At 38.8% G+C, this 57,671-nt stretch carries 57 protein-coding genes and 2 tRNA genes (1 of these 59 only partly in view); 52 read left to right on the top strand and 7 right to left on the bottom strand.

Features of this window, described 5'->3' with window-relative positions; translation table 11 throughout:
• The 4 genes in view from AC1Z3K_RS11260 to AC1Z3K_RS11245 are tightly spaced (at most 21 nt apart) and all read left to right on the top strand, a layout consistent with a single transcriptional unit that may run on beyond the window.
• On the top strand, window positions 1-142 hold the final stretch of the coding sequence (locus AC1Z3K_RS11260; RefSeq protein ID WP_461732771.1) for an oxamate carbamoyltransferase subunit AllH family protein. 698 nt of this gene lie to the left of the window's left edge; the window shows 142 of its 840 coding nt (coding positions 699-840); its start codon lies beyond the left edge, outside the window; its stop codon occupies window positions 140-142.
• Between the two features lie 16 nt (window positions 143-158).
• Window positions 159-1,400, top strand: coding sequence for an MFS transporter (locus AC1Z3K_RS11255; RefSeq protein ID WP_426082334.1), 1,242 nt, complete (start codon window positions 159-161; stop codon window positions 1,398-1,400).
• A 21-nt stretch (window positions 1,401-1,421) separates the two neighbouring features.
• A complete protein-coding gene (arcC, locus tag AC1Z3K_RS11250; protein WP_461732770.1) occupies window positions 1,422-2,357 on the top strand; it encodes a carbamate kinase in 936 nt (311 codons plus the stop codon).
• A gap of 11 nt (window positions 2,358-2,368) precedes the next feature.
• Window positions 2,369-3,607: a dicarboxylate/amino acid:cation symporter gene (locus AC1Z3K_RS11245; protein ID WP_461732769.1), complete on the top strand. Its 1,239-nt coding sequence runs from the start codon at window positions 2,369-2,371 to the stop codon at window positions 3,605-3,607.
• A 402-nt stretch (window positions 3,608-4,009) separates the two neighbouring features.
• On the opposite strand, the gene AC1Z3K_RS11240 is transcribed toward AC1Z3K_RS11245, so the two are convergent.
• The gene (locus AC1Z3K_RS11240; protein ID WP_426082337.1) at window positions 4,010-5,017 is read right to left on the bottom strand and encodes an ROK family protein; all 1,008 of its coding nucleotides are present in this window, start codon (window positions 5,015-5,017) and stop codon (window positions 4,010-4,012) included.
• Window positions 5,018-5,339: 322 nt separating this feature from the next.
• Between AC1Z3K_RS11240 and AC1Z3K_RS11235 the strand changes: the two genes are divergently transcribed.
• From AC1Z3K_RS11235 to AC1Z3K_RS11220, 4 genes are all read left to right on the top strand, one after another.
• The gene (locus AC1Z3K_RS11235) at window positions 5,340-6,173 is read left to right on the top strand and encodes a Cof-type HAD-IIB family hydrolase (protein ID WP_426082338.1); all 834 of its coding nucleotides are present in this window, start codon (window positions 5,340-5,342) and stop codon (window positions 6,171-6,173) included.
• Window positions 6,174-6,550: 377 nt separating this feature from the next.
• Entirely contained in the window at window positions 6,551-7,636 is a 1,086-nt protein-coding gene (locus AC1Z3K_RS11230) for a threonine aldolase family protein (RefSeq protein WP_461732768.1), read from the top strand.
• 72 nt (window positions 7,637-7,708) lie between these two features.
• On the top strand, window positions 7,709-8,536 hold the full coding sequence (locus AC1Z3K_RS11225; protein WP_461732767.1) for a prenyltransferase/squalene oxidase repeat-containing protein: 828 nt from the start codon (window positions 7,709-7,711) through the stop codon (window positions 8,534-8,536).
• 72 nt (window positions 8,537-8,608) lie between these two features.
• Window positions 8,609-8,776 (top strand): hypothetical protein, encoded by a 168-nt coding sequence (locus AC1Z3K_RS11220; protein WP_426082341.1) that lies wholly within the window; start codon window positions 8,609-8,611, stop codon window positions 8,774-8,776.
• A 657-nt stretch (window positions 8,777-9,433) separates the two neighbouring features.
• Here the strand turns inward: AC1Z3K_RS11220 and AC1Z3K_RS11215 are convergent.
• On the bottom strand, window positions 9,434-10,462 hold the full coding sequence (locus tag AC1Z3K_RS11215) for a lactonase family protein (RefSeq protein WP_426082343.1): 1,029 nt from the start codon (window positions 10,460-10,462) through the stop codon (window positions 9,434-9,436).
• A gap of 188 nt (window positions 10,463-10,650) precedes the next feature.
• On the opposite strand from AC1Z3K_RS11215, the gene clpX reads away from it, so the two are divergent.
• Together clpX and yihA are read left to right on the top strand one after the other, a co-directional pair.
• Window positions 10,651-11,901, top strand: a complete 1,251-nt coding sequence (clpX, locus tag AC1Z3K_RS11210) for an ATP-dependent Clp protease ATP-binding subunit ClpX (RefSeq protein ID WP_426082344.1) — start codon at window positions 10,651-10,653, stop codon at window positions 11,899-11,901.
• A 128-nt stretch (window positions 11,902-12,029) separates the two neighbouring features.
• A complete protein-coding gene (gene yihA, locus AC1Z3K_RS11205) occupies window positions 12,030-12,611 on the top strand; it encodes a ribosome biogenesis GTP-binding protein YihA/YsxC (RefSeq protein ID WP_426082346.1) in 582 nt (193 codons plus the stop codon).
• 26 nt (window positions 12,612-12,637) lie between these two features.
• On the opposite strand, the gene AC1Z3K_RS11200 is transcribed toward yihA, so the two are convergent.
• Entirely contained in the window at window positions 12,638-12,769 is a 132-nt protein-coding gene (locus tag AC1Z3K_RS11200; RefSeq protein ID WP_426082347.1) for an SPJ_0845 family protein, read from the bottom strand.
• 361 nt (window positions 12,770-13,130) lie between these two features.
• On the opposite strand from AC1Z3K_RS11200, the gene yidD reads away from it, so the two are divergent.
• The 15 genes from yidD to AC1Z3K_RS11125 all read left to right on the top strand — a co-directional run bounded on the left by yidD (window position 13,131) and on the right by AC1Z3K_RS11125 (window position 23,303).
• On the top strand, window positions 13,131-13,412 hold the full coding sequence (yidD, locus tag AC1Z3K_RS11195; RefSeq protein ID WP_426082349.1) for a membrane protein insertion efficiency factor YidD: 282 nt from the start codon (window positions 13,131-13,133) through the stop codon (window positions 13,410-13,412).
• 25 nt (window positions 13,413-13,437) lie between these two features.
• The gene (locus AC1Z3K_RS11190; protein WP_426082350.1) at window positions 13,438-14,316 is read left to right on the top strand and encodes an ROK family protein; all 879 of its coding nucleotides are present in this window, start codon (window positions 13,438-13,440) and stop codon (window positions 14,314-14,316) included.
• A gap of 392 nt (window positions 14,317-14,708) precedes the next feature.
• Window positions 14,709-15,878, top strand: coding sequence for an ABC transporter substrate-binding protein (locus AC1Z3K_RS11185; RefSeq protein WP_426082351.1), 1,170 nt, complete (start codon window positions 14,709-14,711; stop codon window positions 15,876-15,878).
• Window positions 15,879-16,188: 310 nt separating this feature from the next.
• The gene (locus tag AC1Z3K_RS11180) at window positions 16,189-17,067 is read left to right on the top strand and encodes a branched-chain amino acid ABC transporter permease (protein WP_426082493.1); all 879 of its coding nucleotides are present in this window, start codon (window positions 16,189-16,191) and stop codon (window positions 17,065-17,067) included.
• A 9-nt stretch (window positions 17,068-17,076) separates the two neighbouring features.
• The gene (locus AC1Z3K_RS11175) at window positions 17,077-18,045 is read left to right on the top strand and encodes a branched-chain amino acid ABC transporter permease (RefSeq protein WP_426082352.1); all 969 of its coding nucleotides are present in this window, start codon (window positions 17,077-17,079) and stop codon (window positions 18,043-18,045) included.
• Entirely contained in the window at window positions 18,026-18,802 is a 777-nt protein-coding gene (locus AC1Z3K_RS11170; protein WP_461732766.1) for an ABC transporter ATP-binding protein, read from the top strand. The genes AC1Z3K_RS11175 and AC1Z3K_RS11170 overlap by 20 nt, the downstream gene beginning before the upstream one ends.
• Window positions 18,802-19,503: an ABC transporter ATP-binding protein gene (locus AC1Z3K_RS11165; protein WP_426082354.1), complete on the top strand. Its 702-nt coding sequence runs from the start codon at window positions 18,802-18,804 to the stop codon at window positions 19,501-19,503. The genes AC1Z3K_RS11170 and AC1Z3K_RS11165 overlap by 1 nt, the downstream gene beginning before the upstream one ends.
• A gap of 3 nt (window positions 19,504-19,506) precedes the next feature.
• The gene (locus AC1Z3K_RS11160; protein ID WP_461732765.1) at window positions 19,507-20,163 is read left to right on the top strand and encodes a CBS and ACT domain-containing protein; all 657 of its coding nucleotides are present in this window, start codon (window positions 19,507-19,509) and stop codon (window positions 20,161-20,163) included.
• 188 nt (window positions 20,164-20,351) lie between these two features.
• Complete coding sequence (locus AC1Z3K_RS11155; RefSeq protein WP_426082357.1) at window positions 20,352-20,942, top strand: hypothetical protein; 591 nt, start codon at window positions 20,352-20,354, stop codon at window positions 20,940-20,942.
• 37 nt (window positions 20,943-20,979) lie between these two features.
• Window positions 20,980-21,627: a class D sortase gene (locus AC1Z3K_RS11150; protein WP_426082359.1), complete on the top strand. Its 648-nt coding sequence runs from the start codon at window positions 20,980-20,982 to the stop codon at window positions 21,625-21,627.
• 19 nt (window positions 21,628-21,646) lie between these two features.
• Complete coding sequence (locus AC1Z3K_RS11145) at window positions 21,647-22,501, top strand: hypothetical protein (RefSeq protein ID WP_426082360.1); 855 nt, start codon at window positions 21,647-21,649, stop codon at window positions 22,499-22,501.
• Window positions 22,502-22,580: 79 nt separating this feature from the next.
• The gene (locus tag AC1Z3K_RS11140) at window positions 22,581-22,814 is read left to right on the top strand and encodes a DUF2969 domain-containing protein (protein WP_426082361.1); all 234 of its coding nucleotides are present in this window, start codon (window positions 22,581-22,583) and stop codon (window positions 22,812-22,814) included.
• Between the two features lie 83 nt (window positions 22,815-22,897).
• Window positions 22,898-22,978, top strand: a tRNA-Tyr gene (locus AC1Z3K_RS11135).
• A 9-nt stretch (window positions 22,979-22,987) separates the two neighbouring features.
• Window positions 22,988-23,059 (top strand) — tRNA-Gln (locus tag AC1Z3K_RS11130).
• Between the two features lie 91 nt (window positions 23,060-23,150).
• On the top strand, window positions 23,151-23,303 hold the full coding sequence (locus AC1Z3K_RS11125; protein WP_426082362.1) for a hypothetical protein: 153 nt from the start codon (window positions 23,151-23,153) through the stop codon (window positions 23,301-23,303).
• A 597-nt stretch (window positions 23,304-23,900) separates the two neighbouring features.
• Here the strand turns inward: AC1Z3K_RS11125 and AC1Z3K_RS11120 are convergent.
• A complete protein-coding gene (locus AC1Z3K_RS11120; protein ID WP_426082364.1) occupies window positions 23,901-24,506 on the bottom strand; it encodes a TetR/AcrR family transcriptional regulator in 606 nt (201 codons plus the stop codon).
• 193 nt (window positions 24,507-24,699) lie between these two features.
• Here AC1Z3K_RS11120 and AC1Z3K_RS11115 point away from each other — a divergent pair, with 193 nt between their 5' ends.
• The 3 genes from AC1Z3K_RS11115 (at window position 24,700) to AC1Z3K_RS11105 (ending at window position 30,681) form a co-directional block, all read left to right on the top strand.
• Window positions 24,700-28,950 carry an acyl-CoA dehydratase activase-related protein gene (locus AC1Z3K_RS11115; RefSeq protein WP_461732764.1) on the top strand — a complete coding sequence of 1,417 codons (4,251 nt, stop codon included), beginning with the start codon at window positions 24,700-24,702 and terminating at the stop codon, window positions 28,948-28,950.
• A 425-nt stretch (window positions 28,951-29,375) separates the two neighbouring features.
• Window positions 29,376-30,083, top strand: a complete 708-nt coding sequence (locus AC1Z3K_RS11110) for a GntR family transcriptional regulator (protein ID WP_426082367.1) — start codon at window positions 29,376-29,378, stop codon at window positions 30,081-30,083.
• A 124-nt stretch (window positions 30,084-30,207) separates the two neighbouring features.
• Window positions 30,208-30,681: a GNAT family N-acetyltransferase gene (locus AC1Z3K_RS11105; RefSeq protein WP_461732763.1), complete on the top strand. Its 474-nt coding sequence runs from the start codon at window positions 30,208-30,210 to the stop codon at window positions 30,679-30,681.
• Window positions 30,682-30,785: 104 nt separating this feature from the next.
• Here AC1Z3K_RS11105 and AC1Z3K_RS11100 read toward each other — a convergent pair whose 3' ends face one another.
• Complete coding sequence (locus AC1Z3K_RS11100; protein ID WP_461732762.1) at window positions 30,786-31,427, bottom strand: YigZ family protein; 642 nt, start codon at window positions 31,425-31,427, stop codon at window positions 30,786-30,788.
• A gap of 140 nt (window positions 31,428-31,567) precedes the next feature.
• On the opposite strand from AC1Z3K_RS11100, the gene AC1Z3K_RS11095 reads away from it, so the two are divergent.
• The 18 genes from AC1Z3K_RS11095 to AC1Z3K_RS11010 all read left to right on the top strand — a co-directional run bounded on the left by AC1Z3K_RS11095 (window position 31,568) and on the right by AC1Z3K_RS11010 (window position 50,168).
• Entirely contained in the window at window positions 31,568-31,855 is a 288-nt protein-coding gene (locus AC1Z3K_RS11095) for a DUF7662 domain-containing protein (RefSeq protein WP_426082370.1), read from the top strand.
• A 119-nt stretch (window positions 31,856-31,974) separates the two neighbouring features.
• Complete coding sequence (locus AC1Z3K_RS11090) at window positions 31,975-33,306, top strand: ATP-dependent helicase ComFA (RefSeq protein WP_426082372.1); 1,332 nt, start codon at window positions 31,975-31,977, stop codon at window positions 33,304-33,306.
• On the top strand, window positions 33,287-33,976 hold the full coding sequence (locus AC1Z3K_RS11085; protein WP_426082373.1) for a ComF family protein: 690 nt from the start codon (window positions 33,287-33,289) through the stop codon (window positions 33,974-33,976). The genes AC1Z3K_RS11090 and AC1Z3K_RS11085 overlap by 20 nt, the downstream gene beginning before the upstream one ends.
• A gap of 140 nt (window positions 33,977-34,116) precedes the next feature.
• Entirely contained in the window at window positions 34,117-34,668 is a 552-nt protein-coding gene (gene hpf / locus AC1Z3K_RS11080; RefSeq protein ID WP_426082374.1) for a ribosome hibernation-promoting factor, HPF/YfiA family, read from the top strand.
• Window positions 34,669-34,900: 232 nt separating this feature from the next.
• Window positions 34,901-37,429, top strand: a complete 2,529-nt coding sequence (secA, locus tag AC1Z3K_RS11075) for a preprotein translocase subunit SecA (protein ID WP_426082375.1) — start codon at window positions 34,901-34,903, stop codon at window positions 37,427-37,429.
• A gap of 230 nt (window positions 37,430-37,659) precedes the next feature.
• Window positions 37,660-38,761, top strand: a protein-coding gene (gene prfB / locus AC1Z3K_RS11070) for a peptide chain release factor 2 (RefSeq protein WP_426082376.1) whose coding sequence is annotated in 2 segments (ribosomal slippage) — window positions 37,660-37,731 and window positions 37,733-38,761 — 1,101 coding nt in all. Because the reading frame shifts where the segments join, the coding sequence is not laid out codon by codon here.
• A 106-nt stretch (window positions 38,762-38,867) separates the two neighbouring features.
• Complete coding sequence (gene ftsE / locus AC1Z3K_RS11065; protein WP_426082377.1) at window positions 38,868-39,554, top strand: cell division ATP-binding protein FtsE; 687 nt, start codon at window positions 38,868-38,870, stop codon at window positions 39,552-39,554.
• Window positions 39,547-40,431, top strand: a complete 885-nt coding sequence (gene ftsX / locus AC1Z3K_RS11060) for a permease-like cell division protein FtsX (protein ID WP_426082378.1) — start codon at window positions 39,547-39,549, stop codon at window positions 40,429-40,431. The genes ftsE and ftsX overlap by 8 nt, the downstream gene beginning before the upstream one ends.
• A gap of 118 nt (window positions 40,432-40,549) precedes the next feature.
• Window positions 40,550-41,998: a cardiolipin synthase gene (cls, locus tag AC1Z3K_RS11055; protein WP_426082379.1), complete on the top strand. Its 1,449-nt coding sequence runs from the start codon at window positions 40,550-40,552 to the stop codon at window positions 41,996-41,998.
• A 178-nt stretch (window positions 41,999-42,176) separates the two neighbouring features.
• Entirely contained in the window at window positions 42,177-43,031 is an 855-nt protein-coding gene (locus AC1Z3K_RS11050; protein WP_461732761.1) for a phosphate ABC transporter substrate-binding protein PstS, read from the top strand.
• 117 nt (window positions 43,032-43,148) lie between these two features.
• Window positions 43,149-44,069 (top strand): phosphate ABC transporter permease subunit PstC, encoded by a 921-nt coding sequence (pstC, locus tag AC1Z3K_RS11045; protein WP_426082381.1) that lies wholly within the window; start codon window positions 43,149-43,151, stop codon window positions 44,067-44,069.
• Window positions 44,069-44,953 (top strand): phosphate ABC transporter permease PstA, encoded by an 885-nt coding sequence (gene pstA / locus AC1Z3K_RS11040; RefSeq protein WP_426082383.1) that lies wholly within the window; start codon window positions 44,069-44,071, stop codon window positions 44,951-44,953. The genes pstC and pstA overlap by 1 nt, the downstream gene beginning before the upstream one ends.
• Before the next feature lie 16 nt (window positions 44,954-44,969).
• Window positions 44,970-45,779 (top strand): phosphate ABC transporter ATP-binding protein PstB, encoded by an 810-nt coding sequence (gene pstB, locus AC1Z3K_RS11035; RefSeq protein WP_461732760.1) that lies wholly within the window; start codon window positions 44,970-44,972, stop codon window positions 45,777-45,779.
• Between the two features lie 10 nt (window positions 45,780-45,789).
• A complete protein-coding gene (pstB, locus tag AC1Z3K_RS11030; protein ID WP_426082386.1) occupies window positions 45,790-46,548 on the top strand; it encodes a phosphate ABC transporter ATP-binding protein PstB in 759 nt (252 codons plus the stop codon).
• Window positions 46,549-46,571: 23 nt separating this feature from the next.
• Window positions 46,572-47,243, top strand: coding sequence for a phosphate signaling complex protein PhoU (gene phoU, locus AC1Z3K_RS11025; RefSeq protein ID WP_426082387.1), 672 nt, complete (start codon window positions 46,572-46,574; stop codon window positions 47,241-47,243).
• A gap of 545 nt (window positions 47,244-47,788) precedes the next feature.
• The gene (liaX, locus tag AC1Z3K_RS11020; RefSeq protein WP_426082388.1) at window positions 47,789-49,402 is read left to right on the top strand and encodes a daptomycin-sensing surface protein LiaX; all 1,614 of its coding nucleotides are present in this window, start codon (window positions 47,789-47,791) and stop codon (window positions 49,400-49,402) included.
• 95 nt (window positions 49,403-49,497) lie between these two features.
• On the top strand, window positions 49,498-49,809 hold the full coding sequence (locus tag AC1Z3K_RS11015; protein WP_426082389.1) for a PspC domain-containing protein: 312 nt from the start codon (window positions 49,498-49,500) through the stop codon (window positions 49,807-49,809).
• Window positions 49,809-50,168 carry a phage holin family protein gene (locus AC1Z3K_RS11010; RefSeq protein ID WP_426082390.1) on the top strand — a complete coding sequence of 120 codons (360 nt, stop codon included), beginning with the start codon at window positions 49,809-49,811 and terminating at the stop codon, window positions 50,166-50,168. The genes AC1Z3K_RS11015 and AC1Z3K_RS11010 overlap by 1 nt, the downstream gene beginning before the upstream one ends.
• 29 nt (window positions 50,169-50,197) lie before the next feature.
• On the opposite strand, the gene AC1Z3K_RS11005 is transcribed toward AC1Z3K_RS11010, so the two are convergent.
• Entirely contained in the window at window positions 50,198-51,166 is a 969-nt protein-coding gene (locus tag AC1Z3K_RS11005; protein WP_426082391.1) for a GIY-YIG nuclease family protein, read from the bottom strand.
• Window positions 51,167-51,325: 159 nt separating this feature from the next.
• Between AC1Z3K_RS11005 and hprK the strand changes: the two genes are divergently transcribed.
• The 6 genes from hprK to AC1Z3K_RS10975 all read left to right on the top strand — a co-directional run bounded on the left by hprK (window position 51,326) and on the right by AC1Z3K_RS10975 (window position 56,374).
• Window positions 51,326-52,261: an HPr(Ser) kinase/phosphatase gene (hprK, locus tag AC1Z3K_RS11000; protein WP_426082392.1), complete on the top strand. Its 936-nt coding sequence runs from the start codon at window positions 51,326-51,328 to the stop codon at window positions 52,259-52,261.
• 11 nt (window positions 52,262-52,272) lie between these two features.
• Complete coding sequence (gene lgt / locus AC1Z3K_RS10995; RefSeq protein ID WP_426082393.1) at window positions 52,273-53,112, top strand: prolipoprotein diacylglyceryl transferase; 840 nt, start codon at window positions 52,273-52,275, stop codon at window positions 53,110-53,112.
• A gap of 40 nt (window positions 53,113-53,152) precedes the next feature.
• Entirely contained in the window at window positions 53,153-54,166 is a 1,014-nt protein-coding gene (locus tag AC1Z3K_RS10990; RefSeq protein WP_461732759.1) for an NAD(P)H-dependent glycerol-3-phosphate dehydrogenase, read from the top strand.
• A 17-nt stretch (window positions 54,167-54,183) separates the two neighbouring features.
• Window positions 54,184-55,107 carry a UTP--glucose-1-phosphate uridylyltransferase GalU gene (gene galU, locus AC1Z3K_RS10985; RefSeq protein ID WP_426082395.1) on the top strand — a complete coding sequence of 308 codons (924 nt, stop codon included), beginning with the start codon at window positions 54,184-54,186 and terminating at the stop codon, window positions 55,105-55,107.
• 241 nt (window positions 55,108-55,348) lie between these two features.
• Complete coding sequence (locus AC1Z3K_RS10980) at window positions 55,349-55,765, top strand: DUF948 domain-containing protein (protein ID WP_426082396.1); 417 nt, start codon at window positions 55,349-55,351, stop codon at window positions 55,763-55,765.
• Window positions 55,766-55,795: 30 nt separating this feature from the next.
• Window positions 55,796-56,374, top strand: a complete 579-nt coding sequence (locus tag AC1Z3K_RS10975) for a YtxH domain-containing protein (RefSeq protein WP_426082397.1) — start codon at window positions 55,796-55,798, stop codon at window positions 56,372-56,374.
• A 110-nt stretch (window positions 56,375-56,484) separates the two neighbouring features.
• On the opposite strand, the gene AC1Z3K_RS10970 is transcribed toward AC1Z3K_RS10975, so the two are convergent.
• A complete protein-coding gene (locus AC1Z3K_RS10970) occupies window positions 56,485-57,588 on the bottom strand; it encodes a M24 family metallopeptidase (protein WP_426082398.1) in 1,104 nt (367 codons plus the stop codon).
• Between the last annotated feature and the right edge of the window lie 83 nt (window positions 57,589-57,671).

Raw genomic sequence — 57,671 nt, 5'->3', positions numbered from 1 at the left:
TTCAGACCTGGAGAATAGAAGAACAGCGGCATCAATAGATGAAGCGATAAAAAAAATCAGATCCATTGGTCACACATCCGGAAATGATTTATGTTTTGGTTTGCTGCTGGGGGCACAAGCTGTAATAAACGATAAATTATAGAAAAGAGGGAATTAATATGGAGAATACAAGTCAAAAAAAAGCAGTTAAGGTTAATGAGACTTACTGGATGAAAGTCGTTGCCTTATTTTTTGTCGGTTGGATACTTATGTATGCAACTCGTACGATTTTTAATCCGATTATGGGAACTGTAGGTGCACAATTTGGTTTAAGTAATACCCAGTTAGGATTGGCAAATAGTGTCTTTTTCTTAACCTATGCAGTTGCGCAGATTCCTTCGGGAATGATAGGCGATCGGCTTGGACGCAAACTGGTGATCACAATTGGATTTGTTTTGATGGGGATTATGACTTATCTTAGCGGAATTGCGACGACTTTTGTAATGTTTCTGATTATTCGGGCTTTTGCGGGAATTGGTCAAGGTGCTTATTATGGGCCTCAGTATGCCTTATCTACAGAAGCCATACCGACAAAAAAACGAACAGTAGGAAATGCAATTATTAACAGTGGGATGGCTTTTGGAACATCAGGAGGATACCTGCTTTCAAGTAAACTCGTTTTAGAAAACGGAGAGCATTGGAGCAAGCCGTTCTTTATTATGGCAATTCCAACAGTAATTGTTGCGGTCCTATTTTATACAATGTTGAAGGAAAAGGTTGTCCGTCCAGAAGATACAGCTGCTGAAAAAAGTGCAGAACCAAAAGAGAAGGTTTCTCTTAAAGCGATTTTCTCAAATAAAAACTTGCTGGCTGCATTTATTCTGTGCTTTACAAGTATCTATGCCAATTTTGTAATCATTACCTGGCTGCCGTCATTCTTAATTGCAGAACGAGGATTTGAAGGTGCAAGTGTCGGCTTCATCTCATCTTTAGTACCTTGGGCGTCTATCCCCGGAGCTCTAATCTTTGCCCGTTTTGCCGACAAATCCGGTGCAACGAAAAAACTGGTGTATTTACTAGTGCCATTGGCAATACTATCTGTATTTTCAATTGCTTTTGTGACTGACCGAACCTTGTTGATTGCAGTGCTGATTCTTTATGGATTGACTGGTAAGCTGGCACTGGATCCAATCATCGTTACCTATGTGACCAAAAATGCACCTGCCGGATCTTTATCTACTACCTTGAGCGCCTATAACTTTATTGGTATGTCAGGATCGATTTTGGCTCCTTATCTAACTGGATATTTAGCAGACTCACTAGGATCAATGCAGGTTGGTTTTTATCTAGCATGTGTTCTGCTGGTCATTGGTCTAATTTTGTTTGCCATACTGGCAAAAGAAAAGCCTGTTGAAGAATAAAAGAGCGAGAGGAGAAACAAGATGAGTTTGAATGTTATTGCGCTTGGCGGCAATGCTATACTAGAAACGGATCCAACTGATGAGGGACAAAAAGCAGTAATCAAAAAAGCAGCGGTGCATATTGCAGATTTTATAGCTGCTGGTGAAGATGTTATTTTATGTCATGGAAATGGTCCTCAGGTGGGAAATTTACTGCTGCAGCAGAAAGCAGCTGAAACTGAAAAGAATCCCGCACTAAAGCTGGATTCCTGCGTAGCGATGACGCAAGGAAGTATTGGCTATTGGCTGCAGAATGCTCTGACGAATGAATTTTTGAGCCGTCAAATTTCAAAACCTGTAGTATCAATCGTCACACAAGTTCGTGTAAATGAAACAGATCCTTCATTCAAGGAGCCTTCAAAGCCAATCGGTCCATTCCTTAGTAAAGAGGAAGCAGCATTGGAAGCGAAGCGTACAGGCGGCAGTTTTAAGGAAGATGCTGGTAGAGGGTATCGAAAAGTTGTTCCTTCTCCAATGCCTCAGGAGATTGTTGAAAAAGATGTAGTTCGTTCAATCGTTCATTCGGGTGCAGTTGTTGTTTGTGCTGGTGGAGGCGGAGTTCCAGTAATTCAAAAAGGAACCGAACTAATTGGTGTAGAAGCTGTAAATGATAAGGATTTTTCAGCTAGAGTTTTAGCTGAGAATGTCAATGCAGACCGTTTGATTATATTGACAGGTGTAGACAATATTTACATCAATTACAATCAGCCAAATCAAAAAGCACTTGAAAAGGTCACTAAAGAAGAGGCGGAAACCTATATTAAAGAGGGTTTCTTCGCTGCTGGCAGTATGCTTCCGAAAGTAGAAGCAGCTGTGTCATTTGTCAAGGGGAAGGACCATCGGGAAGCAGTCATTACATCAATTGAGAACCTTGTTCGGCTTCAGGATGGTGTAGGAACCACAATCACCAATAGATAGGTGGAAAAAGTATGACTACGAAGAAAGTATCAATGGTTACTCAAATCCTTATAGCAGTGATATTAGGTGTAGTATTCGGAGTTTCTCTGCCCTCTGTTGCAGGACAGGTAAAGCTGTTGGGCGATGTTTTTCTCCGTCTAATGCAGATGGCTATCCCGCTGTTAATTCTTGGTCAGATCATTCAGGCAGTTGGAAGCATTGATTCAAAGGAACTGACAAGCCTTGGCTGGCGGACAATTCTAGTGTTTGGTGTATCTTCTTTTTTCGCTGCTTGCTGGGGAATTGTTATGGCGGTAATCTTCAATCCCGGTAATGGAATAAAGATAGCTGAAATAAAGGATACAGGATTAAAATCACAGACGATTTCTTTTGCTGATACACTACTGGATTTCTTTCCCAAAAATATTTTTGATTCACTAACCCAAGGATCAATCATTCAAATTATCGTATTTGCTCTGTTCTTTGGTGTTGCCTTGAATAAATACCTGCAGACCCATCCAAAATCACAGCTTTTTAAAGGAATCATTGATTTTAATGAAGTCATCATACTCATTATTGGTTATGTAATGAAGGCCGCACCAATCGGAATTTTTGCTTTGATTGCTTCAACAATTAGTAACTTAGGCTTACAGATTATTCTGCCGCTATTGAAATATCTGATTGTCTATGGCGGAGGTACGCTACTGTTTTTAGGTATTTGGGTTTTACTAGTCAGCGTTTACTGCAAGGTGAATCCAATTCGTTTGGTCAAGAACATGAAAAATATGTCTATAATGGCTTTGGCAACAACTTCTTCAGCCATCACTTTACCTGTAGCAATGAAAGAAAGCCGGACACAATTAGGGTTAAGTGAACGGATTACGAACTTAGTTTTACCACTAGGAATGTCATTGAACAGTAATGGCTCTGCTATGCATATGAGCATAACAGTGATGACAATTGCACAGATGTACCAACAGGGGTTTGATTTTCAGCAGATGTTTTATCTAGCAGTAACTGCGACCTTTGTATCGCTGGCAAATGCTGTAGTTCCAGGAGCTGGGCTGGTTTCATTAGCTGTTATTGTTCCCCAAATGGGGCTGCCGCTTGACAGTATTGCTGTTTTTGCCGGTGTTGAATGGTTTGTGGGAATGCTTCGAACAATATTAAATGTAAATTCAGATGTATATTCTGCAATCCTAGTTGGAAAATCAGTGAATGAAATTAATTATAACGTGTTTAATAGCAATTCAGAGGAACCGATAAAATAATTAGGATTGCCTTTAAAATAGAAGACAAAAAGAGGCTGGTATTGACCGCACAAGAGACAGCCGTTTCAGAAATAAGCTGTTTTCCAACTCTAATGGTAAAATCGTTTGATTGATGGTATAATCTTTAAACATAAAAGCACACTTCTTTTGATTGGGTTTAGTCACTTTAATCATACAAGGCTGTGTGCTTTTTGTGTACTCTAAAATTAAAAAGTGAGACAACAATCAGATTTTCTTCTGACTATTGGCCACTCTCATTCTTGACTAAAAAATGATGCGTTCATGAAACGAAACAAATAGTATCGAAAAAGCATGCTTTCAACTGTATAAATAGATTTTTATTTCAATGGAGCCGCTTTTTCTTAGTTTTATTTGGACGGTGAAAAGTTCTGGCATGCTCTATTAGTGCAGTTTATAAGTAGTTTCTATGCTTACCAGCCAGCGAAGTCCTAGTGTCAGCACATGTTGAAAATTTTGAGCAAAATAAATTTGGGGCTGATTAGGCTGTCTAGAAAGTAATGATCGTTTTTGAATTCTATCACTTAATAGCTCTTCATTAACTGTCTCGGACGAAAGCACAAAACTATCAGGCGCAATTACGGCGTTATACAGAGATAGGATATCTGCAAGATTTTCTCCTAATTCTTCGTCTGTGGCAGGTACTGGAGAATCGATTAAAGCCGGCAAATATTTTGCTTCTCCAGCAAGTCCGCGGTTTCCTTCAAGCAATACCCCGTTAGCACAAATAGTGATACCTGGCATACTCTTTTCAGGATAGAAAATGCCAACAACTGTATGCTGTTCTAATAGACCTTGTTCCACACAAAAGCCCATGGTCATTAAATGTGCATCATTTTGAATAGTAATAGGAATATCGCTAAACCGTGCCAACTCTTGTTCAATGTTCCAACCATCAAATAAATCATCCCAGCTGGAAACAATAATAGAATGATCGATTTTTCCAGGAATGGAAAGTCCTATTTTTTCGACTGGTACAGAAAATTGAAGCATGTCTTTAAATGCAGCCATCAACCCTTCTAGAGAGGGCGTTGAAAAATCGATTGTTGTATGATACTTTTCCACACCTGCTAGATTGACAACTTTCCCGATGATAACAAGACTGCGTTTTTCGTGTGGCTCTCTTTTTTCCTGAATAGAGACTAATAAATAATGAACCAAATCATAATTAAAAAGATATTCATTTGCAGGGCGTCCTAAGGGCTGTTGGATAGGCTTAGATTCGATAAAAATTTGGTCGGCGACCAGTTGTTTAACCAGAGAGTTGATTGTCACAACACTAATTCCAGTTTCTTTAGACATCTCTGCCTTTAATGCTTTTTTATTTTCAAAAAGAAAAACTTTGAGCTTTTCCAGATTTTTTTGTCGGATAAGATTACTTTTTTCTGTCAAGAAGGTACCACCTTTCATAAAGAAAAACTTAATTAATTCACTTTATTAATGATAGACTATATTAGTGCATCTGTAAACAAGATTCACTCATTTTAAGGAATGATAAACTTATTAAGAATTTTAATTAATTAAAACTCTTAATAAAGGTTTTTAACTATTGATTTCTTTAACCGCTTACTTTACTATTAAACTATATAAATTGTGTTAGAAAATATTATAGATGCTATTAAAGGAGCGTCTACTAGACTTATCTTTGTCTACATTGATATACAGAATCTTTTACAGGATTTATATAGATGGAAAAAAGATTGGAGACTTGCAGATGGGAATAAAAGCAATTGTATTAGATATTGACGGCACCTTATTGAATGATCAAAAAGAGATTTCAGAAAAAACAAAGAATGCGTTAATCAATGCACAAAAACAAGGGATTAAGGTCATACTTGCTTCCGGGCGCCCGACAACGGGGATGGAGAAGCACGTTAAAGAGCTACAAATGGATCAGTATGACGGCTTTATTGTATCATTTAATGGTGCCTGCGTAGTGGATTGCAGGACACAAGAAGTATTGTTTAATCAGGCTTTGGCTGTTGAAGATAGTAAGGCAATTCTTGAGCATTTGAAAAGTTTTAATGTTAAGCCGATGATTGATAAGGAAGATTATCTGTATGTGAACGATGTCTTTGACAATATAGTAAACCTGCCAACTGGAGAGTTCAATATTATTGAATATGAGTCAAGAGGCGGGAATTTCAAATTATGTGAAAAAGAAGATTTAGCGGCATTTGTTGATTTTCCGCTAAATAAAATTCTTATTGCCGGAGATCCTGATTATCTAAAAGAAAATTACCAGAAAATTCAAGAGCCATTTATTGACCGCTTAAACGCAATGTTCACGGCGCCGGTTTATTTTGAATTTACGGACAAAGGAATTGATAAAGCGAAAGCACTAGATACTGTTTTACCAAAATTTGATATTCATTCAAGTGAAATCATTTCTTTCGGAGATGGGCATAATGATCAATCAATCATTGAATACGCTGGAGTTGGCGTAGCAATGGCAAATGCTGTAGATGCGTTAAAAGCTGCAGCTGATGAAATTACTCTGTCGAATAACGAAGACGGTATAGCAGTTATGCTGGAAAAATATTTGTAGAAAGATTGAGTGTTGCTTTTATACCTTTGATTCTTACTAGGCTGCGGCTCTTGAAGCATGGACAGACTGAAACAACGTTTATTTGGTTTTGAATTAGCAAACTGGGTAGGATATAAATAAAGCTTCACCGCTTTCTATTCCTAAAACCCAAATAAAGGGCGGTCCAAAAGCTGCCTCTTCGGAAATAAGGCGGACTATACTGAAAATGTCTCGACATTTTCAGTATAGTCCGCCTTATTTTTTAAACACAACACTTTTAGTTCAGCTTCTTTAAGTTCAATGGAACATGGAAGGAACGATTGTTTCTATTATGGTGCTATGCTACACTTTTAAATAGTAAATGCTTTCAAAATAGAAGGCAATGGGGAGGGATTCGTTTGACAGAACAAAGTAAGTTAACGAAAAGCTATGATCAAACACATTATCGGCTAAGTCATCACGGCGAGCGCAATGTTTCTGTATTGAAGCAGGTCATTGATCAGTTGGATGGGGAGCAATCAAGTGATATTTATGGAAATGGCGAAGTCATTGAACAGTTTCAGGAAAAAATGACAGGAATTCTTGGAAAAGAGGCGGCGGTTTTCTTCCCAAGCGGCACGATGGCTCAACAGATCGCTTTGCGTATTTGGTCAGACCGTAAACAAGGAGCAACCGTTGGTTATCATCCTCTTTCCCATTTAGAAATTCATGAGGAAGGCGGTTTGAAGGAGCTTCACCATATTTATCCAATTTTACTGGGAAACAAGGAACGTTTAATTACATTGGAAGATATTCAAGCTGTGGAAGAGCCGCTGGCTTGTATTTTAATAGAGCTGCCCCAAAGAGAAATTGGCGGCCAGCTGCCAACATTTGAAGAGCTTCAAGCAATTTCCGGCTATTGTAAAGCAAAGGGAATTAAACTACATTTAGATGGTGCACGCCTTTGGGAATGCCTGCCTTATTACGATAAAACAGCAGAAGAAATTTGTGCATTATTTGATAGTGTCTATGTCTCTTTTTATAAAGGTATTGGCGGAATTGCCGGCGCAATATTGGCTGGAGAGGCTGAATTTATTGAAGAATCAAAAATTTGGAAAAGGCGCCATGGCGGCGATTTGATTAGTTTATATCCATATATTGTGACAGCAGATTATTATTATGAACAGCGGATAGGCAGCATGCCGGATTATGTTCAAGCAGCAAAAAAAGTGGCGGAATTGTTTAATCAGTGTTCAAACACAAAAACAGTTCCAAAGATTCCGGTAGCTAATATGTTTCATGTACACTTCTCAAAAACAATTGCTGATATGAAGCAAGTTTTTGCAGAGGTGCAAGAGAAAAGTGATGTTGGTTTTACTTTAATGCTGTGGGAAGAAGCCGAAGGTGTTTCAGCATTTGAACTATCGATTGGCGAAAGTTTCCTAACGATTCCTGAGGAAAATTTAAAAATTGCTTTTGATACATTGAAGACGGCTATGAATTAGCTGCTGGGTTGTAAATCAGCTAATAGTTAATGATGATTCTATGAGTTGATTCTGGATTGAAAGGAGTAAAAAATGACAGAAACTGATTATAAGAACGACGTTGAGCTGATTCTTGGGCATCGATTTGATCATGGCTGGGATTATTGGACAACAGAAGATAAGCGTTTGATTAAAGGGGCCCCTTTTTCAACATTGGAGAGTGCGATGCTGCTTTTGGAGGCAGGAATGCCCGTTTCAGACCCTCTACTTGCTGAACTGGGAGAGCTGATTATGAGTACATGGCGTGAAGATGGCCGATTTAAGCTGTACCCTAAAGGCGGTATTTTACCTTGCCATACGACTCATGCGGCTAATGTTCTTGTTCAACTGGGATATAAGGAGGATGAGCGGCTGAAAAAGACTTTCCAGCACCTTCTGGAAACTCAGTACATAGACGGCGGCTGGCGCTGTAACAAGTTCAGCTATGGAAGAGGGGAAGAGACAGAATATTCCAACCCGGGAACTACGTTGCTGGGATTGAGTGCGTTTCGTTTTACTGAGTATCTGAACAAGGAACCGCTACTTGAACCAACTGTTGAATTTTTGTTGGAGCATTGGCGTATTAGAAAGCCGATTGGTCCCTGCCATTATGGAATTGGTACGTTGTTTATGCAGCCGGAATATCCATTTAGAACCTATAATTTATTTTATTATGTGTATGTACTTTCATTCTATGAAACAGCAAAAAAAGATCCGCGTTTTCTGGAGGCGCTAGCTGCATTGGAGGCGACTATGGAGGATAATCAAATTGTTTTAACACGGGTTAACCGTAAGCTTAGCGGCTTATCCTTTTGTAAAAAGGACAAGCCGAATGGTCGAGCAACAAAATGCTATGAGGAAATTTTGAGGAATTTGAAATAGAGGAATGAATGAGTTTTAGTTTCCGATATGTGGATAAAGAGCAGTCTGTAAGATAGTCGGTTTGAGCTGGGTATGTGGTTGTTCAAGCTGCAGTTGGGGTGTAGCAACGACGTATACAAAGAAGATGCTAACTATCAATTGTATGCGTATCAAAATAAAAAATCAGACAAGGTATATGTGAAAGCCGTTGCGCGTGCTGCTGGAGAAAACCTGCTGAAAACAAAAGTTGAAAGCTGGTGAGTTTCTTGTCTGCGAAGGGAAGACAGCTGAGATAGTAGAAGTAAAAAATCAGTTAATAGAAAATGGTCAATTTTTTGTTACACCAGATTTCAGATACTAAGATGTGTTTGAAAGCTAAAATAACGAGTTTTTTCATGATCTTTATGGATATCGTTTTCGTGAAGAGGTCGAGACAAAAGTGTTTAGCTTCGAGAACCAAGTAGGTACTGTTCAACATCAGCTCATCCCTCGCTGTGTTTCACAGCAATAAGACGGATTATCCGGAAATTATCAAGAAACACTACGAGGGAACCGAGTAGCTGTTGATTGATACCTACCTGGAGCTTTTCATATTTTTGAGATCGTTCGGCTTATTTCCGAGAACTTCAACTCTTAGTGCTTTTAGCACTTAGAAGTTGATGCTATCGGAACGAAGTGTAGTGAGCTACTTTTGGAACGCCGTTTATTCGGATTTTAGAGAAAGAAGAGTTCGGGCAGTTACTTATGTCCCAAACTCTTTTTCTAGATTTCTACTGAACTATCGTTTCCTCGTTAGTTTTCAAACACGTCTTGGTTAACACATAAAAAGCAGAAAAAAATGAAGCACCTCCCAAAAATTTAATTTCCGGTGGTGCTTCAAATGCTGAATAGCATTTTATCTGCTTCTTTTAAAAGAGCTTATCTAAAATACACACATACACATTCTGGAGCAAATATATCTTTTTGAATCATTGTCAGCAAACCATTTTCTTGATCTCTGCGGTATAATGTCAAATTGTCTGTATTTTGGTTAGCAGCAACTACAAAATCTTCTGTCGCATTCAAGTCGAAATCTCTAGGGAAATCTCCTTCAGTTGAAATCAGTTGAACTAGTGCGATAGTATCACCGCTTTCGTTTACTGAAAAAACAGCTAAAGAGTTATGTCCGCGGTTTGAGGCATAAAGATGACGGCCGTCCTTGGTTATACGGATAGCAGCTCCGCCGCTGAATTCAGTGAAATCTTCAGGTAAAGTTGACAGCTTTTGCGTCTGTTTGAAGGTTCCGTCTGCTTTGTTGTATGAAAGAACAGTGACCGTATTATCTAATTCGCCAAACATATAAGCAAATTGGCTGTTTGGATGGAAGACAAGATGGCGGGGACCAGTACCAGGCTCCGCAATATATTGAGCAATCTCCGTCAGCTTGCCTTTTGCATCTACATCATATGTGTAAACCCGATCTGTTCCTAAATCACAGACCGCTAAGCGTTTATCCGGCGTTAAATCTGTATAATGGACGTGTGCTTTGTTTTGATTTTCATGAGGTCCGGTTTCTTCATCATGAGTTATTTTATCAGCTAACTCTAAAGAACCGTCCTCTAAGATGCGGTGACTGTAGACCATTCCGCGATGGTAATTTGCCCCATAGACCAATTGACGTTCTTCATCAACCGCCACATAGCAATGAGGAGCGCCTTCTTCTGTTACCGCATTCAATAGTTCAAAAGAGCCGCCTGCCGGTTTAAATGCACCAGCACCACCTTCTTCCCCAATTTCGATTACAGAATAAAGCTTTCCAGCTTGGCTTTCTGTAACATAGGTCGGTCCTTTCGCTTCAGCCACTAGCTCAGCTGTAGTTAGTTCACCTTTATCCGTATCCAGAGTAATTTCATGAATTCCCTTACTTATTCTACGAGTGTACGTACCCAACAAGATTTTTTCTGACATATATTACCCTCCAAGTTATTGATTTTTGATAAAATAAACATACAAGGATAGTATAACATAAATAGGGATTACTGAAGAACTACTTTCATTAGAGCAGTCTAACAGAAAACTCGCAATTTTTGTCCCTTTGTGATATCATTGCTAAAGACTGTACTCTCAATTACTTTCGATTTTAAGGAGGAACATACGTGTACGACAACACAAACAATAACGGCCCTGTGCGTTGTTCTTTTTGTGGCAAAACACAGGAAGAAGTTAAGAAAATCGTTGCAGGACCTGGCGTATATATTTGTAATGAATGTATTGACTTGTGTAAAGAGATTATTGACGAAGAATTTTACGACGAAGCTGTTCGTGAACTGACAGATGTTCCTAAACCGCAAGAGATTTTAGATGTTCTGGATCAGTATGTGATTGGTCAGGAACAGGCGAAACGAGCTCTTTCTGTAGCTGTTTATAATCACTACAAACGTGTAAATCATACTGAAAATACTAGTTCAGATGAAGTAGAACTGCAAAAAAGTAATATCTGTCTGATTGGACCTACTGGTTCAGGAAAGACGTTTCTGGCTCAGACATTGGCTAGAACTCTAAATGTTCCATTTGCTATCGCAGATGCAACTAGCTTAACTGAGGCTGGTTATGTTGGTGAAGATGTGGAAAATATTTTGTTAAAACTTTTACAGTCGGCTGACTATAACGTTGAACGTGCTGAAAAAGGGATTATCTATATTGATGAGATTGATAAAATTGCACGTAAAAGCGAAAATGTTTCTATCACTAGAGATGTTTCTGGTGAAGGTGTCCAACAAGCATTGCTTAAGATACTAGAGGGAACAGTTGCCAGTGTACCGCCTCAAGGAGGTAGAAAGCATCCTCATCAAGAGTTTATTCAAATCGATACAACCAATATTCTGTTTATTGTTGGCGGTGCTTTTGACGGCATCGAAACAATCGTTAGAAACCGTTTAGGAGAAAAAACGATTGGTTTTGGAACAAATAACAGTAAATTGTCTGAAGATGAAAGCATCATGCAGCAGATTATTCCGGAGGACTTGCTGAAATTCGGATTGATTCCTGAATTTATCGGTCGCTTGCCGGTTACTGCAGCTTTGGAAAAACTGACTGTTGATGATTTAGTTCGCATCTTAAAAGAGCCTAAAAATGCTTTAGTGAAACAATATCAAAAGCTGCTGTCTCTAGATAATACAGAGCTTGAGTTTGAAGATGATGCCCTGCGTGGAATCGCAAAACAAGCGATTGAGCGCAATACAGGTGCTCGTGGACTACGTTCAATCATTGAAGGAATTATGCTGGATGTCATGTTTGATATTCCTTCTGATGAAACAATCAAGAAAGTGATTATTACGGAGCTTGCAGTTGAAGGCAAAGGAAAACCGGCAATCGTTTACGATAAAAAAGATCAAAAAGCCGGTTAACAATTGTTTATAGAACGAGGATGAAAGGTCGGGACAGGGTATCTTCTGAGAAGATACCGCTCCCGGCCTTTTGGCTGAAACTTTGTAAACAGAAGGCAAACCAAAAATAAGCAAAAAGGAGTAAAAAGATGAATGTACACAATGCAGAGATTGTAATTAGTGCCGTTTCACCTGCTCAATATCCAGATTCTCAGCTGCCTGAAATTGCATTAGCCGGACGATCTAATGTGGGGAAATCTTCCTTTATTAATACATTGATTAATCGAAAAAATCTGGCTCGAACATCTGGAAAGCCTGGGAAAACACAAACATTGAACTTTTATTTAATTGAAGATACCCTTCATTTTGTTGATGTTCCAGGGTATGGTTATGCGAAAGTATCAAAAACGGAGCGGGCCAAATGGGGGAAAATGATTGAGACGTATATTACTCAGAGAGAACAGCTAAAAGCTGTGGTATCTCTGGTAGACCTGCGTCACAGCCCCACACAGGATGATATTCAAATGTATGAGTTTCTAAAATATTATGATTTGCCGGTTATTGTTGTTGCAACAAAGGCGGACAAAATCCCACGTGGAAAATGGAATAAGCATGAAAGTATTGTTAAAAAAGCTTTAAATTTTGATCCTACTGATGAGTTCATACTTTTCTCTTCTCAAACAAAAATGGGGAAAGAAGAAGCTTGGCAGGCTATTGAAAAATATCTATAAAAAAACAGTGATCAGTTAGAAACTGGTCACTGCTTTTTTTCTTTTTCATCTTTATCAGAATCTTTTTTATCTTCTGGTTTTTCCTTCTTTTTAGGGTCAACAGCAAAAGATTCAAAAAGCTTGTCAAGGTCGTCGCTTCGTTCAAATTTTAAGCCCATTTTTCATCCCTCCAGTCCTCGTTAGTTTATCATGTTTTTCATTTTTTGGATAGTTTTTGTGAGGAGAAACTAACTTGCAATATGAAGAAAAACACGGTATAGTTTGTCCAAATGTATAAATTCTATTAGAGAAAAATCGGGCGGTAAGTGTCGCTGATTTTCTTAAATAATTGAAAATATTTTTTGGGAGTAAGATTTCGCTTGACTCTCCTGAGTAAGCAGAGATAAGCTCTATCTATTTTACAGCAAAAGAGTGATTTTACAAAAGCTTTTGCAGAATTGTCAGTTACTACAATTTTAAGCAAAAGTGGACTACTCATCGTTTAAATAGGTTTATATAGGAAAGAAGGAAAAAAACGAAATGATTGGTAAGTTAATTATTTCTTTGGTTAGATTTTATCAGCGTTTTATCTCTCCAGCTTTGGGACCCCGTTGCCGGTACCACCCAACTTGTTCTCAATATATGCTGGATGCAGTTCAGACACACGGTGGTGCAAAAGGAGGGCTAATGGGCGTGGCTCGTATTTGCCGCTGTCACCCGTTTGTAAAGGGTGGAATAGATTATGTGCCGCTGAAATTTAGTCTAAAGAGAAATCCAGATGAAGAATACCATGGTCCATATAATTATCGGAGAAATAAATAATAACATAAATAAAAAGGGGAAGAATATGGCAATATTAGCATTTGATTTAGGCGGGTCAGCAGTAAAGTACGGAGTATGGGATGAAAATCAGTTGCTTGAAACTGGAAAATTTTCTACACCTAAAAATTGGGAAGAGATGAAAGCTGGATTCTCAAAGGTATTTTCAGCAACCGAACGTTCAATTGAGGGCGTTGCATTTAGTGCTCCTGGTGTAGTCGATGAACAAAAAAGACAAATTTTAGGGATTTCTGCTATTCCCTACATTCATCATTTTGATATTTATGATGAATTAGAACAGTTATTTGAATTACCAGTGACTATTGAAAACGATGCGAACTGTGCAGGGATGGCTGAGATTTATGAAGGTGCAGCTAAAGGAAAACAGGAAGTTGCATTTGTTGTGATTGGTACAGGAATCGGTGGAGCCGTTTTTCACAAAGGAGAAATCGTAAAAGGCGCTCATCTTTATGGAGGAGAGTTCGGTCTAATGTTTCTTGATGGAAATCGGACCTTTAGCACATTAGGAACAGCTGTTCAGATGGCTTGGCGTTATTGTGAGCGCAAAGGCTTGGAGAAAGAAGCTGTATCGGGTGAAGAGGTCTTCGGTTTGGCGGAAGCAGGCGATCCAGTTGCTGTAGAAGAGGTTGAAAATTTTTATGAGTATTTGACGCAGGGGTTGTTTGGCATCCAGTTTTCTCTTGACCCGGAAGTGATTGTATTGGGCGGTGGAGTTTCCGCTAAAGCAGGTTTGCTTGATGAAATCAACCTGCGTATGAAGAAGAAACTGAAGCATTTTGGCCTAAAAGACTTTGTTCCGGAAATAGTTATATGTAACTATCGAAATGATGCAAACCTAGTTGGAGCTGCGGCGAACTTCTTGGCGAAAAAGAATTGGAGTCATTAAAAAGCTGCTATCAAACGTAATGTATTTCTCTAACATTGATAGGTTGAACTGTTTTAAACAAATAGAGTATTGAAAGCTTGAGGAGAACAAACGCCTCGGGCTTTTTAATTTTTTCTCCTGTTTGGAAATCAAAGAATTTTTATTGTTCAAATAAACTGATTTTTATAAATGGCTTGCTTTTTAAATAAGAAAATCTAATTAAATTTAGTTAAACTAGTATTGAATGCGCTGTCATTTTTTGCTGGTATAAATCCGACAAAAAGAAGCAGATTTTAATAATAATTTGAATAATAGAAATTTTCTGAAAATTCATTGACAAGCATTAGTTTTTTTATTATATTTGTATACATACTCTTTGAGTGTTGCGTGAAAGAGAATGAGGGGGTAATCAGATGAAAAGATTTAGCTATTTATTTGCCAGCCTGTTTTTGCTGGCTGCATGCGGACCTACTGCAACAAGCGGTGGCGGCGGAACTGCCGGTAATAAGGCAGATGGGGATACAATTAAGATTGGAATGAATATGGAGCTTTCTGGTGGGGTATCTGCTTACGGAAACGCTGAAAAAGAAGGAATTGAATTAGCCATTGAAGAAATCAATGAAGATGGCGGCGTTCTTGGTAAAAAATTAGAATTGATTTCTAAGGACAACAAATCTGAAAACAGTGAGGCGGCTTCTGTTGCTTCCAACCTGACCAACGAAGACAAAGTTGTTGCCGTGGTAGGACCTGCAACGTCGGGTGCTGTAAAAGCAACGATTCCTAATATGACAAAAGCTGGAGTACCGCTAATTACACCATCAGGTACAGATGACAGCATTACGATTGCTAACGACAAAGTACAGGAATATGTGTTTAGATCTTGTTTCCAAGATACCTTCCAAGGAGTCATTTTAGCAAACTTCGCTCAAGACAATTTGAAATCTGAAAAGGTTGTTATTCTTGGGGATAAATCAAGTGATTACGCTATTGGATTAGCTGATTCATTTAAGGATACTTATAAAGGGGAAGTTGTTAAAGAAGAAAACTTTACAGCTGGAGATAAAGATTTCCAAGCCCTATTAACAAAAATTAAAGGTCTTGACTACGATGTTATTTATGTTCCAGGCTATTATACTGAAGCCGGCTTAATCATCAAACAAGCAAGAGAAATGGGTATTGATAAACCAATTATTGGTGCAGATGGTTTTGGCGATGAAAAATTAGTTGAGATTGCTGGTGCAGCAAATGTAAGCAATGTATACTATACAGGTCATTTCTCTGAAAAAGCACCTGCAACAGATAAAGTACAGCCATTTGTAGATGCATTCAAAGAGAAGTATGGCAAACAGCCTTCAGCTTTCAATGCGCTGGCATACGATTCTGTCTATATGTTGAAGCAAGCCATTGAAGAACAAGATTCAGCTGATTCAGAAGCAATTACCAAAGGTCTTGCTGAATTGAAGGATTTTGTTGGTGTAACAGGAAAAATGACGATGGATAAGAATCATAATCCTGAGAAATCTGCAGTTGTTCTTGGATTAACAGAAGGAAAAGAAACATCTGCTGAACCTGTAAATCCTTAGAAATACCTTTTTGAGAATAAAAGGCGTGCAGGATAAATCAAGTTGTATATGCACAAAATATGAATAAATGGCGGGATAGAAGAGTTTTCTTCAAGAATAAGCCGGATAATCTATACAGTGAAAGGTAAGAATAAGACAGGCGGATAAATCATTTTATATTTGAGACTGCTGATTCTTAAATGCCTACAGATAGTAAGTTGTGAGAACAACTGAATAGCTGTTTCCAATACTTATTTCTTGAAGAAAACTTGTTTTATTCCGATTTCTTTTATTCTCAACAAAAACAAAATTGGATGTGATGAAAATGGAAATGGAAATGTTGCTTCAACAGCTGGTAAACGGTCTGTTTTTAGGAAGCATCTATGCCTTACTGGCACTTGGATATACAATGGTATACGGCATTATAAAATTAATCAATTTCGCTCATGGAGAAATCTATATGCTAGGTGCATTCATGGGGTATTTTTTTATTAACAATTTCAAGCTAGGTTTTTTCCCTGCACTAATTCTATCAATGGTCTGTGCGGCTGTTATTGGTGTAGTTATTGAATTTTTAGCTTATCGTCCACTGCGGAAATCTACAAGAATTGCTGCTCTGATTACAGCGATTGGCGTATCGTTTCTGCTGCAAAATGTGATGATTCAAATGGTAAAGTCAGACCCTCGGGCATTTCCTCAAGCCATCAAGATGGAGGTTTATAAATTAGGTTTCATTGAAGTCTCGAATATTCAATTAATTATTCTATTTACCTCATTATTGTTGATGATTTTGCTCCAGGTTATCGTTAAAAAGAGCAAAATGGGGAAAGCAATGCGGGCAGTAAGCGTGGACGCAGACGCAGCACAGCTTATGGGAATTAATGTGAACCGTACGATATCATTCACATTTGCATTAGGTTCTGCTTTAGCGGCTGCCGCAGGAATGCTGATTGGTTTATACTATAATTCAATTGATCCGATGATGGGTGTTGTTCCAGGACTGAAATCCTTTGTTGCAGCTGTCGTCGGCGGTATTGGCCTTATTCCAGGTGCAGCGATTGGCGGGTTTGTTATCGGTCTGTTGGAAACGGCGGCTGTTGCTTTTGGTTTTTCTGATTATAAAGATGCCGTAGTATATGCACTGCTGATCATTATATTGCTCATTCGTCCAGCTGGAATTCTAGGGAAAAACGTGAAAGAGAAAGTGTAGGTGATAAGTATGAAAAAAAATCTGAAATATAATCTAATTTGGCTGCTGATAACACTTGCTGTGTATGGGATTATTTATGCGGCTTATGTCGCAGGAGCAGTAAATCTGTATATGGAAAATACACTTATCACGATTGGAATCAACATTATTTTAGCGTTGGGTTTAAACCTGATTATTGGTTTTTCCGGTCAATTTTCTCTAGGTCATGCAGGTTTTATGGCAATTGGCGCCTATGCGACTGCGATAGTATCAGTTAAAAATCCAACGATGGCTGGTTTTTTCAGTGGATTATTGCTTGGGATTATTCTTTCGGGAATTATTGCCGTAATTGTGGGGATTCCTACTTTACGTCTAAAAGGGGATTATCTTGCGATTGCTACGTTAGGTGTTTCTGAAATTATTCGAATTGTCATTATTAATATGAGAGATATCACGAATGGACCAGCGGGAATTTTTGGTATTCCGCCTTTTGTGAACTGGTCGATGGTCTTTGGATTTACTGTTATCACTATATTAATTGTGGTTAACTATATCCATAGTGGATCTGGGCGGGCGACAACTGCTATTCGTGAAGATGAGATAGCCGCTGAATCAATGGGAGTAAACACTACCAAATATAAGGTTATCGCTTTTGTCATAGGTGCAATGACAGCCAGTGTAGCAGGCGGTTTGTATGGGAGCTATATTCAGACAATTGCTCCAAAAGATTTCGGCTTTATGAAGTCTATAGATATTTTAATTATTGTTGTATTTGGCGGTATCGGAAGTGTGACGGGAACAGTAATCGCTGCTGTTGCCTTAGGCTTTATGAATATGTATCTGCAGAATTTTGGCGAACTTCGAATGATTATTTATGCGTTGGCGTTAATCATTATTATGATTTTTAAACCAGGTGGTTTGCTGGGAACTTGGGAATTTTCAGTGAAGCGACTATTTAATAAAAAGGGGGACGATTCTAATGCCTCTATTGGAAGTTAAAAATCTGACAAAAAACTTTGGCGGTCTGGCAGCCGTTTCTAATGTCAATTTGTCATTAGAGACAAACGAATTAATTGGTTTAATCGGTCCAAACGGTGCCGGAAAAACCACCTTATTTAACCTTCTAACAGGTGTTTATGAACCAAGTGAAGGAACTGTAGAATTAGAAGAACTTGGAAAAACACACATTTTAAACGGGATGAAGCCTTATGAAATAGCTGATATGGGGTTGAGCAGAACCTTTCAAAATATTCGTTTGTTCAAAGAATTAACCGTAATGGATAATGTCCTGATTGCAATGAATAGTAAAAATAAAGAAGGTATTTTTTCTAGTATTTTGCGGTTGCCCGGCTTTTATAAAAAGGAAGATAAACTGCGCATTAAAGTGAAGGAACTACTAAGTATTTTCGGCATGGAAGAGAAAGCAGAGCATTTGGCGAAGAATCTACCTTATGGAGAACAGCGCCGACTGGAGATTGTCAGAGCCTTGGCAACAGATCCCAAAGTTTTGTTTCTCGATGAGCCGGCGGCAGGTATGAATCCGCAGGAAACAGCCGAATTGACGGAACTAATTAGAAAAATCCAAAAAGAATTTCAAATTACGATTTTGTTAATTGAACATGATATGAGTCTCGTGATGGAAGTCTGTCAGCGAATCTATGTGCTGGAATATGGACGAATCATTGCTGAAGGCGAACCGGAGGATATTCGTAACAATCCAAGGGTAATCGAAGCCTATCTCGGAGGTGAGCTGTAATGCTGTCAATTGAAAACTTATCGGTCCATTATGGGATGATTCAAGCTGTTCGAGAGGTTAGTTTTCATGTGGAGGAGGGGGAGATTGTTTCTCTAATCGGTGCCAATGGCGCAGGAAAAACAACTATTCTTCGAACAATATCAGGATTGAACCGTCCTTCCCAAGGTAAAATCATTTTTGAAGGAAATGAAATTCAGAAAACCTTGCCTCAGAAAATTGTTGCTTCCGGCTTGTGTCAGGTACCCGAAGGACGCCATGTGTTTCCTGGATTAACTGTTCAGGAAAATTTAGAAATGGGCGCATTCTTAAGGAAAACGAATGAGCTTAAAGAAGAATATGACATGATTTTTGAGCGTTTTCCAATTTTGAAGGAACGAAGAACTCAAGATGCTGCAACGCTTTCCGGCGGTGAACAACAGATGCTTGCGATGGGCCGGGCATTAATGTCTAAACCTAAGTTGCTGCTGCTGGATGAGCCTTCAATGGGACTAGCGCCAATCTTCATTCAGGAGATATTCAATATTATTCAAGAGATTAACAAACAGGGGACAACTGTACTGTTAATTGAGCAGAATGCAAAAATGGCATTGTCTATTGCAGATAGAGGGTATGTATTGGAAACCGGCAGCATCGTTCTAAGCGGTACAGGAAAAGAATTAATCGATGATGAAAAAGTGAAGAAAGCATATTTGGGAGGCTAGGAAATGAGTATAAGAGATTTTATGACGAAAAATCTGATCGTTGTACAGCCTGATATAAAAATTTTTGATGCGGTAGATTTAATGAAAAAAAACGATATTCATCGTTTACCAGTTGTACAAAATGAACGTCTGGTAGGGCTGCTGACAGAAGGAACCATTCAAGCTGCGATGCCGTCTCAGGCAACAAGCTTGAGTGTATACGAAGTGAACTATCTGCTGAACAAGACCACGGCGGCAGATATCATGGTCAAGGATGTGCTTACGGTAGATCCGGAAGCTTCTTTGGAAGACGGGATTTATAAGATGAGAACCAATAATGTGGGAGTTCTTCCAGTGGTAGATAGTAAGGGTGAGCTGAATGGAATCATAACAAATAATGACATTTTTGATGCCTTCTTAAAGATTACTGGATATCATGAAGGCGGAACTAGAATTCAATTGCGGATATTAGAGGACCACAAAGGAATTTTAGCAGCAATTACCAAGCTGCTCTCTGATAATGATTTTAGTATTACTAATATTGTAGTGCACCGTAAAGAATTAGAGACAATTCTCGAAATGCAAATTGAAAGCCGGGAAACTGAAAAAATTGAAAAAGTTTTAAAAGAAGCAGGGTATGATGTCTTTGAAGCTGTTTTATTATCAAAACAAGAGAAATAAATACTTTTTTAATAGAAAAGTGATTAAACTAATTGACTATTATTTTCACGTGTGATAATTTTGATAAGTAAGGTATCATGCGCCATTTATATATTTATGGTGGGATATTACACGTATAATTTATCATGACGATTCTTCTTGATTTGCTTATGATTTATTATAAATAATAAAGGATAGGAGGAGACTAAGTGAAAAAAATCATTGGATTCTTAGCTGTAGTTCTAATGGCTGTTGGGGTGTTTGCTGTTCCTACTTCGCAAGCTTCTGCTGACGGAGCAATTGCGGCGAACGAGCAAAAAATTCTTGATACGCTAAATGCTGGAGCAACAATTGGCGGCAAAAAATTCTATTTTGGAGCTGCAGAAATTAATGCAACAGAAAATCATTTGAAACGTGTAGCGTTAACAGATGCACAGGTGGAAGAAGCTCTTACAAACATCCGTGCTGCAGTAGCATTAGTTGAATCACAAAACGTTGATACAACAAATGCAACAACTTTAGCAGATGCATTGCGTCTGTTGCCGACAAGTATTATCGATCAGTTGAAAAACTACGTTGTAGCAGCAGGTAATGCTGTAGGCGTGAAAATTACTTTCGGTACTGGCGGTGCATACACAGCAGTGATGATTACTGATGCTAAAGGCAACCCTGTTTATCAGTCTGGAAGCACAGTTAAAAACACTGGAAACAACTATGCACTGAGCGGCATCACTTTTGGTTCTTTACTAGCAGCAGCTGCAGGTGCAGCATTTGTAAGTAGAAAACGTAAACTTGCATAATAAAAAAATTCTTAAGAGAGTAGGGGCATTTATTTTTATGCCTCTTCTCTTTATGCTTTTTGGCTATTTTGTCATTTATATCATTGGTGCACCTGTCATCAATTTTGCAGGATCAGCAGTACAGCTGATACTATTAAATGATTCACCAGATTTTGAAGTAAAGGCAAACGATCTTTTTACTCAAGTTGAGCCTGAGGAAAAAGCGGCAGCGGTGAACGATGAAGGGAAAATACCTTCTTCTACATTGGTTTATCCTGTTGGTGGAGATCAGTTTGGTCGGGTGGTTATTGATAAAGTTGGAATTGATGAACCATTGTTTTATGGCGATAGCGAAGATATCCTTAGTAAAGGTGCCGGGCAGTATATTGGAAGTATGATTCCGGGAGATTTAGGAACGACTTTGATTGGCGGTCACAACAGGCCATCCTTTGGTCAAATCCATTATTTGGAAGTAGGAGACCAGATTACTATCCATACGCATTACGGGGACTATACCTATCAAGTGACAGAAAATAGAATTGCACACTATACTGATCCTGTTATCGATGAAAGACTGGGAGATAAATCGAAGCATTCATTGATTCTATATACCTGCTACCCATTAGATGCTATTGGGCTGACACCTGATCGGGTATTTGTGTTTGCTGATTATGTTTCTGGACCGATTATTGATGGAACAAAATAAAGTGGAGGAATAAAGCTTAATGAAAAGAAAAAAATTTAAGGGAGCAGCAGTTTCCCGTTTGTTTCTAGCTTTCTTGGCGATGGTCTTTCTAGTTGCATTCCTCCTTTTATTGAGTTTGCGGTTGACGCTTTTTAGTGAGAAATATATGGAGAAGCAAGCTGAGAAAGCCGATTACTATAGTCAGCTTACTAAAGAAATGAATAAGCAAATTGAAAATAGTGCGCTAGGGAGCAACATTCCTGAAGGGGTACTATCTAATGCAGTAGAAGAAGCTATTGTCAAAGAGGATATGAATAACTACTTTACTGCAATGTATCATCCGGATACGCCTTTTTCAATTAAAAATGAACAGCAAGTAAAAAGTTCAGTAACTGAAAAAATCAAACAATACGCGGCGGAAAATAATATTGATTTGACAGCGGAAAGCGACGAAGCCGTTAAACTGTTGGCAGATCAGACTGCAACAGTTTATAAAGGATATATTGAATTGCCGTTTCTGCTTTCTTTTGGAAATCGAGTGATGGCATATAGTTCAAAACTATGGATATTCATGGCTGTCTGTGGTGTTTTATGGATAGTATTAAGTGTAATTTTATTTAGATCACTCCGCGGCTATCTGCATCGCTTACTGAGATACTGGGAATACATTTTTGTTGGGGGCGGGTTAATGATGGCCGTTATTCCAGCACTTATTCTACTTTCTGGTTATTTGAAGCGGATTGGTATTCAGTCAAAAGCTATGTATGATTTTATTCAGGCTTACTTATCAAGTTTCTTGTGGATGTTTATTTATATGGGGATTGGATCTATTCTAATTGGCGTTGGTGTGGCAGTTTGGAGTGAATATCAGCGAAAACACTTATTTAGTCAATAATAAAAAAAAGTATCTATTTATGCAGAAATAGATGCTTTTTTAGCTGTTTATGGTATGATTTACTTCTGGAGGGATAAGAATGTCAAAAAAGAATAAGGATATTGAAGTTCGAGTTGAAGAGGAAAAAATAACCTTCAACGGTCAACAAGTCGAGAGTACAAATTTGTTGATTGGAAAAAAAGAAATAGGCAGAATTGTTCCTAATGGTTCTGGGAAATTTTTGATTGAAATGGGTAAAGAAAACCAAGGAGTTGTTAAGTCCATTGATGAAGGAATCGAAACAGTTATTCGCCTATGGAATTTAGCTGAATAAGTTGAAAAATTTTTTAAAATAACACTTGCATTTCGAGTAGAAATTATGTATTATAAACAAGTCAGGTTTTTAAGATGACTTTTGGAGGAGTAGCGAAGTGGCTAAACGCGACGGACTGTAAATCCGTTCCTTAGGGTTCAGTGGTTCGAATCCACTCTCCTCCATTTTGTTTTTGGGGTATAGCCAAGCGGTAAGGCAACGGACTTTGACTCCGTCACTCGTTGGTTCGAATCCAGCTACCCCAGTACCTAGAGCTACTCAGCATAACTGAGTGGTTCTATTTTTTTTACCATCTCACATTGACGAATGAACAAGAAAGCAAAGGAGAGATTGTCTATGAATTTGAAAGAAAAGATTACAGATGCAGCAGAGAAGGTCTATGACTTAACCAAGCAGAAGAAGTACAATGTGAAGGTTGGTGTTTCTAGTAAAATAACCTCAAATAGAAACACTACTCATAATAAAAAGTGGCGTGCCAAAAATAACTAATAAAAAATGAGGTTGAGGCGGAAGTGTTCAGCTTCAAGCACCAAATAGGTACTTTTCATCATCTGTTCTGCTCAAAGAGCAGTCACAGTGATTCTAAGCACCAAGTAGGTACTTTTCATCATCTGCTCTGCTCAAAGAGCAGTCACAGTGATTCTAAGCACCAAGTAGGTACTTTTCATCATCTGCTCTGCTCAAAGAGCAGTCACAGTGATTCTAAGCACCAAGTAGGTACTTTCCATCATCTGCTCTGCTCAAAGAGCAGTCACAGTGATTCTAAGCACCAAGTAGGTACTTTTCATCATCTGCTCTGCTCAAAGAGTAGTCACAGTGATTCTAAGCAATAAGGCGGAAATTCCGGAAATGACAGGAAACACGAAGGTAAACCATTCGATGTTGACTGATTCCTACCTGGTGTTCCACAAATTTTTGCGAATTTTCGACTTATTGTCGAAGAGACTTGAAACACAGTGGTTTACCACTGATGTTGAGCGGACATCGATGCAGCTCGCTGCTAGTAGTTACTTCTGAAACACCGTTTATCTGGGTTTAAGGGGCTGAGGCATACTAATGTCACAGCCCCTTATTTTAGCTTTACAGCTATTTTTCAATCTCAATGCCGAGAACGGTTAAATGTCCGTTTCCTACAAGCTTTATAACTAACCGAGCTAAATGATTGGGTGTCATGTTTGTATCGCTGGTAATCCACCAATGAAGTGTTCCAATAAATATCGAGGTCATGTATTCAATAATAAAATCAATCGGGACTTCAATATCGTTTTCTGTAATACGTAAACGGGAAAGTGTGTCGGCGTATTTCTCATAGAGAATATCAGCCAATTTTCTTTTTAAAATTTCATTGGAGCTGCCATCCATAATTGTCAGAAAAAAGTTTTTGTTTTTATGAATATTATTGTAGATTCTGGACAGGAGCAGTTCGATTTTTTTTACCTCAATTTTGTTTTCTTTAATCGAGGTATCTGTATCTAAAACTGAGGTGAATGCACGAACAGCTAAATCAAAAATTTGTTCATAAAGATCTTGTTTATCTTTAAAATGGGCGTAAAATGTAGCACGGTTAATCATTGCCCGATCCGCTATCTCCTGAATTGTTAGAACATCAAATCCTTTTTCTTCAACTAATTGGATAAATGCTTCAATAATCATTTTGTGGGTACGCATAACTCGCAGATCTTTCTTTTTCATCCTTTAAATTCCTTTCAAAAAGCCAACAATTTGAATAAGTTTGTTGTTTATCTCACAAAAACAGGTCTTTTGACTGTTGCAAAAAAAATTAATACTCCCTAAAATAGACATAAGTATTATAACAAACAGGATGTAAGTTAATCAACAGTGTGTTGCTGATTGTGAACTTTTTCTCTTGGAGAGGCAGGGAGATATGAAATTGAGGGCAGGCATCGATGTCGGATCGACGACAGTAAAATTAGTAATTATAGATGAAGAAAATCAAACAAAATTTGCAAAATATGAGCGGCACTACTCAGATGTAAAAGCCGCGACAGAAAAGGTCTTGGAAGAGGCAAAAGAGCTTCTGGGTGGAGACCAGCCACTAACGATGATGATTACAGGCTCAGGCGGTATGGGACTGGCAGATGTTCTGGAAATTCCTTTTGTTCAGGAGGTAATTGCTTGCACTCGTACAGTTGAGGAAATCATCCCGGAAACAGATGTAGCTATTGAGCTAGGCGGAGAAGATGCTAAAATCACTTTTTTTGAGGGTGCTCTGGAGCAGAGAATGAATGGTAGCTGTGCAGGAGGAACTGGTGCTTTTATTGATCAGATGGCTGTTCTGTTGAAAACAGATGCAAATGGAGTGAATGAATTAGCCAAAAATTATCAAACCATCTATCCAATTGCTTCAAGATGTGGTGTATTTGCCAAAACAGATGTACAGCCGTTAATCAATGAAGGTGCGGCTAAAGAAGATATTGCAGCCAGTATTTTTCAGGCAGTTGTGAATCAGACGATTGCTGGATTAGCTGCCGGCAGAAAAATAAAAGGAAAGATTGCCTTTTTAGGTGGCCCGCTCTTTTTCATGTCTGAACTGCGTAGAAGATTTATAGAAACGTTGGATATTCAACCAGAAGATGTGATTTTTCCGGAAAATCCTCAGCTTTTTGTCGCTATGGGAGCTGCAATTTATTCTAAAGATGCAGAACAAAGTACGCTGTCTCTGCTCTTGGAACGTTTAACTGAAGGGGATAAGGAACAGCTGAAGCCGACAGATACGTTGGAACCACTATTTAAAAATCAAGATGAGCTGCAGGCGTTTAGAGATAGACATAATCAGGCAAAAGCGACTGAAAAAGCTCTTTCTAAACATTCAGGTGTAGCATTCTTAGGATTAGATGCTGGATCAACAACAACGAAGGTTACATTGATTGATGAGGACGGCAATTTGCTGTTTTCTTATTATGGAAATAACCAGGGACAGCCTTTGGAAACGACAATGGACGTCTTGAAGGACTTATATCAACAAATGCCAGAGGATGTTTTTATTGGCAAGGCAGCTGTTACTGGTTATGGAGAACACCTAATCAAAAATGCTTTGAAAGTTGATATTGGCGAAGTTGAAACTATGGCTCATTATAAAGCAGCTGATCATTTTCAGCCGGGAGTAGATTTTATACTGGATATCGGTGGTCAAGATATGAAAGCCATGACAATTAAAGACGGTGTCTTATCATCCATTCAGCTGAACGAAGCTTGTTCATCAGGCTGTGGCTCTTTCATAGAAACTTTTGCAAAGTCTTTGAAATACGATGTGAAGGATTTTGCAATAGAAGCGTTAAGCTCTCAGGCGCCTGTTGATTTGGGCTCGCGATGTACAGTGTTTATGAATTCCAAAGTAAAACAAGTTCAAAAAGAAGGAGCTTCAGTTGGGGATATTTCTGCTGGACTTTCCTATTCAGTTATCAAAAATGCGATTTATAAAGTAATCAAAATTCGCAGACCAGAAGAACTGGGAAAAAAAGTTGTCTGTCAAGGCGGAACATTTTATAATGAAGCAGTTTTAAGAGCGTTTGAAATGATTAGCGGACGAGAAGTAGTTCGTCCTTCTATTGCAGGCTTGATGGGTGCTTATGGTGCTGCTTTAATTGCTCTGGAAAATTATGAGATTGGAGAGCAGACAACGCTGCTGCCATATGAAGAGCTTGAAGCTTTTACAGCAGATAAAGAATTCACTCATTGTGGTTTGTGTGAAAACAACTGTATGATGACAGTGACAGTTTTTTCAGACGGTCGGAAATTCATTACTGGAAATCGCTGTGAACGCGGAGCAAGAATTAAAGTTAAACGTGAAGACCGTAAAGTGAACCTTATAGATTATAAGTATCGTCGGCTATTCAAATATCGGGCACTGAAGGAAAAAGAAGCACCGCGGGGCGTAGTAGGTATTCCTCGAGTATTAAATATGTATGAAAATTATCCCTTGTGGTTTACGTTTTTTACAGAGCTAGGCTTCAGAGTGGAGCTTTCACCTCGCTCCAATAAGGAATTGTATGAACAAGGAATGGAGACTATTCCAAGCGATACAGCTTGTTATCCGGCAAAAATTGCTCATGGACATATTCAGACAATGATTGATAAAGGCATCCCGATGATTTTTTATCCAGGTGTTGTATTTGAACGTCAAGAAGATAAAAAGGCAGACAATCATTTCAACTGTCCAATTGTTCAAAGTTATCCAGATGTTATCCGAAACAATGTGGATGACATTCGTGAAGGAAAAGTGGACTATCGTAATCCGTTTATTAATTTGGCAAACGAAGCTTCTGTGGCGGACGTCATGGCGAACTGCTTTGCTGATTTAGGTATTTCTAAAGAAGAAATTACAAAGGCGCTTCATTTGGGCTATGAGGAACTTGAAAATTTCAAAACGGATATCCGCAATAAAGGAGAAGAAACACTTCTGATGCTAAACCAAAAAGGTCAGAAAGGTGTTGTTTTATCTGGAAGACCGTATCATCTTGATCCAGAAATCAATCACGGCATTGCTGAAGTGATTACACAAGAAGGTTTTCATGTTTTAACTGAGGATAGTATCTCCCATCTTGGTGACATTGGAAATCTCCGTGTAGTTAATCAATGGGTGTATCATTCCCGCTTATATGCTGCAGCAAAGGTGGTAGCAAAATCTAAAAATCTTGAGCTTGTTCAGTTGAATTCGTTTGGCTGCGGGTTAGATGCTGTTACAACAGATCAGGTAGAAGAAATTATGGATCAGTACGGAAAAATCTATACGGTTTTAAAAATTGATGAAGGCTCTAATCTAGGGGCTATTCGAATCCGTTTGCGGTCATTAAAAGCAGCTGTTGGTGAACGGGATAAACAAGGCTTTGAACCCCAGCTGAAAGAAGAGACTCAAGAAAAAATTGTCTTTACTAAGCAGATGAAGAAAGATCATACACTACTGCTGCCAATGCTTAGTCCAATTCATCAAAGCGGATTAGTAGATGTTGCATTGAAGGCATCCGGTTATAATGTGGTTTGTTTGCCGGCAGAAGACCGTGAAGCTGTCAACGTAGGGTTGAAATACGTGAATAATGATTCCTGCTATCCGGCAATTATTTCTATCGGACAGCTAGTTGAAGCTTTACAAAGTGGAGAATACGATCTGAATAATGTAAGTGTCATGATGACCCAAACTGGCGGCGGCTGCAGAGCAACGAACTATATTCCTTTGCTCAGAAAGGCCTTGAATGATGCTGGATTCCCTCAGGTTCCTGTTGTGTCAATCTCAATGGGGAACAAAGGGGTGGAATCTAATCCAGGATTCAAATTTACTCTGCCTCTGTTAAAAAGAGTTGCAATTGCATTCTTATATGGCGACCTATTTGAACGAGTTGTCTATCGGACTCGGCCGTACGAAACTGAGCCGGGAATGATTGATAAGATGCATACAGAATGGCTCAAAAAGATCGAAAAGAACGTTCGAAATGGTTCATTAACCCAGTTTAATAGAAATATGAAGAAAATCATCAAAGACTTTGACGAAGTTCCTCTTTTGGATATTGTTAAACCTAAAGTTGGAGTTGTGGGAGAGATTCTGGTGAAGTACTCTCCTACGGCAAATAATGATATTGTCCGATTGCTGGAAGAAGAAGGAGCCGAAGCAGTTGTTCCGGATATTGTCGGATTTATGAACTATTCTTTATACAACCAAATCTTTAAATATGAAAATCTGGGGATGTCTAAAAAGAGTAAGATGATTGCTGAATTTGCCATTCGTATGATTGAATTAGTAGAGAAGCCAATGGATAAGGCGTTAAGAAATTCCGAACGCTTTGAAGGGATTGCCTCAATTTATGAATTGGCTGAAGATGCTGGAAAAATCCTTTCAATAGGAAATCATACCGGTGAAGGCTGGTTCTTAACCGGTGAAATGATTGAGCTATTGAAAGCAGGTGTAAACAATATTGTTTGTATGCAGCCGTTCGGGTGTCTTCCAAATCATGTTGTTGGAAAAGGTGTCGTTAAAGAGCTAAGACATCAATATCCTAAAGCCAATATTGCAGCGATTGACTATGATCCAGGTGTTTCTTTGGTTAATCAATTAAACAGAATTCGACTAATGATGGCAACTGCCAACAAGATGGCAAAAGAAGAAGTCGAAGTACGTTCTTAAACGAAGTAAAGCTGTCTGAATAAAAGTGTTAGATGTTGAAAACGAAACAGCTATTACTTCACATCCTTCTTATTGCGAGGCTGCACAGCAATAAGAAGGATTTTTTCTGTCTACATAAAAGGTATATACAAGACTGCTTCTTAAACAAAGTAAAGCGGAGGCTCTTCAAGACAGCAGATTAATTAGCTGGACTAGTCAACTAAAAAAATGTTTGCCGCGCTGGCAAAACTAAACTCTTGTTACTTGATGAAAAGGACAGACCAATTTGTTGTCTTTAATTGAAGAAAACCTTCTTTCTTGTCTGTTCATTAGTTAGACCAAAAAAAGCAGAATTATCTTTTGATAAGCTATACTTAAAATTATGGTTGTTAATCAGGTATATACCAGTTATACTTGAGATAGAAAAATAACGAGGGGGGATAGAGATGACTTCATCTTTACCAATATATTTACAAATTCATGATAAAATAAAAGAAGATATTGAAAAAGGTCATTGGGCGATTGGCGACCGTCTACCATCGGAACGAGAGCTGGCTGTGCAGTTTAAGGTCAGTCGAATGACCTTGCGCCAAGCAATACAGACGCTCGCGGATGAAGGGATTCTTGAAAGAAAGATTGGTTCAGGAACCTATGTTGCCCGCCAAAAGGTGCAGGAAAGAATGATTGGGACAACTAGTTTTACAGAAATAATGCTTTCTCAAAACCGGGTACCTTCGAGTAAAACAGTTTCCTATTTTATTGCTAAACCAAGCTCCAGTGAATTAGAAAAACTACAATTAAGTGAAGATGATTCTATTTTGAAAATGGAGCGGATTCGTTATGCGGATGATGTCCCTATTTGTTTTGAGGTAGCCAGTATCCCTTATTCACTTGTAGAAAAGTATAGTAAATCGGAAATCAGCATGTCTCTTTATAAAACGCTAGAGGAAAAAGGCGGCTACAAAATTGGACAAGCAAATCAGACAATTTCAGCAATGCTTGCATCTGAGCAAATTGCCGAGTATTTGGACATGAAACGTGGAGCAGCAATCCTTAGACTACGTCAAATATCCTATTTGGAGGATGGTCGTCCGTTTGAGTACGTACGAACACAATACGCTGGTAATCGATTTGAATTTTACTTAGAAAAATAGAGGAGGAAGAACGATGAGAATTAGATATCCCTGCTAAATTGTAAAGGAAAATAGAATACGAGGCCCGCCGAATAGATAGATTTAAAATGAATGTATAAATCTAAACTATTTGGAGGAACTTACTATGAATTTATCATTAAGACCATTTACAGACGAAGATATTTGTTTATTTGAAAGCTGGTTGAAAAAAGAGCATGTGGCACGTTGGTATCACGACCCTGAAGACTGGCTGCTGGAAGTTAGAGAGCGGCGGGAAGCTTTTAGCTTTCTACACCACTTTATTGTTGAGCACAATGACCAGCCAATCGGCTTTTGTCAGTATTATCAATTTTCAGAGAGTGGTGAAACATGGCACGGGTCTGAACAACTGGAAGGCACCTTCAGCATTGATTATATGATTGGGGAAGACGCGTATTTAGGTAGAGGGATTGGTAAACAAATCGTTGTTCTCCTAACCGATACTGTATTTCAATCGGAAAATGCCGAACGGATTATTGTTCAGCCGGAACCTGAAAATTTAGGCTCATGTGGTGTTTTGCTAGCTAACGGCTACACATTCGATAAAACGAATGAACTTTACAAAAAAATCAGTAGTTGATTATTATTTCAAAAAACATTTATAGTTAAAGATAAATACTTTGGGAAAAAAGTTCATAAAAGTATTTATCTGCTAAAGACTGAAAAAAGCTGTGACATTTTATGTCACAGTTTTTTTACGGGAATCTCATGATAACTGGTTGTTCCTTCGATGTACGAAAATTGTCCATTTAAAATATCAGTAACTTCCGTAATAAATTGTTCAGTTAAATGCTCATCCACTAGACAAATAACTGAAATTTTCTCACTGAATTGAGTATCCTTTACTGTGTAACTGCTGGCTTCCAAAAAATTCTGTAGTTTTCCATGCTGCGGGTAGGCGATATCCAAAATAATTTCCTGTTGAAGCTTACCTTCAACAATACCAATCTCATTTGTTGCTTGAGAGACAGCATGACTATAAGCCCGAATCAGTCCACCCGCCCCTAGCTTCGTTCCGCCAAAATATCTGGTGACAACAGCTGCCACGTTAATCAGCTCCTGTTTTTTCAAAACCTCCAGCATAGGAATACCAGCTGTTCCGCTAGGCTCTCCATCATCACTACTGCGCTGAATCTCTCCTTGATCTCCTAGAATAAATGCGCTGCAGTTATGATTCGCCTTCCAATGTTCTTTTTTTATTCCAGCGATAAATGCTTTCGCCTCTTCTTCTGTTGAAACACGCTTTAAAAAACAAATAAAGCGTGATTTTTTTATCTCTAATTCACTCTGACCATCCTGACGGATGGTAAAATAATGATCAATCATGGGCTCTTCCTTTTCATTTAGGTAATACTATCAGTATAGGTAAAAAAAACAGGTTAGGCAACTAGAATCCGCTTGAAAAATAAGTTCAAGTGGTTGAATCTTCAATGATTTGTGAGATAATATTAAAAAGGAGGGATCAAATGGCAAAAGAGCGATCAAAGAAATATGATCATGTGACACAGTACTTGAAAGAAAACGGTGGTTCACAGGTGACTTTGACTTTCACTCAGTTTGATGAGTTGCTTTTTCCGTACTCTGGTCTCCCTAAAACAGCTCGTAAAGATTCTGACTGGTGGGCAAATGATTATAAACATCCTGAAAAAGGTGCTTATGGCTGGCTAAATGCAAGCTATCAAGTCGCTCAGGTTAATTTAGAGAAAGAATATGTTGTTTTTAATAAGTTATTAAAATCAAAATGGCTTATTTAGTATAGTGCAGAAACTGAAAAATTAATTAAAAAAAAGCTCGAAACCGTTTACAAACAGTTTTGAGCTTTTTTAATTGATACTTTATTCTTTTGCGAATATTCTTTTTGGAGGGATAACGAATGAATGAACTGACCGGAAGAAGAGTTATGAAGAAAGAACTTACAGCAATCGAAGAATTTTCCAAGGCTATTCAACTACCTGCAATGGAAATAACCCATAAAAGAGTCAGTTGTTGCCGTTGTGGAAGCATACATGAAAAATCAGCTGTCCATTTAAGTAGTGAGATATTTTTCTGTCCGTCATGTATTCAAATGGGAAGAGTAGACAGCACAGAAGTTTTTTATCATTTGCCTGAGCCTGAAACAGAGTCGAGGAAAGTGGTCTTTTCATGGAACGGAACATTGACTGACGGGCAGAAAGTCGTTTCAGATGAGTTACGTCATCTTACTGAAATCAAGAAAAATGGTATGGTGTGGGCAGTGACAGGGGCAGGCAAGACAGAAATGCTGTTTGAAACGCTCCATGCCTTATTAGAAAAAGACAGTCGGATTTGTATCGCTTCTCCTAGAGTTGACGTCTGTCTAGAGCTTTTTCCACGAATTAAAGCGGTGTTTCCTTTTGAAGATATTTTGCTTTTACATGGAAAAGTGGAAGAACTTTATCGTTATACAAAGCTGGTTGTTTGTACAACACATCAGTTGTTGAGGTTTTATCAAGCTTTTGATTTACTAATAATTGATGAGGTGGATGCCTTTCCTTATATAGATGAAGAAATACTTCATAGAGGCGCACAGAATGCTCTAAAAGAGGAGGGCAGCCTTGTCTATCTGACGGCAACACCGACAAAGAAGCTCTTAAATGAGATGGGGAAAGGTCAGCTAGCTACAATCGTTTTACCAGCTAGATATCATCGAAGGGTACTACCTGTTCCAATAGTCAAAAGGTGTGCGGGCTGGTATAAACAAATTAAAAAAGGCTTCATTCCTAAAGAATTAAAAGAAATGATTCGGTTATTAGTAGCTCAAAATAACATCTTGTTGTTTTGTCCAAGCATTAAAATACTGGAAATGCTTTATCCTATAATAAATAAAGAGATGAAGGACCTTGCAATAGAGGCCGTCCATTCCAAAGATGAAAAACGGTTAGAAAAGGTTCAGGGGATGAGAGCCCAAAAATTCCGTTTGTTTCTGACGACGACTATCTTGGAACGTGGAGTAACGTTCGAGCGGGTGTCTGTAATTGTTCTGGGAGCAGAACGTCCGGTATTTACAGAATCTGTATTAGTCCAAATTGCTGGAAGAGTTGATCGCAAGGCAGAATTCACCAATGCAAAAGTCTATTTTTTATGTGACGGACAGACCAAAGCAGTTAAAACTAGTATTTATCAAATTAAAAAGATGAATCAGTTGGCTAGAAAACGAGGGTTGATAGATGAACTGTTTGTACTGTAACCAGAAAATTGTTAAGCTACTTCCAATCCCGGAGCTTTTATTGCTTCGTTCTATTCATGCTAACGAACTATGTAATGAATGTCTCAGTAATTTTCGACTGATTGAAAAAGGAGCAAACTGTCCAGGCTGTTGTCGAGAGCAGCAAGAGACCAGTCACTGTGATGACTGTCGCTTGTGGCAACAAAAATACCCAGACTACAAGTTTCAGCATACCGCATTGTTTCATTACAATAAAGAAATGAAGCATTGGTTTGAAGAATATAAGTTTAAAGGAAATTATCAGTTGCGCTTCAGCTTTTCAAAAGAAATTAGTGGGTATCTAAAAAATAAAAATGATTATCTGATTGTTCCAATTCCATTATCGGAACAACGGTTGAAGGAAAGAAGGTTCAATCAAGTAGAAGGACTCTTAACAGGAGCAGGAATTTCATATTCTCCGCTTTTATTAAGAAATAATGAAGAAAGACCTCAGGCACAAAAAAACAGGGAAGAGCGGTTAGCAGGACAGCAGCCTTTCTGTATTAACGCAGAGAATAAGCAGCAGTTTAAAAAAAGAAGTGTTATTTTAGTTGATGATATATATACGACAGGGAGAACACTTTTCTTTGCGGCTGAATTATTTTTGGAATATCCGGTTGAAAAAATTGAAACTTTTTCTTTAGCTCGCTAATTTGAAATATTTGAACGAAATTTGAGTAGTAATTTTGTTGGCAAATATCCAAATGTTAGCTATAATGGAAGTAAGAAGAGGGAGCGGAAGAGTGGTCCTTTTAGTTCCCTCTTTAGTGGTAGATGAAAGGGGCAATTGTTATGTTTAGATATAATGTGCGCGGAGAAAACATCGAAGTAACAGAAGCGATTCGTGATTATGTAGAGAAAAAAGTTAAAAAACTGGAGAGATACTTCAGCGATGCACCTGAAGCAACAGTTTATGTTAATTTGAAAGTTTATACTGAAAAAACTGCAAAAGTTGAAGTGACGATTCCACTTCCATATTTAGTATTGAGAGCGGAAGAAACGTCTCCAGATCTTTATGCAAGTATTGATTTAGTTGTAGATAAATTAGAACGTCAAATTCGTAAATTTAAAACAAAAATCAATCGTAAATCACGTGAAACTGGCTTAGGCAATACACAGCCAGCAACTTTCTTCACAGAAGATGACAATTCAGAAGAAACATCTGAACTTGATATCGTACGTACAAAGCGTTTATCACTGAAACCAATGGACAGCGAAGAAGCAGTTCTGCAAATGAACATGCTGGGACATAATTTCTTTATCTTTGAAGATTCTGAAACTAATGGAACAAGCATCGTATACCGTCGTAAAGATGGTAAATACGGCTTAATCGAAACAGACTAAGTAACTGCTGTTTCATTCTTAAACAAGTAGAACAGTCGGCTGGAGTAAAGCAGGTGCTTTTCTCCAGCTTTTATTGTGAGTACATACAAATATTTAAGTAATTCTTAGGATAAGTTATTTCCTTTCTTATGAAGTAATGATAAAATAAGAAGGATGATTGTACATTTCAGGTAAAATGATTGTGTGATTTGTAGAAAAATAAATAGAGTTAATTGAAAGGAACACTTGAAAAATGGCAAATTTTCTTAGAAAGATGATTGAAAACGATAAAAAGGAACTAAAACGTCTCGAAGGGATTGCAGACCAGGTTGATAGCTTTGCTTCAGCAATGGAACAATTAAGTGATGATGAACTTCGCGGCAAAACAGATGAGCTGAAAGGACGCTATCAAAAAGGCGAAACCTTAGATCAACTGCTGCCTGAAGCGTTCGCTGTAGTTCGTGAAGGGGCAAAGCGGGTATTAGGTTTATATCCTTACCGTGTTCAGCTTATGGGGGGGATTGTTCTTCACGATGGTAACATCCCTGAGATGAGAACAGGGGAAGGGAAAACCTTGACAGCTACAATGCCGGTATATTTGAATGCTTTATCCGGTGAAGGTGTCCACGTGGTAACAGTCAATGAATATTTGGCAACTCGTGATTCAAGTGAAATGGGAGAGTTGTACAATTTCCTTGGATTGAGTGTTGGTCTGAATATCAACTCAAAAACAGCAGAAGAAAAGCGTGCGGCATATAATGCGGATATCACATATAGCACAAATAATGAACTAGGTTTTGATTATCTGAGAGACAACATGGTTGTTTACCGTAATCAAATGGTACAGCGTCCGCTGAACTATGCAATTGTCGATGAAGTGGACTCTATTTTAGTCGATGAAGCTCGGACTCCATTAATCATTTCAGGACAGGCTGAAAAGTCTACTGCTCTGTATACACGTACAGATTTAGTTGTGAAAAAACTGAAAGAAGAAGAAGATTTCAAAATCGACGTTCAGTCTAAAACGATTAGTCTTACCGAAGCAGGTATGGAAAAAGTTGAAGAAGCTTTTGGTTTGGATAACCTTTACGAAATTGAAAACACAGCATTGACGCATCATATGGAGCAGGCTTTGCGTGCAAACTTCATCATGATTCGTGACTTCGACTACGTTGTACAGGATGGAAAAGTTCTTATTGTCGACCAATTTACTGGGCGTATTATGGATGGACGCCGTTATTCTGATGGTTTGCATCAGGCGATTGAGGCAAAAGAAGGCGTTGAAATTGAAGACGAAACAAAAACAATGGCAACTATTACCTTCCAGAACTACTTCCGTATGTATAAAAAATTGTCTGGGATGACCGGTACAGCGAAAACAGAAGAAGAAGAGTTCCGTGAAATTTACAATATGCAGGTTATTCAAATTCCTACAAATAAACCAATCGTTCGTGATGATCGTGCGGACTTACTTTATCCTACACTGGATACAAAGTTTAAAGCAGTTGTACAGGATATCAAGGAACGCTACCATAATGGTCAGCCTATCCTGGTAGGGACAGTAGCGGTTGAAACTTCTGAGCTGTTGTCTAACATGTTAAATGAAGAAAAAATTCCGCATGAAGTATTGAATGCTAAAAATCACTTTAAAGAAGCAGAAATCATCATGAATGCTGGTCAAAAGGGTGCGGTTACGATAGCAACCAACATGGCTGGTCGTGGTACGGATATTAAACTTGGCTTGGGCGTTGTCGAATTAGGCGGCTTGGCCGTTATTGGTACAGAACGGCACGAGTCTCGTCGTATAGATAATCAGCTTCGCGGACGATCCGGTCGTCAGGGAGATCCAGGGATTTCACAATTTTATCTTTCTTTGGAAGATGATTTGATGAAACGTTTTGGTTCAGAACGAATTAAAGCTTTCCTTGATCGCATGAAGATCGAAGACGAGGATGCTGTTATTCAAAGTAAAATGCTGACTAGACAAGTTGAATCTGCTCAGAAACGAGTGGAAGGAAACAACTATGATACTCGAAAGAACGTTTTACAATATGACGACGTGATGCGTGAGCAGCGTGAAGTCATCTATGCGCAGCGTCAGGAAGTCATCATGGAAGAAAATGACTTAACAGATGTATTGATGAATATGGTAAAACGGACAATCAGCCGGGTTGTTGACAGTCATACTCAATTAGAAAAAGAAAACTGGAATCTGGAAGGAATCGTAGATTTTGCCGGATCAGCTGTCCTGCATGAAGATGCTATTTCTATTGAGGATATCAAAGGGAAAACACCAGAAGAGATTAAAGATTACTTATATAATGCTGCAAAAGAAATCTATGAAACAAAAGCAGCACAACTAAGTGGTCCTGAGCAAATGCTTGAATTCCAAAAGGTTGTTATTTTGAGAGTGGTTGATACAAAATGGACTGACCATATTGATGCAATGGATCAGCTACGCCAATCTGTGGGCTTACGTGCCTATGGTCAAAATAATCCTTTGGTTGAGTATCAAACAGAAGGTTATCAAATGTTTGAGGACATGGTTGGAGCCATTGAATTTGAAGTTACCCGTCTATTTATGAAATCGGAACTTCGTCAAAATGTTCAACGGGAGCAGGTCGCCCAAGGTGAAGCAACTCATCCAGGTGAAACTCCAGAAGAACAAAGTAATACTTCTGGGAAGAAGAAACCTGTTCAGGTACAAAAAGTGGGAAGAAATGACCCATGTCCGTGCGGCAGCGGCAAGAAATTCAAAAACTGTCACGGAAAAAATGCCTAAATAAAAGCGAAGGCGGGGCTTGTCCCTGCCTTTACTTGTTGTTTTGACGAGAACAGCAGTCTAAAAAAGTTTTAAGAGCAGTGTAAATAATGGAAAACACGTTGCATTTCCGGAAGGATTTGTGTAAGTTACTTTGTACTGGTAAAATGAGTAAATAATCATTTTACTAGATAGAAGTTTAAGGAGTAAATTGCTAACATTGATTTAAAGGAAAGGAAGTTTTAAGATAGATGGAAAATGCAGAAATTCGTCATTCATTAGATGATATGAATGAAAAAATAAGTAGTTTTAGGGGGTCTCTTTGACTTAGACCAGCTGGAAGAGGATATTGCAGAGGCTGAACATCGAATGGCAGAGCCTGGTTTCTGGGATAACACCGAAGAAGCACAGAAGTTGATCAATGAAACAAATGTCTATAAAGAAAAGTTTCAGCAGTTTAATCAGCTTGCGGAAGAGCTGGAGGAGCTGGAAGTGATGAATGAGCTTCAACAGGAAGAATACGACCAAGAGATTCATGAGGAACTAGTTGACAGAATCCAGCAATTGACTGAAAAATTGTCGATTTATGAGCTTTCCCTACTATTAAATGAGCCGTATGATAAGAACAATGCTATCATTGAACTACATCCGGGGGCTGGCGGAACCGAGTCTCAGGATTGGGGCAGCATGCTGTTAAGGATGTATACGCGCTGGGCAGAAAGTCATGGATTTCAAGTGGAAACATTGGATTATCTTGCTGGAGATGAAGCCGGTATAAAAAGTGTAACACTGGAAATTAAAGGATATAACGCTTATGGCTATCTCAAATCTGAAAAAGGCGTCCATCGTTTAGTTCGTATCTCACCTTTCGATTCTGCTAAACGAAGACATACTTCTTTTTGTTCGGTAGATGTAATGCCAGAGCTGGATGATACAGTAGAAGTAGCGATTAATTCTGATGATTTGAAAATTGATACCTATCGTGCAAGCGGTGCCGGCGGTCAGCATATTAATAAAACAGAATCTGCGGTCAGAATTACTCATATCCCGACAGGAACGGTTGTAGCAAGTCAGGCGCAACGTTCACAGCTAAAAAATAGGGAACAGGCAATGTCTATGCTGAAAGCGAAGCTTTATCAGCTGGAACTGGAGAAAAAGGCGCAGGAAGCAGCAAATCTGCGTGGCGAACAGCTGGAAATCGGTTGGGGTTCACAAATTCGTTCATATGTTTTTCATCCGTACTCGATGGTCAAAGACCACCGGACTAATTTTGAAACAGGAAATGTACAGGCAGTCATGGATGGAGATCTTGACGGATTTATCGATGCTTATTTAAAAATGCAAATCAGCTAAGCTCTTTACTGAAATGAAATATAACTGTAAAGTGTTGAAAGAGGATTGAAATAAATTAATGTTATAATAAGCAGTGATTTTATTATGGAGATGGAGAGAAAACATCATGATTGAAATGAAAGATGTAATGAAAAAGTATTCTAATGGTACAACTGCTATTAGAAATCTTTCAATAGAAATAAAACCAGGTGAGTTTGTATATGTTGTAGGTCCATCTGGTGCAGGAAAGTCTACATTTATCAAGTTGATGTACCGCGAAGAAAAAGCAACAAAGGGACGCCTAAAAGTAGCCGGTCACGATCTGATTAGAATTAAGAACAATGAAGTTCCTTATCTAAGAAGAGAAATCGGGATTGTCTTTCAGGATTATAAACTGTTAAGCAAAAAGACTGTTTATGAAAATGTTGCCTATGCTATGCAGGTAATTGGAAGAAAACCTCGTGAAGTTAAGAAACGCGTTATGGAAGTATTGGATCTTGTAGGATTGAAGCACAAAGTACGGGTATTTCCAAGTGAGCTTTCCGGTGGGGAGCAACAGCGTGTATCAATCGCACGGGCAATCGTAAATATGCCTAAAGTTCTGATTGCTGATGAACCAACTGGTAACCTTGATCCCGAAAATTCCTGGGAGATTATGAAGTTATTGGATCGTATTAATGCTCAGGGAACTACGGTTGTGATGGCAACACATAACAGTACGATTGTAAATACCATCCGTCATCGGGTAATTGCGATAGAGAACGGACGGATTATTCGAGATCAAGCGGAAGGGGATTACGGCTACGATGATTAGAACATTTTTTACTCATTTACTTGAGAGTATTAAAAGTTTGAAGCGAAACGGCTGGATGACGATAGCTTCAACAAGTGCCGTGACAATCACATTAATACTTGTAGGTATTTTTATGGCAGTGATTTTCAATGCAACGAAATTGGCAAAGGATATTTCTGAAAACGTAACAGTTTCAGTTTTTGTTGATATTGGTACAACAGCAGAGGAAATGCAGGCATTAGAAGGCGAATTAGGCAAAATTCCAAATGTCGAAAGTATTTCATACTCTAATAAAGATCAGCAGCTTAAAAAAATTCAAGATCAAATGGGGGATGCCTGGAATCTTTTTGAAGGAGACAGCAACCCGCTATACGATGTGTATTATTTAAGTGCAAAACAACCAGAACAAACAAAGAAAATCTCTGAAGAAGCTGGTAAGCTGGCAAATGTATTTAAAGCCGATTATGGCGGATTGTCTTCTGATAAGATTTTCCAATTAGCTAAAACCGTTCAGACTTGGGGACTTGCTGCGGCAGGTTTACTACTATTCGTAGCAGTGTTTCTAATTTCAAATACGATTCGAATTACTATTTTGTCAAGACAACGTGAGATTCAAATCATGCGTTTAGTTGGGGCGAAAAATGGATATATCCGCTGGCCTTTCTTCTTGGAAGGTGCCTGGATCGGTCTGTTGGGAGCTATTATTCCAATGGTCCTTCTGACTTTTGGTTATCATCAGGCATTTAAAGTTCTGAATCTGCAGCTGCTGCGTTCAAACTATTCAATGTTGAAGCCAGAAGAATTCCTGTGGCAGTTGAATTTACTGATGATTGGTGTAGGAGTTGTTATCGGCTCTGTAGGTTCAGTAATATCTATGCGCCGATTCTTGAAGATATAAAAGCTTAAGAGAATGAAATGATTTGTTTGAAAAATCATTTCATTCTCTTTTTTCTTTACTTCTCATGACAAGTTAGATATCCTTACTAGTGTGGGAAAGCGTAGTTAGAGGTGAATGTATGAATTTTTTTATTGATAATTTCTTTGTAATTATTTTTATTGCTAATATTTTGCTCTCACTGGTTATTGTTTTTCGTGAGAGACGGGAAACAGCTCAAACTTGGGCCTGGCTATTGGTTCTTTTCTTTGTCCCTATTGTGGGATTCGTTTTATATATCTTTCTTGGACGGGGAATATCTAAAGATAAAATCTTCGACATGAAGATGCAGGCCAAAATTGGTATGAACGCCGAAATCGAAAATGAAAAGAATGCCTTGAGGAGAGGGCTGTTTCCTCATCCGCCAACTGGCGAAGTAAAGCCCAAACAGTTGATTTATATGCTGACGATTTTTGAAAGCTCCATGTATACAACGAATAACGATATTATTTTATATACAGATGGACGTGAAAAATTTGATGCACTGATTGAAGATATTCGTCGGGCGAAGGACCATATCCATATGGAGTACTATATTTATCGTGCGGATACCCTTGGGAAAGAGGTTCGGGAAGAACTGATTAATGCTGCAAAACGTGGAGTAAAGGTTCGCGTACTTCTGGATGCATGGGGTTCCACCCAAGTGAATATGAAGTTTTTTGAAAGGTTGACAAATGAAGGCGGAGAGGTTGCATTTTTCTTTCCATTGTTTGTACCTTATTTAAACCCCCGCATCAATTATCGAAATCATCGAAAAATTGTTGTGATTGATGGGATGGTAGGTTATACTGGCGGTTTTAATGTGGGGGATGAATATTTAGGTAATGTCGCCAAATTTGGTTATTGGCGGGATAATCACCTGCGTATTTGCGGAGATGCAGTTTATAGTATGCAGAACCGGTTTTTAATGGACTGGAACTCTCAACACCCAGAAGAATTAAGCTATCGGGAACAATATTTCCCGGCAATTACTTCTGTAGGTAAAAAGGCTGTTCAGATTGTGACCAGCGGTCCTGATTCTGAACATGAACAGATTAAAATGACGTATTTGAAAATGATTTCTTTAGCTAAGAAGGAAATTTTAATTCAGACACCTTATTATATTCCAGATGAATCTATTCATGAGGCCCTTAAGCTGGCACTTCTTTCTGGTGTTAATGTAAGAATCCAAATTCCTAATAAGCCGGATCATATGCTGGTTTATTGGGCAACGTATTCTTTTGCAGCAGAGCTGCTGGAGTATGGAGCGATTATCGAAACCTATGAAAATGGCTTTATACATGCCAAAACGGTTATTATTGACGGCGGCATCGTTTCAGTAGGGTCTGCTAATATTGATGTTCGTTCCTTTAGACTGGACTTTGAGATTAACACAATCATTTATGATCAGGAGTTTTCTGAAAAAGTTAGAGATTCTTTTTACGAAGATTCTCAGGTGTCAGAGCTGTTAACACAGGAAAAGTACAATGCGAGAGGTTTTATTATTAAACTTAAAGAGGGACTGGCACGCTTAATCTCACCATTGCTATAAGGTAAAACAGAATAAAAATATAAAACTTCAATTGAGCAAACTAGGCTTGATTGAAGTTTTTTGTTATTTTATTACTCAAAAGAACTGAATGAAAGGAAATTTTAAGTAATTTGATTTTCATTGTTAATTCTTAATGTTAAAATAAACTGATTGAATGGATTTGGAGGTTTACGAGGAAATGAAAAAGAAATTATTCATTATTTTTAGTTTAATAAGTATGCTTGCTCTTTCAGGATGTGCCAGCTGGATTGATCGGGGAGAATCTATTACTGCGGTTGGTTCTTCTGCGCTTCAGCCTTTAGTTGAAACGGCTAGTGAGGCCTTCCAGAGTGAAAATCCCGGGAAGTTTATTAATGTCCAAGGGGGCGGAAGCGGCACGGGTTTGAGTCAGGTACAGGCTGGAGCTGTTGAAATTGGAAATTCTGATTTGTTCGCTGAGGAAAAGAAAGGTATTGAAGCGAATAAACTGGTCGATCACAAAGTTGCAGTTGCAGGAATCACACCAATTATTAATAAAAATGTGGGTGTGACGGATATCTCTATAGAAAACTTGAGAAAAATCTTTTTAGGAGAGATAACAAACTGGAAAGAGCTAGGCGGTAAAGATATCAGCATTGTTATTCTGAATAGAGCAGCCGGCAGCGGTACTCGGGCAACCTTTGAAAAATGGGTTTTGGATGGTAAAACAGCTGTCCGCGCACAGGAGCAGGATTCCAGCGGCATGGTACGGTCTATCGTTTCAGATACACCAGGTGCTATTAGCTATACAGCTTTTTCCTACGTCAATGATGAAGTGGCAACTTTGAAAGTTGATGGTGTGGAGCCAACTGATGATAATGTAGCAACGAATGAATGGAAAATTTGGTCCTATGAGCATATGTATACTTTAGGTGAACCAAAAGAATTAACGAAAGAGTTTCTCGATTTTATGCTGTCCGATGAGGTACAGGAAGGAATAATTGAAGACTTAGGTTATATTCCTGTTTCAAAAATGAAAGTGGAACGGGATTGGGAAGGAAATCTGATTGATTAATCACCTTTACACAAAATTTACAAACTTAACACAAGATTTACATGTTATTAAACGCAAATTGAAATTCAAAGCGTACACTTGAAAATATCTTATGTATTGCTCAAGGAGGAGTTATTTTTGGAAGATGTGCAAAAGCAGTTACTGACAAAATCAAAACGGGCAAAGATGGAGCAGCGGGGAAAGCTACTTAGCTTCTTTTGTATTGCGCTCATCGTATTGGTTGTCCTTTCCATTTTTTACTTTGTGGCAAGTAAAGGATTGGCTACATTCTTTACTGATAAAATAAATATATTTGATTTTCTTTTTGGAACAAACTGGAATCCAAGTGAGGTTGGTTCGAACGGTAAACCGATGGTAGGAGCCTTGCCAATGATTACCGGATCGTTCGTTGTTACATTTCTGTCAGCAATTGTGGCAACACCGTTTGCAATCGGTGCCGCTGTTTTTATGACAGAAATCTCCCCAAAAAAAGGGTCAAAAATCCTACAACCGGTAATTGAGCTGTTGGTGGGAATTCCATCAGTTGTTTATGGATTTATTGGCTTGACAGTGATTGTTCCTTTTGTTCGTTCAATTTTTGGCGGGACTGGGTTTGGTATTTTGGCAGGAACCTTCGTGCTGTTTGTCATGATTTTACCAACGGTGACCACAATGACTGTCGATGCACTGAAAGCTGTTCCAAGACACTACAGAGAAGCTTCACTGGCTCTAGGAGCAACCCGCTGGCAGACAATCTATAAAGTTGTGTTGCGGGCAGCGGTTCCCGGGATATTGACAGCGGTCGTTTTTGGAATGGCAAGAGCGTTTGGTGAAGCCTTAGCGATTCAGATGGTTATCGGAAATGCAGCTGTAATGCCAAACGGTCTGACAACACCGGCCTCAACTTTAACAAGTATACTAACAATGGGAATCGGCAATACAATCATGGGAACCGTAGAAAATAACGTTCTTTGGTCGCTTGCATTGATTCTGCTGTTGATGTCTTTATTGTTCAATATTGTGATTCGGATTATAGGTAGAAAAGGAGTGTTGAAATAATGAATGCCAAAAAAGCCGATAAGACAGCTACTGCTGTTTTATACACTGTTTCAGGAGTCATCGTCTTTATTCTGGCCGCGCTGCTCCTTTATATTCTGGTACGGGGAATCCCTCACATTTCTTGGAATTTCCTGACTAAGCCGTCAAAAGCTTATCAAGCTGGCGGAGGAATTGGTATTCAGCTGTTTAACTCTATTTATCTCCTGTTAATCACAATGATTATTAGTTTGCCGATTTCTTTAGGAGCAGGAATTTATCTATCTGAATATGCTAGAAAAAACTGGCTGACTGATGTTATTCGTACCTCCATCGAAATCTTAAGCTCACTGCCCTCCGTAGTTGTCGGTCTGTTCGGCTTTCTGATTTTTGTTGTGCAGATTGGCTATGGCTTTTCTATTATTTCTGGAGCATTGGCATTGACGTTCTTTAATCTTCCTTTGTTGACTAGAAATGTAGAGGAATCTTTAAAAGCGGTTCATTATACACAGAGGGAAGCCGGACTTGCCTTAGGTCTTTCTCGATGGGAAACAGTTAAAAAAGTAATTATTCCGGAAGCAATGCCGGGTATTTTGACAGGAGTTATTCTAAGCTCAGGTCGAATTTTTGGTGAAGCGGCAGCACTGATTTACACAGCTGGACAAAGTGCTCCAGCGTTGGATTTCAGTAACTGGAATCCACTAAGCGTCTCCAGCCCTATCAGTATTTTCAGACAAGCAGAAACTCTGGCTGTTCACATCTGGAAAGTAAATACTGAAGGAACGATGCCGGATGGACCTGCAGTTTCTGCTGGGGCATCGGCAGTCTTGATTATCGTAGTTCTATTATTTAACTTCGGTGCTCGTTTTATAGGGAATAAACTACACAAGCGATTGACATCAGCCTAATGTTAGGAGTAGACAAATGAAAGAATATAATTGGAACGATACGAATATTATGCAGATGGATCCAGAGAAAACGCCTGTTGCACTGCATACAGAGGGCCTTCATGTATGGTATGGAGATAACGAAGCAATTAAAGGCGTAGATCTTCAATTTGAAAAAAGCAAAATTACCGCACTGATTGGACCGTCAGGATGCGGGAAATCCACCTATCTACGATCTCTGAATCGAATGAACGATGGAATTGCCAATACAAAGATTACCGGTAAGATTATGTATAAAGGCGTTGACGTGAATAGTAAAGCTGTTGATGTTTACGAAATGCGTAAGCGAATTGGCATGGTTTTTCAACGGCCAAATCCTTTCAGTAAGTCTATTTATGAGAATATCACCTTTGCATTGAAGCAGCATGGGGAAAAAGATAAGCATAAATTGGATGAGCTTGTAGAAACAAGTTTGAAGCAGGCGGCGTTATGGGATCAGGTAAAGGATAACCTTTCTAAAAGTGCTTTAGCTTTATCTGGAGGTCAGCAGCAGCGTCTGTGTATCGCTAGAGCAATTGCTATGAAGCCTGATATTTTATTGCTGGATGAGCCTGCCAGTGCTTTGGACCCAATCTCAACTGGGACTGTAGAGGAAACATTAGTGAGCTTGAAAGATGACTACACAATTATCATTGTAACCCATAATATGCAGCAGGCTGCTCGTATCAGTGACCAGACCGCTTTCTTCTATTTGGGTAAAGTTATTGAGTACGATGAAACACGGAAAATCTTTACAAGACCAAAAATACAAGCAACGGAAGACTATGTTTCCGGGCATTTTGGTTAGGAGGAAAACGATGACACAAGAAATTATTTCATCAAAGGATCTGCATCTATACTATGGAAAAAAGGAAGCGTTAAAGGGAATTGATCTCTCAATCAATCAAGGAGAAATTACGGCTATGATTGGACCTTCAGGTTGTGGTAAATCTACGTATCTTCGTTCTCTTAATCGGATGAATGATCTGATACCTGGAGTAACAATCACCGGTAGTGTGATGTATAAAGGCAAAGATATCTACGGACCGAAAACCGATACAGTGGAACTGCGTAAAGAAATCGGCATGGTTTTTCAGCAGCCCAATCCGTTTCCTTTTTCCGTGTATGAAAATGTGATTTACGGCTTGCGCTTGAAAGGTGAGAAAGATAAGCAGATATTGGACGAAGTAGTAGAAAGCAGTTTGAAAGCAGCTTCTGTCTGGGAAGATGTAAAGGATAAACTCCACAAGAGTGCGTTATCTCTTTCCGGCGGTCAGCAGCAGCGGGTTTGTATTGCCCGCGTGTTGGCAGTTAATCCGGAAATTATTTTGCTGGATGAACCAACGAGCGCGCTGGATCCAATTTCAAGCGGAAAAATAGAAAACATGTTGCTCACACTGAAAGAAAAATATACAATGATTATGGTGACTCATAATATGTCTCAAGCATCCCGTATCTCAGATAAAACAGCGTTCTTTCTACAAGGAGAGCTGATTGAGTTTAACGATACAAAGAAAATCTTTTTAAATCCGAAAAGACAAGAGACAGAGGATTATATTTCAGGGAAGTTCGGATAATACAATTTTTAGGAGGAATGCACATGTTGCGTAGTCAGTTTGAAGAAGAACTGCTTAATCTGCATAATCAGTTTTACGAAATGGGTATGATGGTAAGCAATGCTGTCCATAAATCGGTTCGTGCCTATATTGATCATGATAAGCAAATTGCTCAAGGAGTGATTGATTATGATGCTGAAATCAACGAAATGGAAGTAAAGCTTGAGAAGAAAAGCTTTGAAATGATTGCCTTGCAGCAACCGGTAACCACTGATTTGCGGATGATTATTACGGTAATGAAGGCCAGCTCAGATTTGGAAAGAATGGCAGACCACGCGGTATCTATTGCAAAATCAGCGATTCGTTTGAAAGGTGAAACAAGAATTCCGGAGATTGAAAAAGAGATTTCCGATATGTCTGATTATGTGAAGAAAATGGTAGACAATGTCCTTGTTGCCTATGTAAAGACTGATCAAAAGGATGCACGAATGATTGCTAAGATGGATGATCGAGTGAATGAATACTTCAATAGTATCTATAAAAACTCGATCAACAGTATGAAGGCTGATCCTGAAACGGTTATCAGCGGTACAGATTACCTTCATGTAGCAACTTATTTAGAACGAATCGGCGATTATGTTACAAATATTTGTGAATGGATTGTTTATCTGGCTACTGGAAAAATCACAGAGCTGAATACGAATCATGATGAATAATTAAAGTATGACAAAGAAATACAAAAGCATCATAGTTGTTTGTTAATCGATTCTTTTCGGAGGCTATACAAAGGCTAATGGACATAGTTGCCGTATTTACGAAAATACTATCCTGCTGATTATACAAATTTTAGTGAAAGAAAGGTTTGGGCGTTTAACTATGTCCCAACCTTTTCTTTTTTTGAGCAATATAATATAGAAGTAACTTTACTGATAAAGTAAATACAGACGGAATAGACTGCTGTTGCAGAAACGCAGCGGAGATGATGAGCGTCTTCTTTTTGCTGTATAGGGATTCGTATTTTAGAGATAAGAAAACTTCTGAGATTTATCTTTGACTAAAGAGGAAAAAGTTGATGAATCTGTGAAGAATCTCTATAATTAAACTGAAAAAAAGAAGAACATTTCTGATATTTATCGTGCTGTCCTTGAGATGGAGCGAAAATTCATCCTTAAGTCCTATGACAAAGAATGAAAAAGAAGGCATAATAAGACATGTAAGGAAGACACCTTAGGGTGAAAAATTTGCTAAGGAGGCAATTTCCATGAAAGAAAGAGAAAGAGTATTGGATTTAGTTAAAAAAGGAATCCTGTCATCCGAGGAAGCCTTGGTCCTATTAGAAAATCTGGCAACTGAAAAAGATGAAAAACAAATCAAAAAGGCTGCCGATGAAGTAGATGTAACAACGACAACTGTTGATTCAAAGGAAAGCGATTCGGTCGCTGATTTAGTAAACGACTTAGAAAACAAAGCAGAATCTGCTGACAAGGAAATCGAGGATGCGGTTGAGTCCTTTGAAGAAAAGGCGAAAGAAAGTTCAGAAGCAGATCGTAAGAATCTAGAAAAAATCTTGGATGAACTGGCAACTAAAGCCAATCACGCATCTGTTGAACTTGATGAAGTCAATGCGGAAATCGCAGGACTGAAAGAAGAAATCAAAGAAGCTCAGGAATCTCTAATGGAGTTGAATACCAAAGAAGAGCTAGGCGAGTTGTCAGAAGAAGACTTAGCCCGCAGAGAAGCTTTGGAAACTGAGTTGAAGGCATTAGAAGATAATTTGTCTGATCAAAATCAAGAGAAGGTTGCTTTAGAAGCAGAGTTGAAAAATATTCGTAAAGAGCAATGGACAGAAACAAAAGACCGCGTAGCTTCTAAATTTGATATTCCAGATGACTGGAAAGATCAGGCAACAGATACATTGAACCAAGTAGGCGAAAAGATGAGTGAAGCGGGTTCTCAGCTAGGCTCATTCTTGAAGAAAACATTCAACACATTTACAGATACAATCAATGACAATGTTGAATGGAAGGATGTTAATTTCCGTGTACCAGGTGTGGCTACAACGAAATTTGACCATGAATTCAATTATCCTTCAGTGGACGCTAGTCTGATTGATGTGAAGGTAGCGAACGGAAATATCGTATTTAAAACTTGGGACAAAGAAGACCTTAAAGTTGAAGGGAAAATTAAACTTTACGGTAAAATGGATGCTGATACACCATTAGAGGCATTCCTTGAAAGAAGTCAGATTGATGTGGATGAAGAAGTTATTTCTTTCCAAATCCCTAACAAACGTGTAAGAGCTGACTTGGTATTCTACTTACCTGAACGTACGTATGACCATGTATCAGTGAAGCTTCTAAACGGCAACATCAGCGTGGAAGAATTAAAAGCGAAAGATGTTTATACAAAATCAACAAATGGTTCAATCACATTTAATTCAATCGATGCAACGATGCTGGAAGTTGAAGGTGTGAATGGTGATATTAAGATTTATAAAGGAGAAATCCTGGACAATATTATCGAAACAGTTAATGGTACAGTCACTGTTACTGCTACCCCTCAAAATGTTGCAGTCTCTTTAATCAATGGAGATGTGCGCATCACTGCCAAAGACGACACGCTGAGAAAAATCGAAGCCAGCTCTGTCAACGGCAATGTGAAGATTGCTTTACCTGATACAATTGGAGCAGAAGGTACTGTGAAGACAAGCTTAGGCAGTATCAACAGCCGGATGTCGGACTACGAAGTTGTTCGTGAGAAGAAGGAACGCACAAATCAAATGCTTCAATTCAGACGTGTAAATGAAGGAACAATGGCTCAAATCAACGCTTCTACAACAACAGGAAACATTTATTTAAAAGATACTGACAAATAAATGGTAGAAGAATGACGAGTACTACTGACCAAAGGGGAGAGCGGCTTTCTCCCCGAGGTCTATAAAAATTATCAAGAGCAAGAGGTGAGAGTAAAATGAGAAAAAGATTGACAAAATCTCCTAATAACGTAGTGTTGACAGGTTCTTTAGCCGGAATTGCTGAATGGCTGGGAATTGATCCAACTATTGTACGTGTGTTATTTGTAATCATAAGCTTCTTTTCAGCCGCTTTCCCTGGAATTCTGGTGTATATCGTCTTAGCGATTATCATCCCTTCAGGACGCAGCAGAAGAAGCAACAATAGCTATGACAACTATAATCGTAATGTGAGAAATGAAAATCCTTACAGCAGTCAGCAAAGAAAACCAGCTGAAAAAGTTGATGATGAAGACTGGAGTGACTTTTAATGACCTACTTTCAACGTCTGGTCGTTAACACACTGACATTTGTCTCGCTGGCAGTAATTTTTCCCGATATGATTCATGTGAAAAGTATCGGGATTGCTGTCGTCGCGGCTTTTGTTCTGTCCATTCTCAATATGCTGGTTAAGCCAATACTGACGGTTTTATCGCTCCCTTTTACACTGCTGACCTTCGGACTTTTTAGTTTTGTAGTGAATGCAGCAATTTTGAAAATGACTTCGTTTTTTGTTGGCGAGATGAACTTTGGATTTTCCAGTTTTGGGGCTGCGGTTTTAATGGCTGTAGTTATGTCGCTTGTGAATGCGGTTGTTAGTGAACACAATTTAAATAAAGAAGAAGAATAGCTAAGCAGTTGGCGTGTCAGTCAGTCTGTTTAGCTATTTTTTATAGGAATGAGTTGGTAAGCAGTGTTTCGCTGCAAGTACATATGAAGAATATAAATGAAATCAATTTGATTTTTTGAATAGGTATGAATTGTTTCCGGCTGTTCAGGCAGCAGTTTTTCTGCAGCATGAAGCAATTGTTTTGTATCAGCTAATGGTATATTTGGAAAATAGTGCTCGGCTAATACTAGCCCCTGATAAATAAGATAGCATTTTCCACCGTTCTCAATAGGCAGCCATAAAGCATGCCATTCCTGCTGATTGATAGGAGAGAGCAGTAGTTGAGCGTGTCTATGAAAGAATCGATGAATAAGCTGCCAGTCATCTCGCCATTGTGCAGCTTGAATGAAATGAAGGTTCTCAGAAGCAGCAATCATTTTCTGTTCCAGCCGTTTTTCCAACGCTTCTGGATGACCTGTAAAAGCAGCTAGTAATTCTGTCAAAATAAGGTCTGAATCTATGGTTGATTCAGTTGTTTGAGCAAATAGACGATGCCAGGAATCATTCGGGTTTAAATGATAGAGCTTTTCCAGAATGGCTGTAATTTCTGGGAGCTGTCTGTGGCTAGTGTAAGGACCAAAAGTATAAGTGCCTGTTGGAAATGGAGCTGTAGCTAGACGAATTTTTTGTTTCTCATTTAAAATTGTCAAGAAGCTGTAGCGTTCAAAAGCATTCATCTGTCGATTATACATGGGACGGTGTTGTTGAATTAAGCGGCACTCGAGCAGAAGTGCATCAAGCTCAGTATCCACATGAATGACGTCAAAATCAGCCAGCTGTAGGATCATTCGTTTCACTTTGCTGGAATGCTGACTATTTTTTATAAAATAACTGCTGACCCGTTCTTTCAGTTTTTTTGCTTTTCCAATATAAACAATGTCTCCGTGACGATCTTTCATCAGGTAGACTCCTGGAGATAAGGGCAGCGCACGGGCTTTTTGCTTTAACTTTTCCTTCATATCAATCACTCTCTGCTTTTCAAAATCAGTTTAAGTATACAAGGATGGGAAAAATAGTCAAGAAGATTAAATCCTACAGAGATAAATGAATATAAGTAGAAAGTTAGTGGTTGAAATGATAAAATAAAGCGGAGAGAGGAAAGGAATGAAAGATAAAATATGTCAGAAACTGTAAAAATACGCCAGTTGGCCGAAGAACTTTCTCTGGAAATTGTTTTTGGATCAGAGAAGGCTTTAGATAAAGAAATAACAACGGGGGATATCTCCCGTCCAGGTCTGGAATTGACGGGTTACTTTAGTTACTATTCTCATGACCGCTTGCAGTTGTTTGGAAACAAGGAAATTACTTTTGCCGAGCGAATGATTCCTGAGGAACGATTACTGGTTATGCGTCGGATGTGTGGAGAGGATACACCAGGATTTATCATTTCCAGAGGACTGGAGGTTCCCAAGGAGATGATTCAAGCTGCTAAGGAAAAGGATATGGCAGTACTGCGTTCGCCAATCTCTACTTCCCGTTTGCTGGGTGAGTTATCAAGCTTTCTTGATGATGAGCTGGCAACTAGAACGAGCGTCCATGGTGTACTGGTTGATGTCTATGGGTTAGGTGTGCTTATTCAGGGAGACAGTGGTATTGGTAAGAGTGAAACAGCGCTGGAGCTGATTAAGCGGGGACACCGTTTGATTGCTGATGACCGTGTAGATGTCCATCAGCAAGATGAACTTACATTAATAGGCGAGCCGCCAAAAATTTTACAGCATTTAATTGAAATTCGCGGAATAGGAATTATTGACGTCATGAATCTTTTTGGTGCTAGTGCAGTCCGAGGCTTTATGCAGGTTCAGTTAGTCGTTTATCTGGAGGCCTGGGCGAAGAATAAGCAGTACGATCGATTAGGCAGTGATGATGCAGTAGTGGAAATCGGTAATGTAGATGTTCCTCAGATTCGTATTCCAGTTAAAACTGGTAGAAACGTGGCGATTATTATCGAAGTTGCAGCAATGAATTTCCGTGCTAAGAGTATGGGTTATGATGCTACAAAAGAATTCGAAAACCGCTTAACACAGCTTATCGAAGAAAATTCAGGAATATAGGGGGAATACACATGTTGGCTCAAGTTAGTCCAGTGGCTTTCCGTATATTAGGAATTTCTGTCTACTGGTATGCAGTAATCATTGTTTCGGGGATTATTCTAGCTGTTTGGTTGAGTAGCCGGGAAGCTGTTAGAGTAGGATTGAAGTCAGATGATGTCGTTGATTTCATGATTTGGGGATTGCCAAGTGCCATCGTTGGTGCAAGATTATATTATGTTGCGTTTGAATGGCAGGATTATATAAACAATCCATTGGATATCTTCATGACCCGAAATGGCGGGTTAGCTGTCTATGGGGGATTGATTGGCGGCGGCATTGCACTTTTACTGTTTACCCGTCATCATTTCATTTCAACGTGGACATTTCTGGATATTGCTGCTCCAAGTGTTATTTTGGCGCAGGGAATCGGACGCTGGGGAAACTTCATGAATCATGAAGCTTATGGACCAGATACGACTAAAAGCTTCCTAGAAGGGCTGCATTTGCCAAATTTCATTATTGAGAACATGAAGATTGACGGTATTTATCGTCAGCCGACTTTTTTATATGAATCTATTTGGAATTTTCTGGGCTTTGTTGTATTAATTCTATTACGCAGGAAAAAAGATTTTCTAAAAGAAGGAGAAATTTTCCTTCTTTATGTTGCATGGTATGCGTTTGGGCGCTTTTTCATAGAGGGACTGCGCACCGATAGTCTATATGTTTTCGGAATCATTCGCGTTTCCCAGTTGTTGTCAGTCGTACTGTTTTTAGGTGCTCTGGTTATTCTGGCGATACGTAGAAGAAACCCTAAGCTGAGTTTTTACAATCGTGAACGGGGATCATTAGAGACGAAAACAAAAAAAGGATAGAGTAAATAAACAATCGTTTATTTAGGAGGAGAAGCATATAATGAAACAAAAAATTGCTGTTTTAGGCCCTGGATCATGGGGCACAGCCTTGGCTCAAGTGTTAGCAGAAAACGGAAATGAAGTTAGAATCTGGGGAAATGATGAAAAGCAAATTGAGGAAATTAACCAATTCCATACCAATAAGCATTACCTTCCGGATTTAGTCATACCCGATTCAATAAAAGGTGTAAAATCTTTGGAAGAATGTATTGCTGATGTTGATGCGGTTCTATTTGTAGTTCCTACAAAAGCTATTCGAGCAGTAGCAAATGAATTTACAAAGCTTGCCCAAAATCAACCGCTGATAATTCATGCCAGCAAAGGATTGGAGCAAGGAAGTCATAAACGTATTTCTGAAGTGCTGATGGAGGAGATTCCCAGCAATAAGCGAAAAGGGATTGTAGTTCTTTCAGGCCCGAGTCACGCTGAGGAAGTAGCCGTTCATGATATTACAACTATTACTGCAGCCAGCGAAGTGATTGAGCATGCAGAGTATGTGCAGAAGCTGTTTATGAATAGCTATTTCAGAATTTATACGAATGAAGATGTCATTGGTGTTGAAACGGGAGCTGCTTTAAAAAATATTATCGCTCTTGGAGCAGGTGCAATTCATGGATTGGGCTTTGGCGACAATGCCAAGGCAGCAATTATGACGAGAGGCTTGGCTGAAATTAGTAGACTAGGTGTGGCAATGGGAGCGAATCCGCTGACATTTATCGGATTAAGTGGTGTTGGGGATCTGATTGTCACCTGTACAAGTATTCATTCCCGCAACTGGCGTGCTGGCAATCTGCTGGGTAAAGGACATAGTCTTGATGAAATCCTTGAGAATATGGGAATGATTGTTGAGGGTGTTTCTACAACAAAGGCGGCTTATGAGTTAGCACAGCAAATGAATATTGACATGCCGATTACAGAAGCTATCTATCAGGTTTTATATGAAGATAAAGAAGTGAAGCAAGCAGCTAAAGATATTATGCTGCGCGATGGCAAAACAGAAAACGAGTTTTTATAATGGAAGGAGAATTTCAAATGAAAGTAAAAAAAGCGGTTATTCCAGCGGCAGGTCTTGGAACTAGATTTTTGCCGGCAACGAAAGCGATGGCTAAGGAGATGCTGCCAATTGTTGATAAGCCGACTATTCAATTTATTGTAGAGGAAGCGCTGGCTTCCGGGATTGAGGATATTCTGATTGTGACCGGAAAAGCAAAGCGTCCAATCGAAGATCACTTCGACTCGAATATTGAACTGGAAACAAACTTAAAAGAAAAAAACAAAACGGAACTCTTAAAACTTGTAGAAGAAACTACGGATGTTAATTTGCACTTTATACGTCAGTCTCATCCCAAAGGTCTAGGTCATGCTGTACTTCAGGCGAAAGCTTTTGTCGGTAATGAACCATTTGTGGTTATGCTGGGTGATGATATCATGGAAGATAAGATACCATTATCTAAACAACTGATGAATGATTATGAAGAGACTCATGCAGCAACGCTTGCGGTGATGAAGGTTCCTCATGAAGATACTTCTAAGTATGGAATTATTAATCCTGAAACAGAGGTTAGCAAAGGATTATTTAATGTAAAAAACTTTGTAGAAAAACCAAACCCTGAGGATGCTCCTAGTGATTTGGCAATTATTGGACGCTATTTACTTACACCGGAGATTTTTGATATTTTAGAAAATCAGGAGCCTGGTGCAGGCGGCGAAATTCAATTAACAGATGCCATTGATACTTTGAATAAAACACAACGTGTATTTGCGCGTTCCTTTACAGGAACACGGTATGATGTCGGTGATAAGTTTGGATTTATGAAGACAAGTATTGAGTATGGTCTGAATCATCCGGAAGTCAAAGACAACTTGAGGGCTTATCTGATTGAACTGGGACAAAAGCTTATAAAAGAAGAAAATAGTCCTGAAATAAAGGTAAAAGACAATAAAAATCAAAAATAATTTTTCTGCAGGTTTACGGCGTTCTTCGTAAGCCTGCTTTTTTCTTGGGATAAATTTGATTAGTTATCACTGAAAAAGAAACATCGTATCAGAAGAGAAGTGAACATTTTTCTAAGATTTTTATATAGTGGGATTGCTAATAAATTGGTATAATAAAAAGAGTAAGAAACAGTGAAAGATTTGTAGAAATGTATAGCAAGTGTTATGCTAATAAAAATGGATGTTGGAAAGGAGAAAATTTATGACAGGTGGAGAGATTGCCGGCTTAATTGCGGCTTCGGCTTTTGCAGTCCTAGTGTTATTTATTGGCGTGGTTTTATGGAAAATCGCTAAAACAATGGATCAGGTAACAAAAACAGTGGATGAAGCGAATAAAACCATTGCAGTTGTAACAAATGACGTAGATATTTTATCAAAACAGGTAGAGGGGCTGTTGGTAAAAAGTAATGATTTACTAAATGACGTCAACCAGAAGGTAGCAACTATTGATCCTTTGTTCCAGGCAGTTGCAGATTTGAGTGTCAGTGTTTCTGATTTGAATCATTCCAGTAAAAATCTGGTGACAAAAATGGGTTCTGTCGGAAAAAATGCTTCTAAAGCTGGAATGGTTGGAAAAGTAGGCGGAGCGGCTTTTCGGGCAATGCGTTCTAAAAAATAAAAAACAACTATAGTTATGGAGGAATAGATAATGGCGAAAAAAAGCGGCGGATTTCTATTAGGTGCAGTAATAGGCGGAACAGCAGCAGCGATTGCGGCATTACTGTTGGCACCAAAGTCAGGAAAAGAGTTGCGTAAAGATCTGGCTGAACAAGCAGACACCTTAAAAGATAAAGCAGAAGATTATAGAGAGTATGCGGTACAGAAGGGATCGGAATTCTCATCAATTGCAAAAGATACAGCAGACTCTCTTAGCGATCAGGCGGGAGATTTAGCAGGAAACATCAAAAATAAATCTAAAGGGTCATTCAGCAAAGCTCAGGATGTATCCGATTCAGTCCTGGAAACATTGAGACAACAGACCAATGATTTGTCAAGCCGCTTTAAAAAGACTGCAAACGACTTAAATAATGAGATGGATGATTTCAGGGATATTGCGGAAGATACATCTGATGATATTATTATTGATGTTAAAGACTCTGCTGAAAAAGCCAAAGAAATTGTTTCTGAAGGAAAAGATGAAGCCAAAGCTGCAGCAGCAGATATTCCAGAAAAGGCTGATGAAGCCAAAGAAGATTTGAAGGATGCAGCAGAAAAAACTGTTAAATAAGAATAAAAAAATGTGCCGGTCAAAATCTGAGACCGGCACATTTTTTATATTCTTAAAATTATAAGCATTTATTGACGTATAACTGATGTTGAATATTTTTAGGGCAGCTTTCAACTGCCGAAAATTTGAAGCTCCTTTGGTGTTTTAGTAAAAGCTTCACAACCGTTTTCAGTTACATAGACACAGTCCTCAATGCGGACACCCACTTTTTCCGGAATATAGATACCAGGCTCCAGCGAGAAACACATTCCTTTTTCAATCACTAAATCATTACCAGTTACGAGAGAAGGGTATTCATGAACCGTAGTTCCGATACCATGACCCAAACGATGATTGAAATATTCTCCATATCCGTATTTTTCAATAACTGAGCGGGCAATCTGATCTAACTCGCCAGCGGTTATTCCCGGCTTTACCGCTTGCTGTGCGGCTAATTGAGCTTGAAGTACAATACTGTAGATTTCTTCTTGAAAAGCTGTGGGCTCCTGATAAGCAATTGTACGAGTGACATCACTACAATAACCTTTCCAGACAACCCCTAGATCGAACAATACAAAATCACCCTTTTGCACCGTTGAACCGCCAGGAGTTCCATGGGGACTAGCTGCGTTTTTACCAGTTAGCACCAATGTATCAAAGCTCATGGAACGAACACCTTTACGTTTTAACTGATACTCAATTTCAGCAATGATTTCCTGCTCAGCAGCTCCTTCAGAGACCGCTTTAAAGCCAATTTCTAAAGCGACATCGGCCCAGTTTCCGGCTTCCATCAACAGTTCGATTTCCTCTGAAGTTTTAATCAGCTGTAGTTTTTCAATGACAGGAGTAACACTTACCGACATACTAGCATCTGGAAAATGGGTACGTAATGTTTCAAATCTCGCAACAGAGAGAAACTCTTTTTCTGTTGCAATCTTTTTAGGTTGTCCGTTTTGGCGGATGAGAGCAGCAATTTTTTCCCAAGGATTTTCACTGTCCAGATAGCCGTGGACTGGAAAGTCCCAAGTACTGTTTTGAGCATCTTCAATTTCCAATGCTGGAGTGAACAGGAAAGGATCTCCAGATTTAGAAATAAATAGGGCCAGTACTCGTTCATGGGGATCACTTTCATAGCCGGAAAAATAAGCAATATGATGGGGATCACTAATGTAAGTTAAGTCTATATTTAGACTGTCCATCCATTTTTTCAATTCATTGATTTTTGCCAAATTCATAGGTATCCTTCTTTCTATCTAATATTTTATAAACATTTTTCTGCATACTACTCCGTATCACTAAAAACGATGAATTTAAAGAG

The sequence above is a fragment of the Enterococcus sp. LJL128 genome (genome assembly GCF_056924295.1).
Note: the sequence above shows the minus strand (reverse complement) of the source record. Positions and strands in the feature narration are given on the sequence as shown.

Coding starts and splice junctions, on each gene's coding strand:
- ftsX (WP_426082378.1), top strand. CDS start 39,547: ATGATTAGAACATTTTTTACTCATTTACTTGAGAGTATTAAAAGTTTG.
- AC1Z3K_RS11255 (WP_426082334.1), top strand. CDS start 159: ATGGAGAATACAAGTCAAAAAAAAGCAGTTAAGGTTAATGAGACTTAC.
- lgt (WP_426082393.1), top strand. CDS start 52,273: ATGTTGGCTCAAGTTAGTCCAGTGGCTTTCCGTATATTAGGAATTTCT.
- AC1Z3K_RS11165 (WP_426082354.1), top strand. CDS start 18,802: ATGCTGTCAATTGAAAACTTATCGGTCCATTATGGGATGATTCAAGCT.
- AC1Z3K_RS11100 (WP_461732762.1), bottom strand. CDS start 31,427: ATGATTGATCATTATTTTACCATCCGTCAGGATGGTCAGAGTGAATTA.
- AC1Z3K_RS11095 (WP_426082370.1), top strand. CDS start 31,568: ATGGCAAAAGAGCGATCAAAGAAATATGATCATGTGACACAGTACTTG.
- AC1Z3K_RS11005 (WP_426082391.1), bottom strand. CDS start 51,166: ATGAAGGAAAAGTTAAAGCAAAAAGCCCGTGCGCTGCCCTTATCTCCA.
- AC1Z3K_RS11175 (WP_426082352.1), top strand. CDS start 17,077: ATGAAAAAAAATCTGAAATATAATCTAATTTGGCTGCTGATAACACTT.
- hpf (WP_426082374.1), top strand. CDS start 34,117: ATGTTTAGATATAATGTGCGCGGAGAAAACATCGAAGTAACAGAAGCG.
- yidD (WP_426082349.1), top strand. CDS start 13,131: ATGATTGGTAAGTTAATTATTTCTTTGGTTAGATTTTATCAGCGTTTT.
- cls (WP_426082379.1), top strand. CDS start 40,550: ATGAATTTTTTTATTGATAATTTCTTTGTAATTATTTTTATTGCTAAT.
- AC1Z3K_RS11120 (WP_426082364.1), bottom strand. CDS start 24,506: ATGAAAAAGAAAGATCTGCGAGTTATGCGTACCCACAAAATGATTATT.
- AC1Z3K_RS11145 (WP_426082360.1), top strand. CDS start 21,647: ATGAAAAGAAAAAAATTTAAGGGAGCAGCAGTTTCCCGTTTGTTTCTA.
- AC1Z3K_RS11185 (WP_426082351.1), top strand. CDS start 14,709: ATGAAAAGATTTAGCTATTTATTTGCCAGCCTGTTTTTGCTGGCTGCA.
- phoU (WP_426082387.1), top strand. CDS start 46,572: ATGTTGCGTAGTCAGTTTGAAGAAGAACTGCTTAATCTGCATAATCAG.
- hprK (WP_426082392.1), top strand. CDS start 51,326: ATGTCAGAAACTGTAAAAATACGCCAGTTGGCCGAAGAACTTTCTCTG.
- AC1Z3K_RS11150 (WP_426082359.1), top strand. CDS start 20,980: ATGCCTCTTCTCTTTATGCTTTTTGGCTATTTTGTCATTTATATCATT.
- AC1Z3K_RS11215 (WP_426082343.1), bottom strand. CDS start 10,462: ATGTCAGAAAAAATCTTGTTGGGTACGTACACTCGTAGAATAAGTAAG.
- AC1Z3K_RS11245 (WP_461732769.1), top strand. CDS start 2,369: ATGACTACGAAGAAAGTATCAATGGTTACTCAAATCCTTATAGCAGTG.
- AC1Z3K_RS11190 (WP_426082350.1), top strand. CDS start 13,438: ATGGCAATATTAGCATTTGATTTAGGCGGGTCAGCAGTAAAGTACGGA.
- AC1Z3K_RS11225 (WP_461732767.1), top strand. CDS start 7,709: ATGACAGAAACTGATTATAAGAACGACGTTGAGCTGATTCTTGGGCAT.
- liaX (WP_426082388.1), top strand. CDS start 47,789: ATGAAAGAAAGAGAAAGAGTATTGGATTTAGTTAAAAAAGGAATCCTG.
- AC1Z3K_RS10980 (WP_426082396.1), top strand. CDS start 55,349: ATGACAGGTGGAGAGATTGCCGGCTTAATTGCGGCTTCGGCTTTTGCA.
- pstA (WP_426082383.1), top strand. CDS start 44,069: ATGAATGCCAAAAAAGCCGATAAGACAGCTACTGCTGTTTTATACACT.
- AC1Z3K_RS10970 (WP_426082398.1), bottom strand. CDS start 57,588: ATGAATTTGGCAAAAATCAATGAATTGAAAAAATGGATGGACAGTCTA.
- pstB (WP_461732760.1), top strand. CDS start 44,970: ATGAAAGAATATAATTGGAACGATACGAATATTATGCAGATGGATCCA.
- AC1Z3K_RS11125 (WP_426082362.1), top strand. CDS start 23,151: ATGAATTTGAAAGAAAAGATTACAGATGCAGCAGAGAAGGTCTATGAC.
- AC1Z3K_RS11115 (WP_461732764.1), top strand. CDS start 24,700: ATGAAATTGAGGGCAGGCATCGATGTCGGATCGACGACAGTAAAATTA.
- AC1Z3K_RS11015 (WP_426082389.1), top strand. CDS start 49,498: ATGAGAAAAAGATTGACAAAATCTCCTAATAACGTAGTGTTGACAGGT.
- AC1Z3K_RS11105 (WP_461732763.1), top strand. CDS start 30,208: ATGAATTTATCATTAAGACCATTTACAGACGAAGATATTTGTTTATTT.
- AC1Z3K_RS11090 (WP_426082372.1), top strand. CDS start 31,975: ATGAATGAACTGACCGGAAGAAGAGTTATGAAGAAAGAACTTACAGCA.
- AC1Z3K_RS11170 (WP_461732766.1), top strand. CDS start 18,026: ATGCCTCTATTGGAAGTTAAAAATCTGACAAAAAACTTTGGCGGTCTG.
- pstB (WP_426082386.1), top strand. CDS start 45,790: ATGACACAAGAAATTATTTCATCAAAGGATCTGCATCTATACTATGGA.
- AC1Z3K_RS11180 (WP_426082493.1), top strand. CDS start 16,189: ATGGAAATGTTGCTTCAACAGCTGGTAAACGGTCTGTTTTTAGGAAGC.
- AC1Z3K_RS11140 (WP_426082361.1), top strand. CDS start 22,581: ATGTCAAAAAAGAATAAGGATATTGAAGTTCGAGTTGAAGAGGAAAAA.
- AC1Z3K_RS11220 (WP_426082341.1), top strand. CDS start 8,609: ATGTGGTTGTTCAAGCTGCAGTTGGGGTGTAGCAACGACGTATACAAA.
- AC1Z3K_RS11200 (WP_426082347.1), bottom strand. CDS start 12,769: ATGGGCTTAAAATTTGAACGAAGCGACGACCTTGACAAGCTTTTTGAA.
- AC1Z3K_RS11160 (WP_461732765.1), top strand. CDS start 19,507: ATGAGTATAAGAGATTTTATGACGAAAAATCTGATCGTTGTACAGCCT.
- AC1Z3K_RS11085 (WP_426082373.1), top strand. CDS start 33,287: ATGAACTGTTTGTACTGTAACCAGAAAATTGTTAAGCTACTTCCAATC.
- arcC (WP_461732770.1), top strand. CDS start 1,422: ATGAGTTTGAATGTTATTGCGCTTGGCGGCAATGCTATACTAGAAACG.
- galU (WP_426082395.1), top strand. CDS start 54,184: ATGAAAGTAAAAAAAGCGGTTATTCCAGCGGCAGGTCTTGGAACTAGA.
- AC1Z3K_RS11110 (WP_426082367.1), top strand. CDS start 29,376: ATGACTTCATCTTTACCAATATATTTACAAATTCATGATAAAATAAAA.
- secA (WP_426082375.1), top strand. CDS start 34,901: ATGGCAAATTTTCTTAGAAAGATGATTGAAAACGATAAAAAGGAACTA.
- AC1Z3K_RS10975 (WP_426082397.1), top strand. CDS start 55,796: ATGGCGAAAAAAAGCGGCGGATTTCTATTAGGTGCAGTAATAGGCGGA.
- AC1Z3K_RS10990 (WP_461732759.1), top strand. CDS start 53,153: ATGAAACAAAAAATTGCTGTTTTAGGCCCTGGATCATGGGGCACAGCC.
- AC1Z3K_RS11050 (WP_461732761.1), top strand. CDS start 42,177: ATGAAAAAGAAATTATTCATTATTTTTAGTTTAATAAGTATGCTTGCT.
- AC1Z3K_RS11235 (WP_426082338.1), top strand. CDS start 5,340: ATGGGAATAAAAGCAATTGTATTAGATATTGACGGCACCTTATTGAAT.
- ftsE (WP_426082377.1), top strand. CDS start 38,868: ATGATTGAAATGAAAGATGTAATGAAAAAGTATTCTAATGGTACAACT.
- yihA (WP_426082346.1), top strand. CDS start 12,030: ATGAATGTACACAATGCAGAGATTGTAATTAGTGCCGTTTCACCTGCT.
- AC1Z3K_RS11010 (WP_426082390.1), top strand. CDS start 49,809: ATGACCTACTTTCAACGTCTGGTCGTTAACACACTGACATTTGTCTCG.